Annotated in this window: 47 protein-coding genes and 2 tRNA genes (1 of these 49 cut by a window edge); 17 read left to right on the top strand and 32 right to left on the bottom strand. The window is 71.9% G+C overall.

Features of this window, described 5'->3' with window-relative positions; all coding sequences use genetic code 11:
* On the top strand, positions 1 to 370 hold the end of the coding sequence (gene hisN, locus ACZ5VC_RS07620) for a histidinol-phosphatase (RefSeq protein WP_469119185.1). The gene continues 431 nt to the left of window position 1, outside the view; only the last 370 of its 801 coding nucleotides appear in the window; the start codon falls outside the window, past its left edge; the stop codon is at positions 368 to 370.
* 127 nt (positions 371 to 497) lie between these two features.
* Positions 498 to 899, top strand: coding sequence for a CBS domain-containing protein (locus ACZ5VC_RS07615; RefSeq protein WP_469119184.1), 402 nt, complete (start codon positions 498 to 500; stop codon positions 897 to 899).
* Positions 900 to 976: 77 nt separating this feature from the next.
* Here the strand turns inward: ACZ5VC_RS07615 and ACZ5VC_RS07610 are convergent, their stop codons facing one another.
* Positions 977 to 2446, bottom strand: coding sequence for a catalase (locus ACZ5VC_RS07610; RefSeq protein ID WP_468707284.1), 1470 nt, complete (start codon positions 2444 to 2446; stop codon positions 977 to 979).
* 125 nt (positions 2447 to 2571) lie between these two features.
* Here ACZ5VC_RS07610 and ACZ5VC_RS07605 point away from each other — a divergent pair, with 125 nt between their 5' ends.
* Positions 2572 to 2988, top strand: a complete 417-nt coding sequence (locus ACZ5VC_RS07605; RefSeq protein ID WP_469119183.1) for a Fur family transcriptional regulator — start codon at positions 2572 to 2574, stop codon at positions 2986 to 2988.
* Between the two features lie 141 nt (positions 2989 to 3129).
* Here the strand turns inward: ACZ5VC_RS07605 and ACZ5VC_RS07600 are convergent.
* The 4 genes from ACZ5VC_RS07600 to ACZ5VC_RS07585 all read right to left on the bottom strand — a co-directional run bounded on the left by ACZ5VC_RS07600 (position 3130) and on the right by ACZ5VC_RS07585 (position 8631).
* Positions 3130 to 3203, bottom strand: a tRNA-Met gene (locus ACZ5VC_RS07600).
* A 67-nt stretch (positions 3204 to 3270) separates the two neighbouring features.
* Entirely contained in the window at positions 3271 to 5358 is a 2088-nt protein-coding gene (locus ACZ5VC_RS07595) for a tetratricopeptide repeat protein (RefSeq protein WP_469119182.1), read from the bottom strand.
* Positions 5359 to 5554: 196 nt separating this feature from the next.
* Positions 5555 to 5628, bottom strand: a tRNA-Met gene (locus ACZ5VC_RS07590).
* A 108-nt stretch (positions 5629 to 5736) separates the two neighbouring features.
* Complete coding sequence (locus ACZ5VC_RS07585) at positions 5737 to 8631, bottom strand: UPF0182 family membrane protein (protein ID WP_469119584.1); 2895 nt, start codon at positions 8629 to 8631, stop codon at positions 5737 to 5739.
* A 136-nt stretch (positions 8632 to 8767) separates the two neighbouring features.
* Here ACZ5VC_RS07585 and ACZ5VC_RS07580 point away from each other — a divergent pair, with 136 nt between their 5' ends.
* Entirely contained in the window at positions 8768 to 9325 is a 558-nt protein-coding gene (locus ACZ5VC_RS07580; protein ID WP_468707297.1) for a PPA1309 family protein, read from the top strand.
* Positions 9326 to 9383: 58 nt separating this feature from the next.
* Here ACZ5VC_RS07580 and ACZ5VC_RS07575 read toward each other — a convergent pair whose 3' ends face one another.
* From ACZ5VC_RS07575 to ACZ5VC_RS07560, 4 genes are all read right to left on the bottom strand, one after another.
* Positions 9384 to 10472 (bottom strand): YlbL family protein, encoded by a 1089-nt coding sequence (locus tag ACZ5VC_RS07575; protein WP_469119181.1) that lies wholly within the window; start codon positions 10470 to 10472, stop codon positions 9384 to 9386.
* 111 nt (positions 10473 to 10583) lie between these two features.
* Complete coding sequence (locus tag ACZ5VC_RS07570) at positions 10584 to 10754, bottom strand: hypothetical protein (protein ID WP_469119180.1); 171 nt, start codon at positions 10752 to 10754, stop codon at positions 10584 to 10586.
* A 233-nt stretch (positions 10755 to 10987) separates the two neighbouring features.
* A complete protein-coding gene (locus tag ACZ5VC_RS07565) occupies positions 10988 to 11449 on the bottom strand; it encodes a molybdenum cofactor biosynthesis protein MoaE (protein ID WP_469119179.1) in 462 nt (153 codons plus the stop codon).
* A gap of 79 nt (positions 11450 to 11528) precedes the next feature.
* Positions 11529 to 12638 (bottom strand): SDR family oxidoreductase, encoded by a 1110-nt coding sequence (locus ACZ5VC_RS07560; RefSeq protein WP_469119178.1) that lies wholly within the window; start codon positions 12636 to 12638, stop codon positions 11529 to 11531.
* 191 nt (positions 12639 to 12829) lie between these two features.
* Here ACZ5VC_RS07560 and ACZ5VC_RS07555 point away from each other — a divergent pair, with 191 nt between their 5' ends.
* Both ACZ5VC_RS07555 and ACZ5VC_RS07550 read left to right on the top strand, forming a co-directional pair.
* Entirely contained in the window at positions 12830 to 14233 is a 1404-nt protein-coding gene (locus ACZ5VC_RS07555; protein WP_469119177.1) for a zinc-dependent metalloprotease, read from the top strand.
* Positions 14230 to 14754 (top strand): NUDIX hydrolase, encoded by a 525-nt coding sequence (locus ACZ5VC_RS07550; RefSeq protein ID WP_469119176.1) that lies wholly within the window; start codon positions 14230 to 14232, stop codon positions 14752 to 14754. The genes ACZ5VC_RS07555 and ACZ5VC_RS07550 overlap by 4 nt, the downstream gene beginning before the upstream one ends.
* 52 nt (positions 14755 to 14806) lie before the next feature.
* Here ACZ5VC_RS07550 and ACZ5VC_RS07545 read toward each other — a convergent pair whose 3' ends face one another.
* From ACZ5VC_RS07545 to ACZ5VC_RS07530, 4 genes are all read right to left on the bottom strand, one after another.
* A complete protein-coding gene (locus ACZ5VC_RS07545) occupies positions 14807 to 15562 on the bottom strand; it encodes an AIM24 family protein (protein WP_468707312.1) in 756 nt (251 codons plus the stop codon).
* A 19-nt stretch (positions 15563 to 15581) separates the two neighbouring features.
* Positions 15582 to 16262, bottom strand: coding sequence for an AIM24 family protein (locus tag ACZ5VC_RS07540; RefSeq protein WP_469119175.1), 681 nt, complete (start codon positions 16260 to 16262; stop codon positions 15582 to 15584).
* Positions 16263 to 16275: 13 nt separating this feature from the next.
* Positions 16276 to 17874, bottom strand: coding sequence for a TerD family protein (locus tag ACZ5VC_RS07535; protein WP_469119174.1), 1599 nt, complete (start codon positions 17872 to 17874; stop codon positions 16276 to 16278).
* Between the two features lie 108 nt (positions 17875 to 17982).
* Positions 17983 to 18558, bottom strand: coding sequence for a M48 metallopeptidase family protein (locus ACZ5VC_RS07530; RefSeq protein ID WP_469119173.1), 576 nt, complete (start codon positions 18556 to 18558; stop codon positions 17983 to 17985).
* A 207-nt stretch (positions 18559 to 18765) separates the two neighbouring features.
* Here ACZ5VC_RS07530 and ACZ5VC_RS07525 point away from each other — a divergent pair, with 207 nt between their 5' ends.
* A complete protein-coding gene (locus tag ACZ5VC_RS07525; RefSeq protein ID WP_469119172.1) occupies positions 18766 to 19917 on the top strand; it encodes a ThiF family adenylyltransferase in 1152 nt (383 codons plus the stop codon).
* Positions 19918 to 19959: 42 nt separating this feature from the next.
* The gene (locus ACZ5VC_RS07520; RefSeq protein ID WP_469119171.1) at positions 19960 to 21402 is read left to right on the top strand and encodes an ABC1 kinase family protein; all 1443 of its coding nucleotides are present in this window, start codon (positions 19960 to 19962) and stop codon (positions 21400 to 21402) included.
* Positions 21403 to 21409: 7 nt separating this feature from the next.
* On the opposite strand, the gene ACZ5VC_RS07515 is transcribed toward ACZ5VC_RS07520, so the two are convergent.
* From ACZ5VC_RS07515 to ACZ5VC_RS07495, 5 genes are all read right to left on the bottom strand, one after another.
* The gene (locus ACZ5VC_RS07515; RefSeq protein ID WP_468707448.1) at positions 21410 to 21607 is read right to left on the bottom strand and encodes a hypothetical protein; all 198 of its coding nucleotides are present in this window, start codon (positions 21605 to 21607) and stop codon (positions 21410 to 21412) included.
* 116 nt (positions 21608 to 21723) lie between these two features.
* Positions 21724 to 22047: a hypothetical protein gene (locus tag ACZ5VC_RS07510; RefSeq protein WP_469119170.1), complete on the bottom strand. Its 324-nt coding sequence runs from the start codon at positions 22045 to 22047 to the stop codon at positions 21724 to 21726.
* Entirely contained in the window at positions 22044 to 22412 is a 369-nt protein-coding gene (locus ACZ5VC_RS07505) for a WhiB family transcriptional regulator (RefSeq protein ID WP_468707326.1), read from the bottom strand. Before ACZ5VC_RS07505 ends, ACZ5VC_RS07510 begins: the two co-directional genes overlap by 4 nt.
* Before the next feature lie 196 nt (positions 22413 to 22608).
* Positions 22609 to 22944: a hypothetical protein gene (locus ACZ5VC_RS07500; protein ID WP_469119169.1), complete on the bottom strand. Its 336-nt coding sequence runs from the start codon at positions 22942 to 22944 to the stop codon at positions 22609 to 22611.
* 169 nt (positions 22945 to 23113) lie between these two features.
* The gene (locus tag ACZ5VC_RS07495) at positions 23114 to 25306 is read right to left on the bottom strand and encodes an ATP-dependent DNA helicase UvrD2 (protein WP_469119168.1); all 2193 of its coding nucleotides are present in this window, start codon (positions 25304 to 25306) and stop codon (positions 23114 to 23116) included.
* 200 nt (positions 25307 to 25506) lie between these two features.
* Between ACZ5VC_RS07495 and ACZ5VC_RS07490 the strand changes: the two genes are divergently transcribed.
* Positions 25507 to 25749 (top strand): mycoredoxin, encoded by a 243-nt coding sequence (locus tag ACZ5VC_RS07490; protein ID WP_468707331.1) that lies wholly within the window; start codon positions 25507 to 25509, stop codon positions 25747 to 25749.
* Between the two features lie 89 nt (positions 25750 to 25838).
* On the opposite strand, the gene nudC is transcribed toward ACZ5VC_RS07490, so the two are convergent.
* The 6 genes from nudC to ACZ5VC_RS07460 all read right to left on the bottom strand — a co-directional run bounded on the left by nudC (position 25839) and on the right by ACZ5VC_RS07460 (position 37052).
* A complete protein-coding gene (nudC, locus tag ACZ5VC_RS07485) occupies positions 25839 to 26786 on the bottom strand; it encodes an NAD(+) diphosphatase (RefSeq protein WP_469119167.1) in 948 nt (315 codons plus the stop codon).
* Between the two features lie 39 nt (positions 26787 to 26825).
* Positions 26826 to 28250 (bottom strand): dipeptidase, encoded by a 1425-nt coding sequence (locus tag ACZ5VC_RS07480; protein ID WP_469119166.1) that lies wholly within the window; start codon positions 28248 to 28250, stop codon positions 26826 to 26828.
* A gap of 10 nt (positions 28251 to 28260) precedes the next feature.
* Positions 28261 to 31890: an ATP-dependent helicase gene (locus ACZ5VC_RS07475; protein WP_469119165.1), complete on the bottom strand. Its 3630-nt coding sequence runs from the start codon at positions 31888 to 31890 to the stop codon at positions 28261 to 28263.
* A 204-nt stretch (positions 31891 to 32094) separates the two neighbouring features.
* Positions 32095 to 32925, bottom strand: coding sequence for a hypothetical protein (locus ACZ5VC_RS07470; RefSeq protein ID WP_469119164.1), 831 nt, complete (start codon positions 32923 to 32925; stop codon positions 32095 to 32097).
* A gap of 87 nt (positions 32926 to 33012) precedes the next feature.
* Positions 33013 to 36444 carry an ATP-dependent helicase gene (locus ACZ5VC_RS07465; protein WP_469119163.1) on the bottom strand — a complete coding sequence of 1144 codons (3432 nt, stop codon included), beginning with the start codon at positions 36442 to 36444 and terminating at the stop codon, positions 33013 to 33015.
* Between the two features lie 218 nt (positions 36445 to 36662).
* Positions 36663 to 37052, bottom strand: a complete 390-nt coding sequence (locus ACZ5VC_RS07460; protein WP_469119162.1) for an MGMT family protein — start codon at positions 37050 to 37052, stop codon at positions 36663 to 36665.
* Between the two features lie 186 nt (positions 37053 to 37238).
* Between ACZ5VC_RS07460 and ACZ5VC_RS07455 the strand changes: the two genes are divergently transcribed.
* The 3 genes from ACZ5VC_RS07455 (at position 37239) to ACZ5VC_RS07445 (ending at position 43572) form a co-directional block, all read left to right on the top strand.
* Positions 37239 to 40229 (top strand): lysylphosphatidylglycerol synthase domain-containing protein, encoded by a 2991-nt coding sequence (locus ACZ5VC_RS07455; protein ID WP_469119161.1) that lies wholly within the window; start codon positions 37239 to 37241, stop codon positions 40227 to 40229.
* Between the two features lie 97 nt (positions 40230 to 40326).
* On the top strand, positions 40327 to 41898 hold the full coding sequence (locus ACZ5VC_RS07450) for an alpha/beta hydrolase (RefSeq protein WP_469119160.1): 1572 nt from the start codon (positions 40327 to 40329) through the stop codon (positions 41896 to 41898).
* 102 nt (positions 41899 to 42000) lie between these two features.
* The gene (locus ACZ5VC_RS07445) at positions 42001 to 43572 is read left to right on the top strand and encodes an alpha/beta hydrolase (RefSeq protein WP_469119159.1); all 1572 of its coding nucleotides are present in this window, start codon (positions 42001 to 42003) and stop codon (positions 43570 to 43572) included.
* Between the two features lie 156 nt (positions 43573 to 43728).
* Here ACZ5VC_RS07445 and moeZ read toward each other — a convergent pair whose 3' ends face one another.
* From moeZ to ACZ5VC_RS07410, 7 genes are all read right to left on the bottom strand, one after another.
* Positions 43729 to 44907, bottom strand: a complete 1179-nt coding sequence (moeZ, locus tag ACZ5VC_RS07440; RefSeq protein WP_468707351.1) for an adenylyltransferase/sulfurtransferase MoeZ — start codon at positions 44905 to 44907, stop codon at positions 43729 to 43731.
* 97 nt (positions 44908 to 45004) lie between these two features.
* Positions 45005 to 45778 (bottom strand): spherulation-specific family 4 protein, encoded by a 774-nt coding sequence (locus tag ACZ5VC_RS07435; protein ID WP_469119158.1) that lies wholly within the window; start codon positions 45776 to 45778, stop codon positions 45005 to 45007.
* A complete protein-coding gene (locus ACZ5VC_RS07430) occupies positions 45766 to 46725 on the bottom strand; it encodes an NAD-dependent epimerase/dehydratase family protein (protein WP_469119157.1) in 960 nt (319 codons plus the stop codon). The genes ACZ5VC_RS07435 and ACZ5VC_RS07430 overlap by 13 nt, the downstream gene beginning before the upstream one ends.
* Before the next feature lie 137 nt (positions 46726 to 46862).
* The gene (locus ACZ5VC_RS07425) at positions 46863 to 48056 is read right to left on the bottom strand and encodes a hypothetical protein (protein ID WP_469119156.1); all 1194 of its coding nucleotides are present in this window, start codon (positions 48054 to 48056) and stop codon (positions 46863 to 46865) included.
* Positions 48057 to 48069: 13 nt separating this feature from the next.
* The gene (locus ACZ5VC_RS07420; protein ID WP_469119155.1) at positions 48070 to 49713 is read right to left on the bottom strand and encodes a DUF3492 domain-containing protein; all 1644 of its coding nucleotides are present in this window, start codon (positions 49711 to 49713) and stop codon (positions 48070 to 48072) included.
* 286 nt (positions 49714 to 49999) lie between these two features.
* The gene (locus ACZ5VC_RS07415) at positions 50000 to 51304 is read right to left on the bottom strand and encodes a DUF3152 domain-containing protein (RefSeq protein WP_469119154.1); all 1305 of its coding nucleotides are present in this window, start codon (positions 51302 to 51304) and stop codon (positions 50000 to 50002) included.
* Between the two features lie 8 nt (positions 51305 to 51312).
* Positions 51313 to 52272: an alpha/beta fold hydrolase gene (locus ACZ5VC_RS07410; protein ID WP_469119153.1), complete on the bottom strand. Its 960-nt coding sequence runs from the start codon at positions 52270 to 52272 to the stop codon at positions 51313 to 51315.
* 149 nt (positions 52273 to 52421) lie between these two features.
* Between ACZ5VC_RS07410 and ACZ5VC_RS07405 the strand changes: the two genes are divergently transcribed.
* The 4 genes from ACZ5VC_RS07405 (at position 52422) to ACZ5VC_RS07390 (ending at position 54392) form a co-directional block, all read left to right on the top strand.
* Entirely contained in the window at positions 52422 to 52649 is a 228-nt protein-coding gene (locus ACZ5VC_RS07405) for a hypothetical protein (protein WP_469119152.1), read from the top strand.
* Between the two features lie 145 nt (positions 52650 to 52794).
* A complete protein-coding gene (locus ACZ5VC_RS07400) occupies positions 52795 to 53436 on the top strand; it encodes a TetR/AcrR family transcriptional regulator (RefSeq protein WP_469119151.1) in 642 nt (213 codons plus the stop codon).
* Positions 53437 to 53578: 142 nt separating this feature from the next.
* A complete protein-coding gene (locus ACZ5VC_RS07395; RefSeq protein ID WP_468711801.1) occupies positions 53579 to 53806 on the top strand; it encodes a DUF3107 domain-containing protein in 228 nt (75 codons plus the stop codon).
* 316 nt (positions 53807 to 54122) lie between these two features.
* Positions 54123 to 54392 carry a hypothetical protein gene (locus ACZ5VC_RS07390; protein ID WP_469119150.1) on the top strand — a complete coding sequence of 90 codons (270 nt, stop codon included), beginning with the start codon at positions 54123 to 54125 and terminating at the stop codon, positions 54390 to 54392.
* Positions 54393 to 54419: 27 nt separating this feature from the next.
* On the opposite strand, the gene ACZ5VC_RS07385 is transcribed toward ACZ5VC_RS07390, so the two are convergent.
* Positions 54420 to 55190 carry a ferritin-like fold-containing protein gene (locus ACZ5VC_RS07385; RefSeq protein WP_469119149.1) on the bottom strand — a complete coding sequence of 257 codons (771 nt, stop codon included), beginning with the start codon at positions 55188 to 55190 and terminating at the stop codon, positions 54420 to 54422.
* A gap of 492 nt (positions 55191 to 55682) precedes the next feature.
* Between ACZ5VC_RS07385 and ACZ5VC_RS07380 the strand changes: the two genes are divergently transcribed.
* The coding region (locus ACZ5VC_RS07380; protein WP_469119148.1) for a DEAD/DEAH box helicase at positions 55683 to 57671 on the top strand (1989 nt) is incomplete at its 3' end.

Genomic DNA, 57671 nt, shown 5'->3' with positions numbered 1-57671 from the left:
CTCGGCCTCGCGGATCCATGTCTCCAAGGTCGGCGAGCTGTCGGACGCCTCGTTCGCGTACTCCTCGCTGAGCGGGTGGGAGGAGCGGGGCCGTCTCGACGGGTTCCTGGACCTCACGCGCGCGTGCTGGCGGACCCGCGCGTACGGCGACTTCTGGCCGTACATGATGGTCGCCGAGGGGTCGGTGGACATCTGCGCGGAGCCGGAGCTGTCCCTGTGGGACATGGCCGCGACGGCGATCGTGGTCCAGGAGGCGGGCGGCACCTTCACCGGCCTCGACGGGCGCTCCGGACCTCACAGCGGCAACGCCGCGGCGTCCAACGGCGTGCTGCACGAGGAACTGCTCGGCTATCTGAACCAGCAGTACTAGAAGCACAGCGGACCGCGCGCGCCCCCTTGTTCATGCTCCGTAACGCTGCGACTCTAAGGATTCCCTCACTTGTGAACTTGTGAATTCTTTCTCACAGGAGGAATTCACGAAGGAGGTGGCTCCTTTCATGCTCGTCCGTGACGCCATGAGCACCGTGGTGCTGACCATCGGACCCGCCCACACCCTCCGGCAGGCCGCCGGGCTGATGGCGGCCCGCCGCGTCGGCGCGGCGGTCGTCCTCGACACCGACACCAGCGGGCTCGGCATTCTGACCGAGCGCGACATCCTCACGTCCGTCGGCGCGGGCCAGAACCCGGACCACGAGACCGCCGGCACCCACACCACCACCGACGTCGTCTTCGCCGCACCCGGCTGGACCCTCGAGGAGGCCGCGGAGGCCATGACGCACGGCGGCTTCCGTCATCTGATCGTGCTCGACGGGGACGGCCCCGTCGGGATCGTCTCCGTACGCGACATCATCCGCTGCTGGTCTCCGGCGCGACGGCACGCGGCCACTCTGGCCCGCTAGCCGGCCGTCCCCGCCCATGCGAGAGGGCCGGATCCCCGCGTGCGGGGATCCGGCCCTCTTCCTACGACAAGCGTCCGTCAGCCGCGCAGGGCCTGGACCGCGGCGTCGAGCCGCTTGCCGAAGTCTCCGTCCGCCTGACGGAAGTTGTTGATCGCGCGCTCGGCGATGTCGTCGCGCGAGACCTTGGCGATGAAGCCCGCCAGGTTGTCGATCAGGCGGACCTTCTCGTCCTCGGACATCAGACGGTAGAGGTTGCCCGCCTGGACGAAGTCGTTGTCCTCGGAGTGGACGGGGGCGGCGTGGTTGCCCGTGCCCCCGACCAGCGGGACGGGCTGCCACAGCGGGCGGTCCGTCTGGTGCGGGCCACCGAAGCTGTTGGGCTCGTAGTTCTTCGTGCCCTTGTGGCGGCCGTCGTACAGGAAGCCGTCACGGGAGTTGGTGCGCGCCTCGGTGGCGTGCGGGCGGTTCACCGGCAGGTGGTCGGCGTTGATGCCGACGCGGTAGCGGTGGGCGTCGCCGTACGCGAAGAGACGGCCCTGGAGCATCTTGTCCGGCGAGGGGCCGATGCCCGGCACGAAGTGCGCGGGGCTGAAGATCGACTGCTCGACCTCGGCGAAGATGTTCTCCGGGTTGCGGTTCAGCTCCAGCTTGCCGATCTCGATCGGCGGGTAGTCCTCGTGCGGCCACACCTTGGTGAGGTCGAACGGGTTGAAGCGGTAGTTGGCCGCCTCGTCCGCCGGCATGATCTGCACCTGCACGGTCCAGGACGGGAAGTCACCGCGCTCGATGGCCTCGCGCAGGTCGCGCTGGTGGCTGTCCGGGTCCACACCGGAGAGGCGGTTGGCCTCGTCGGTGGTCAGGTTCTTGATGCCCTGGTCGGTCTTGAAGTGGTACTTGACCCAGAAGACCTCGCCGGCCTCGTTGTTCCACTGGTACGTGTGGGAGCCGTAGCCGTTCATGTGGCGGTACGAGGCCGGGATGCCGCGGTCGCCGAACAGCCAGGTCACCTGGTGGGTCGACTCGGGCGAGAGGCCCCAGAAGTCCCAGACGTTGTCCGCCTCCTGCGAGCCGGTGTACGGGTCGCGCTTCTGGGTGTGGATGAAGTCCGGGAACTTGATGGCGTCCTTGATGAAGAACACCGGGGTGTTGTTGCCGACGAGGTCGTAGTTGCCCTCTTCGGTGTAGAACTTCAGCGCCCAGCCACGCGGGTCACGGACCGCGTCGGCCGCACCGAGGTTACCCGCCACGGTGGAGAAGCGCAGGAACGTCTCGGTCTGCTTGCCGACCTCGGAGAGGAACTTCGCGCGGGTCCACTGCGAGACGTCGCGGGTCAGCGTGAAGGTGCCGTAGGCACCGGCGCCGCGGGCGTGCACGACGCGCTCCGGGATGCGCTCACGGTTGAAGTGCGCGAGCTTCTCGAGCAGCAGCTGGTCCTGAACCAGAACCGGACCGCCGACGCCCGCGGTCTCACTGTTCTGGTTGTCGGCTACCGGCGCGCCGGCCTCCGTAGTGAGCGGTCCCTGCGTCACGTGCGCCTCCTGCGTCATTTACTGCCGAGTCCTGTCCCTGGCTGGTGCCGGAGTCGATCCTACGATAGACATTGTCTAAGTCAAGTGAACTTCCAAAGTCACACCCGTTCGGGATTCGGTCCCCTGGCTGTTAGGCTGGTCCCATGAGTGACCTGTTGGAACGACTGCGCGGACGCGGCTGGCGCATGACCGCGCAGCGCCGCGTCGTGGCCGAGGTCCTTGACGGAGAGCATGTGCATCTGACCGCCGACGAGGTCCACGCCCGAGCCGTGAAGAGGCTGCCCGAGATCTCCAGGGCGACGGTCTACAACACGCTGGGCGAGCTGGTCACCCTCGGCGAGGTCCTGGAGGTCTCCACGGACCGCCGCGCCAAGCGCTACGACCCGAACGCACACCGGCCCCACCAGCACCTGGTGTGCGCCCAGTGCGGCGCGATCCGCGATGTGCACCCGTCGGGCGACCCCCTGACCGACCTGCCGGACGCGGAGCGCTTCGGCTTCACGATCTCGGCGGTCGAGGTCACGTACCGGGGCGTCTGCCCGAACTGCGCCTCGGCCTGACACCGGCGCCCGCGTCTCGACGACGAAAGGCCCCCACCGCTTCGAACGGTGGGGGCCTTTCGCATGTGCGCGGCGACGGCGCCCACGTACGACAAGACACCGAAGGCCCGGATCCAGAGGATCCGGGCCTTCGGCTGTGAGTAGCGGGGACAGGATTTGAACCTGCGACCTCTGGGTTATGAGCCCAGCGAGCTACCGAGCTGCTCCACCCCGCGTCGGTGAACCCAACCTTACGTGAGCCCCCGGACCAGCGCAAATCCCTGGGACGGGGCCTCACGTCCGTTACGCCGTGAGCTCCTGGTGGAGCGCCTCGCTCAGCCGGGCGGCGCGCTCGGCGACCTCGGCGGGGCCCAGCTCCACGGCGCGCGTGCACCAGCGCCGGCCCTCGGTCAGCTCGCCGCGCCGGGCCGCCAGCAGGCCGAGGCGCAGTGCGGCACGGCCGTGCCCGGCGCGAGCCGCCCGGGTCCACCACAGCGCGGCCTCGCGCTCGTTGCCCTCGCGGGCCAGGAGCAGCCCGAGGTTGAAGGCGCCGTTGCGGCTGCCCGCGTCGGCGGCCTCGCGGTACCAGCGGGCGGCGTCTGCGGTGTCCCCGCGCGCGGCGGCGAGCATCCCGACCCGGACCTGGGCCCTGCGGTGGCCCTGTTCGGCGGCGCGCTCGTACCACTCCTCGCACTCGGTCTTCTCCGCGCACGGCGCGCCGAGGGCCGGCGGCCCCGGCTCCGGCCGGCGGGCGTCCAGGACGGTCGCCAGCCGGAACGCGGCCTCGGCGCTCCCGCCGCCCGCCGCGCACCGCAGATGGCGCTCGGCGGCCTGCTCGTCCCCGTCCCGCAGGCACGCGATGCCCACCTGGAGCGCGGCCTCGGTGTGCCCGGCGGCGGCGGCGCGCTCATACCACCCGAGGGCCGTGAGGTCGTCGTCGCGACCCGCGTAGAGGATGCCCAGATTGAAGGCCGCGTCGACGCTGCCGGCCTCCGCGGCCTTGGAGAACCACGGCTCGGCGCCGTTCGCGTCCCCGGCCTGCAGGAGCAGGACGGCGAGCGCGTTGGCGGCCTCCCGGTGCCCGGCGTAGGCGGCGCGGCGGTACCACTGCTCGGCCTGGGCGGTGCGGTCCTGGGCGGCGCAGAGCAGCCCGAGGTTGTACGCGCCGTTCACGTCGCCCGCGTCCATGGCGGCGCGGTACCAGCGCTCGGCGCTCTGCTGCTCTCCCCGGGCGGCGTGCAGCGCGCCGAGGGCGTTGGCAGCGTTGCCATCGCCCTCCTGGGCGGCGCGCAGCCACCAGACCGCGGCGCTCTCCTCGTCGCCGGCGTCCCGCAGCAGGAACCCGAGCGCGCAGGCGGCACGCGGCTCACCGTCCTTGGCCGCGTTCAGGTACCAGCGCCCGGCCTCCTTCAGCTCTCCGCGCTTCTCCAGGATGGCGCCGAGGTGCAGCGCGGCACGCCGGTGCCCTCGCGCGGCGGCCTGGCGGTACCACTGCTCGGCCTCCTGGGCGGCGTCACCGGCACGGAGGCGGGTGCCGGTGGAGTACGCCGCCTCGGTGCTGTGGCGGGTGCCCGTGGTGTGCGCGGGGTCGGTGGTGTGCGCGGGGTCGGTGGTGTGCGCGGGGTCGGTGGCGAGCCGGGTGCCCGTCGAGTACGCCTCGGTGTTGTGGCGGGTACCGGTGGCGTGCATGAGGTCGGTGGTGAGCCGGGTGCCGGTGGAATAGTCGCGCTCGGCGCCCTCCCCGCCCGCCGAGGACCCCTCGGCGCGGCGCTGGAGGGTGCGGGCAAGGCGGTAGGCGGCCTCGCGGTGGCCCTGCTCGGCGGCGGCGCGCAGCCAGCGCTCGGCGCCGACGTCGCTGCGGTGCTCCAGCAGGTCCGCCAGGGCGTAGGCGCCCAGCGCGTGGCCCTGCTCGGCGGACTGGCGCAGCCAGTACTCGGCGGCGGGTTCGTCGCCGCGCTCGCGGTAGTGGCGCCCCAGCGCGTGCGCGGCGGCGGCGGAGCCCGCGACGGCGGCGATGCGCCACCATCCGGCCGCCTCGTCGGCGTACCCGCGCTGGTGCAGCAGGACCCCCAGGTTGTTGGCCGCGGCCCGGTCCCCTTCGGCGGTGGCCCCCCGCAGGTACGGCTCGGCGCCGTCGAGGTCGCCCCGGCGCAGCAGCAGCGCCCCCAGCATGCTCATGGCCGCCGGGTCGCCACTTTCGGCGGCCCGCCGGTGCCCCGCCTCGGTCTCGGCGGTGTCCCCCACGTCGACGGTCTCGACGTTCTCCACACTTTCGACGGTCTCGACGCTCTGATCGGCTGCCGCCCCTGCCGCATCTGCGGCGTTCTCGGTATGCCGTTGCACAAACCGCCCTGTCTCCAACAGAGTTGCCCTGTCCCCCATAAATTCCATCGTCGCACCACCTGCAACCCGCGTACACCTGGTATACCGCAGCCAGTGAGGTCACTTCAGCGTTTTGTCGACATGCCCACAGAGAGATAAGTCAAACACGTCCGGCCCCAACTCGGCTCCCCAGCACGGGTGTTCGCGCCCGCACGCACACATGAGAAGGGCCCGGATCCTGATGGATCCGGGCCCTTCTCTTCAGTAGCGGGGACAGGATTTGAACCTGCGACCTCTGGGTTATGAGCCCAGCGAGCTACCGAGCTGCTCCACCCCGCGTCGTTGTGTCCCAACCGTACCACGGTGCGAGAGGGAGCCCGACCGGGGGACTTCTCACGGTCCCCCGGTCACTGGCTCCCGGTCACACGGTCCCGGGCCTGCCGGGTACTAGCCCGTCGGCTTCTGCGCCGCCTTCAGCTTGGCGCTGGCGTCCGCGGCCCGCTGGATGGCGTCCCGCAGCGCGTCCTGCGCCTTGCCGTAGGCCGTCCAGTCGCCCTTCTGCCGCGCCGCGTCCGCGTCCGCGTACGCCTTCTGCGCGTCCGCGATCGCCTGGGTCAGCGCCGCGTCGGCGGTGGCCGGCGGCTTGGTGGTCTCACCCGGCGGCGGGGGCGTCGTGGGCGTCTGCCCCTCCACCCCGAAGACCGCGTTCAGCGCCTTGCCGAGGTTGTCCTCGAACACGGTGGTGTCCTTGGTCGTGTCACCGTCCGGCTGATCCGCGTCCACATAGGACACGGCCACCTTCTTCAACAGCGGGTAGAGCGCGTTGCGGCCCTGTGCGTACACCGGCTCGACGTACAAGAACCCGCCGTCCAGGGGCACGGTGAGCAGATTGCCGTACTGGATGTCGGAGTCGGCGCCCTTCATGTCCCGGACGAACTGGGCGACGGACGGCAGGCCGTTGAGCTTGCTCTGCACCTGCGCCGGACCCGGGACGTCCTGGGTCACTCTCAGAAGCCTTATCCGGCCGTACTCCTTGCTGCCGGCGTCCGCGTCGACCGCCATGAAGCCACCCAGGTTGGGGCGGCCGTTCGGCGTGAACGTGGTCGTCAGCGAGAAGCGCTGGCCGCTGTCCCCGGGCATCTTCATGCTCAGGTAGTACGGCGGGACGGCGCTTCCCTCCTTGGTGGTCGGGTCGTCCGGCACCTGCCAGGCGTCACTGCCGCTGTAGAACTGCGCGGGGTCCTGGACGTGGTAGCGGGTCAGCAGCTCGCGCTGGACCTTGAACATGTCCTGCGGGTAACGCAGGTGCTGCATCAGGCTCGGCTTGATGTCCGCGCGCGGCTCGACCGTGTCCGGGAACGCCTTCATCCAGGTCTTGAGGACCGGGTCGGCGGTGTCCCACTGGTACAGCTTCACCGTGCCGTCGTAGGCGTCGACGGTGGCCTTCACCGAGTTGCGGATGTAGTTGACCTGGTTCTGCTGGGCCACGACCGCGCGCTGCTGGTTGCCGACGGTCAGCGAGTCCGCGGTGGTGTCCCCGAGGGTCGTACGGGACGCGTACGGGTAGCCGTTCGTCGTCGTGTAGGCGTCGACGATCCACTGGATCCGGCCGTCCACGACCGCCGGGTAGGCGTCGCCGTCGATGGTCAGCCAGGGCGCGACGGCCTCCACCCGCTCCTTGGGCGTGCGGTTGTAGAGGATCCGCGAGCCCTCGCCGATGGCTCCCGAGTAGAGGATCTGCGGCTCGCTGAAGGCCACGGCGTACGCGGCCCGGTTGAACGCGTTGGAGAGATTGACCCCGCTCTTGCCCTGGTAGCTGGTGGTCTTCTCGCCGTTCTCCTCGTAGTCGAGCTCCTTCTGGGGCCCGCCGACGATCGAGTACTGATCGGTCTTCTCGCCGTAGTAGATCCGCTGCTGGTACGCCTGGGGCTGACCGGTGGTCGGCAGACCCGACACGGTGAAGACCGGGGAGCCGTTGGCGTCGGTCGTCGTACCCGTGGCCATGATCGCGCCATAGCCGTGGGTGTACGTGAAGTGGTCGTTGATCCAGTTCCGCTTCGGGATGCCCTTGATGTTGAGCTCACGCAGGCCGACGACCGTGTCCTTGCCCGTGTAGCGGTCGATGTCGAGGGTCGTGGGGAACTGGTAGTACTTCCGCTTCTGTTCCAGCTGCTGGAAGGTCGGCGAGACGATGCTCGGGTCCAGCAGCCGGTAGGCGGCCGCCGAGTCCGCGTCGTTGCGCAGCTTGTCCTTGGCCTTGACCGTGGACTTGCCGGAGTAGTTCTCGGGCTTGGTGCCATCGATGGCGTACGCCTTGCGCGTCGCGTCGATGTTCTTCTTGATGTACGGGGCTTCCTTGGCCTGCTCGTTCGGCTGGACCTGGAACTTCTGCACGATCGCCGGGTAGAGGCCGCCGATCAGGATCGCCGAGAGCACCATGAGGCCGAAGCCGATCACCGGCAGCTGCCAGGTGCGGCGCCAGAGCGTCGCGAAGAACAGCACGGCGCAGATGACCGCGATGCAGAACAGGATCGTCTTCGCCGGAAGGTAGGCGTTGGCGTCGACGTACCGCAGACCCGTCCAGTTGCCTGTGGCCTTGAAGTCACTGGACTTCACGGCCAGGCCGTACCGGTCGAGCCAGTACGCCACGGCCTTGAGCGAGACGAAGACACCGAGCAGCACCGACAGATGGCCGGTGGCCGCGGCGGTGGCCCGTGCTCCGGGGCTGGTGATGCGCAGCCCGCCGTACAGGTAGTGGGTCAGCGCGGCGGCGATCAGCGAGAGGACCGTTGCCGCGAAGCCGAAGCCCAGCAGGAAGCGGTACCAGGGCAGGTCGAACGCGTAGAACGCCACGTCCATGCCGAACTGCGGGTCCTTCTGGCCGAAGCGCACGCCGTTCACGTACATCAGCCAGGTGCGCCACTGTCCGGAGGCGGAGGCGCCGGAGATCAGACCGACCAGAGCGGTGACCGCCAGCAGCACCCACCTCTTGTACGGCGCCACGCCCATCCGGTACCGGTCGAGGCTCTGCTGCTCCAGCGACATCGCGCTCAGCGGCGGCCGCAGCCGGTGGGCGAGCCAGATGTTCAGGCCGACGGCCGCCGCCATGAGCAGACCGAACACGGCGAACAGCCCGATCTTGGTCCAGAGCGTGGTCGTGAAGACGGACGAGTAATGGACCGAGCGGTACCAGAGCCAGTCCGTCCAGAACCCGGCGAACATGACGAACACCATGGCCAGCACGGCCAGGACGCCCAGTGTCATGAGCAAGGTGCGGGCCCGCCGGGACGGCCGGCCGACTCTGATCCGTGGCCCGGTCGGGCCTCCGCCGCGGTCCGGCATCTGGAAAGCCAACGTGCGCCCCTCGAAGTTCGCGGTCGTATGAAGCGGGCCCCGCGATCGTAGAGCCCACTGATGCAACTTACTGAGGCTTTACCTAGTTCCCGCCCCGGGGTCGAAAGGAGGCAGGATATTGACCATGTCCAACGTTTCCCCCTCAGGTACGCCCATGGCCGCGAGCCCGCTGACCCGCGCCGTCCTCGAAATCGACGAGTACGCCTCCGGGCTGGGCTGGGACCAGCCCGCCCGGCTCTTCGCCCTCGTCGACACCGCTCAGCTGCGCGCCCAGGAGCCGGGTCTGGCCGCCCAGCTCGGGCTGTCCGGTGACGAGGCCGCGGCCCCGCTCACCCCGATCGAGCAGGACGAGCTGCCCGCCGGTCAGGCCCTCGACGAATTCCTCGGCACGATCGCCTGGCCCGACGCGGTGGCCGGGTGCGCGATGACGGTGGAGCGGCTGATGCTCCCGCCGTCCGCGGAGGCGTCCGTTCCGGAGGGCCTCGACGAGGCCGGCCTGGCCAAGTGGGTCTCCGCCCACCCGGACCGGCAGGAGGTACGGATGACGGTCGCGGTCCTCCGCGACGGTGCCCGCGAGTCCGCGCTGCGGCTGCGCGAGAAGGACTCCCCCAACGAGGTCCTGACCGGCGCCGACCTGGTCCCGGGCCTGGCCGAGGCGCTGGCCGCCACGTTCGAGTCGTGAGCTGTCCGCCCCGGGGCGCACAGGGCCCCGGGGCGGTCGCGCACGGCCGGGGGCGGCGTCAGCCCTTGGAGCAGCTCGGCAGCGCGGCGGTGTCGCCCTTGCGGAGCTTCTCCAGCGACTTCGTCGCGTCGTCGATCGTGTCGACCTTGATCAGCGTCAGACCGTCGGGGGTGTCGGAGGCGGCGGACGCGCAGTTGTCGGCCGGGGTCATGAAGTACCGCGCGCCGGCGTTGCGGGCGGCCACCAGCTTCATCTCGATACCGCCGATGGGGCCGACCTGGCCCTTCTCGTCGATGGTGCCCGTGCCGGCGATGAACTTCCCGCCGGTCAGGTCTCCGGGCGTCAGCTTGTCGACGATGGCGAGCGAGAACATCAGACCGGCACTCGGGCCGCCCACGTCCTCCAGCTTGATGTCGATGGTGAAGGGGAAGACATGATCGGTCCCCGCCCGGATGCCGACGATCGCGTGGTCCGCCTCGGGTGACTTCATCGTGGTGATGGTGACCTTGCGGGTGGCGGTGGGCTGCTTGCCGGTCTTCTCGGCGGCGGCCGCCTCCTTCGCCGTGACGATCGTGAAGACGACCTTCTCGCCGGGCTTGCGCTTGACCACCTGCGCGGCGACGTCGTCGGGCTGCTTCACCGCCACGCCGTCGACCGCCTTGATGACATCGCCCGCGTGCAGGATCCCCTCGGAGGGGCTGTCCTTCTGGACGGTGGCGACGACGACCCGGGTGGAGACGGGGACGCCCAGCTCTCCGAGGGCCGCGGCCTTCGCGCTCTCCTGGGACTGGCTGAACTCCTCGGCGTTCTCCTGAGTGGACTGCTCCTCGGTCTTGCCGTCCGGGTAGAGCGTGTCGTGCGGGACCACGACGCCGTCGTGGGCCAGCCAGCCGTATACGGCCTCGACCAGGTTCATTCTGTAGCCCGCACCGGTGACCCGCACGGTGGTCATATTGAGGTGACCGGTGGTGGGGTACGTCTGGTGGCCGGAGATCTGGAGCACGGGCTCACCGTCGGCTTCGCCGAGGGTGTTGTACGTCGGGCCCGGGCTCATCTCGGAGTACGGCACTGGAAAGAAGACGCCCACACAGAGCAGGGTGATCAGAACGAGAGTGGAGGCGAGCATCGTCGCAGTGCGGCGTGGCATGGAACGACAGTACGGGACGGGTCTGCGCGCGCGCTGTCGGGGCGGTCCGTACGAGGCGGCCGGCCGGGGAAGGGGCCGGAGACGTGGCAACTGCGTACGGTGGCTCCGCCGTCAGGCAGGTCCGGTACCGGAATGGGTCTTCTCCATCGCGTCCCGGAAGCGCGCGTAGCCGGCGAGTTCGGCGATGTCTTCGGTGGTGCGGTTCCGCGAGGCCCAGCCGGCCCATATCGCCGCGCCGATGACAGTGAAAAGCGGAATCAACAACCAGGCGAGCGCTGCCATCCCGTCCTCCCATCCCCACATGAGCGACCATCCGAGTGACCGCAACGAGTGATCAGCAGATTAGCGATCCGCTGCTACAACGCTGCTGCCCGGGGTCCGGTTACGCAAATCGGGGCGGATGCACCCGGAGTGTGTTTCGGGGGACGAATCCCCTGGTCGCAGGGAGGAGACGCCTCGGCGGTCCCCCGCCCTCCCCCGGCCTTCGGCGGGGGACCCCGGTCAGTGCCTGGGGCTCAACAAGCTCCGACCCACTCCTCGGTGCCATCGGAGAACGTCTGGTGCTTCCAGATCGGCACCTCGTGCTTGAGGTCGTCGATCAGCTTGCGGCAGGCCTCGAAGGCCTCTCCGCGGTGCGGACACGAGACGGCGACGACGACGGCCAGATCGCCGACCCGCAGATCACCCACACGATGGACGGCGGCCAGGGCGCGGACCGGATAGTCGGCGACGACCTTCTCCGCGACGCGGCGCATCTCGGCCTCGGCCGTGGGGTGGCACGAGTAGCCCAGGGCGTCGACATCGGCGCCTCCGTCGTGGTTGCGCACGGTGCCGACGAAGAGCGTGGTGCCACCCGCGGCCTCGTCGCCGACGGCCCGGAAGACCTCGTCGAGGGAGAGCGGGGTGTCACGGATCGCCAGCAGCCGGATGGGGTCCGCTGCCGCCTGCTCGCCGGGGTGCTCGTTCGTGCGTGCCATGCGGTCCATGGTGCCCCACGGCACTGACATCCCGGAATAGCGTTTTCGACCGGCGGTCGGGACCCTCCGTAGGAGGGTCCTACAGGCCCCGGCGCTTGCGGGCCCGCCGCACCACGGCGGCCGCGCCGAGGAGCGCGACGGTCGCACCCGCGGCTCCGGCGGCGGTCGCGTCCTTGCGGCCGAGACGGCGCCCGGCGACCGTGTGCCGGCCCTCCACCTCTTCGAGCAGCGCCGCCAGCACTTCCTCGTTGGTCCACCGGGGCCGCCATCCCGCGTCGTGGAGCCGCCCGACGCTGACCACCCACGGGTGCATCGTGTAGGCGAGATCACCGGCCGGGGACGGGGTCAGACCGATCCGGTGCAGCCGGGCGGCGGCGCCGAGGGCGACGGCCGAGGGCAGCTCCATCCGGCGGATGCCGCTGAGCTCCTCCACCTCCTCCTGCTCCAGCCAGCCGTCGCAGCCGACGGCGAACTCCCCCTCGACCTTCTCCAGCGCGGCGTACTCCAGAGCGCTGACCAGGTCCTCGACATGGCAGAACTGCCAGGTGGGGCGGGATCCAGCGACCACGAGGAGGCGCGGCGACTCGAAGTAGCGGGTGAGGGCGGTGTCGGTACCGCCGACCAAGACGGCGGGCCGTACGACGGTCACCTGGAGACCGGGATGGGCGCGGGGCGCACGGCGGCCCAGACGCTCGATCTCCAGGAGGTCGCCGACGCCGGTGGCCTCGGCGGTCGCCTTGAGCTCGGCGTCCTCGGACAGAGGGATGTCGTTGTCGGGCAGGGCGCCGTAGACCATGGCCGAGGTGCACAGGACGACCCGGTGCACGCCCGCCGCGGCCGCCGCGGTCAGGACGGTCTGGGCGCCCCGGACGTTGTACGCGGTGCGTGCGGCCGCGTCGGTCTCCAGATCGAGATCGAGGGCCAGGTGCACGACGACGTCGGCGCCGCGCAGCTTCTCGGCGATGGCCGGGTCGCGGACGTCCAGGATGTGCCACTGAGCCTCGGGGATGTCCCCCCGCCGCTCGTCGATGGCGATGACCTGCTTGATCTCCTCCGACGCGGCGAGGCGCCGGGTCAGCAGCTCGCCGACGCCGGTGGCGGCGCCGGTGACCGCGACGACGGGGCCGCGTCCTCGCGACCTGGTTGAGAGGTTTCGCGCTGCGCGAACCTGCGGATCTGGGGAACTCACCGGGCGTCTCCAGCGGTTGTCTTCAGTACGTACGTGAATGACGCGTGCGTACCAGGTGGCGTCCATCCTGCCGCAGGCCAAGAGCCGACGGAGCACTGAGGCCTTATCCGGTCTCCATGTCTACGCTGGGTGGTGTTGTCGGGCAGCCGCCGTCGGCAGGAAGCCGGCGGCCCTACGAGCCGAGGAAACCCGTGAGTGACACCCCATTCGGATTCGGCCTTCCGCCGGAGGAGCCGGAGAACGGCGACGAGGGCAAGAAGAAGGACCCCGCCGGCGGTGGCCAGGGTTCCGGTGACCCCTTCGGGTTCGGCGGCCTTCCGGGCGGCGCGGACAATCCGTTCGCGGCGATGTTCGGCTCTCTGAACCCCAATGACCTCGGTGCGGCCTTCCAGCAGCTCGGCCAGATGCTGAGCTACGAGGGCGGTCCCGTGAACTGGGACATGGCCAAGCAGATCGCACGCCAGACCGTCGCGCAGGGCACCGCCGACGGCACCAAGGACGCCAGTGTCGGCCCGGCCGAGAAGTCCGCGGTCCAGGAGGCAGTGCGTCTCGCCGATCTGTGGCTGGACGGCGCGACCTCGCTGCCTTCGGGTGCGAGCACGGCCGTGGCCTGGAGCCGCGCGGAGTGGGTCGAGGCGACGCTGCCGGCCTGGCAGCAGCTGGTGGACCCGGTTGCCGAGCGTGTGGGCGCCGCGATGGGCGATGTGCTGCCCGAGGAGATGCAGGCCATGGCGGGCCCGCTGATCGGCATGATGCGCTCGATGGGCGGCGCCATGTTCGGCCAGCAGATCGGGCAGGCGGTCGGTGTCCTCGCGGGAGAGGTCGTCGGCTCCACCGATGTCGGGCTGCCGCTCGGACCGGCCGGGAAGGCCGCGCTGCTTCCGCTGAACATCGAGGTCTTCGGCAAGGACCTCGGGGTCCCGAAGGACGAGGTGCGGCTCTACCTGGCCCTGCGCGAGGCCGCCCACCAGCGGCTCTTCGCACACGTTCCGTGGCTGCGCTCGCATCTGTTCGGCGCTGTCGAGGCGTACGCGCGCGGGATCAAGGTCGACACCTCCAAGCTGGAGGACGCGGTCGGCCAGCTCGACCCGACCCACCCGGAGCAGCTGCAGGAGGCGCTTCAGCAAGGCATGTTCCAGCCGGAGGACACGCCCGAGCAGAAGGCTTCGCTGGCCCGTCTCGAGACGGCACTCGCCCTGGTCGAGGGATGGGTGGACGCGGTGGTGCACGAGGCCGCCAAGTCCCGGCTGACCTCGGCGGACGCGCTGCGCGAGACCCTGCGCAGGCGGCGTGCCACGGGCGGCCCGGCCGAGCAGACGTTCGCGACCCTGATCGGTCTCCAGCTGCGTCCCCGCCGGCTGCGGGACGCCTCGCGCCTGTGGGCGTCACTCACGGACGCACGGGGCGTGGACGGCCGTGACGATCTCTGGGGCCACCCGGACATGCTTCCGACGGCGACGGACCTTGACGACCCCGACGGCTTCGTGCACCGCGAGCAGCTCGACTTCTCCGAGATCGACAAGATGCTCGGCGAGGCGGCGCAGCGCGACGGCGACGACGGCGGCAAGCGGGACGAGGGCGACGACAAGAAGTGAGCCTGCACGAAGACGCCGTCCTCGTACTGAAGGCGTACGAGGACCAGGAGGAGCTGCGCCGCGACTATCTGGATCACCTGGCGGCGCACGCGGACGGGATGTGGAAGGCCTGTGAGGCCGGCCATCTCACGGCGAGCGCGCTGGTGATCGATCCGGAGCGCGAGCGGGTTCTGCTGACCCTGCACAAGAAGCTGGGCATGTGGTTGCAGATGGGCGGCCACTGCGAACCGGGGGACCCGACCCTCGCGGCGGCCGCGCTGCGCGAGGCCACCGAGGAGTCCGGCATCCAGGGACTGTCCCTGCTCCCGGGCGGCCCTGCGCGGCTCGACCGGCATCCCATTCCGGCGCCCTGCAACTGGCACCTGGACGTGCAGTACGCGGCGCTCGCGCCGTCGGACGCGGTGGAGCAGATCAGCGACGAGTCCCTGGACCTGCGCTGGTTCCGTTACGACGAGGTGGCGGCCGTGGCCGACGCGTCGGTCGTACGGCTGGTGGAGGCCGCGCGAGCGACGCTCCGATAGGACGCAGCTGTAAGGGGCGGTCGTCCTGATGACCGCCCCTTACCCATTACGCTCAGTTCCAGGCGTTGTTCTGGTTCTGCGCATGGGCGCCGTGCTGGCCGGCACCGAACTGGGCCCGCAGGCCCTGCCCGATCTCGGCGTTCTGCGGCGGCATGACCTCGCTCGGCTGGACCAGGGCGAAGCCCTGTCCGAGGAAGCTCAGCTCCCAGCCCTCACCGGTGTTGCCGCGTCGGCGCATGACACCGGAGGAGTGCGTCTGGGCCTGCATCTGGACCCGCAGCCCCGACGACCAGGCGACGATCGCGTCGGCGTCGGCGTTGACGTACTTGTCCGGGGTGACCTGCATCATCAGCGGCTGACCGGAGGTCATCAGGGCGACCTTGCCCCGGCCGGAAATGTTGAGCTGGTACTTGCCGGAACCGGAGATCCCGTACTGGCTGTCCACGGCGATGACTTCGGTGTGCAGGGTGGAGTCGAGCGCCAGCACATAGGCGCTGTCGACGGTCATGCCCTCCTGCTCGATGTCCACGACGTGGATGTACTGGGCCAGGTTGGCGAAGTAGACCGTGCCCTGCCCGGAGCAGCGCATCAGATCGAGGCCCTCCCCGGTCCTGGCGCGGGCGTTGCGCTGGCTGTTCGTCCGGTACTCGCCGTCGAAGTCGACGAGACCCTGGTAGGCGACCATGGCGCCCTTGCGGGCGAGGATGTCGTCCTGACCCGTCAGGGAGACGCGCAGCATCTGCGGGTTCTGGACGACGTACCGGTCCTGGCTCTGCTGCTCGGCGTAGTTGAAAAGCGGGCTCTGCATGGTGTGTTCTCGTCCCCCCTCAGTGCCGGATCCGCAGGCGGTCCGTACTGTCCTCGCTCGGCTGTACGACGACGATGCCCTGTCCGGAGAAGGCCATCTGGTACGCCTCTCCGCTGCCCCGCCCGATGAGCGAGGAGGCCTTGAAGCTGCGCTTGCCCTTGACCTTCAGGGACGGCGACCAGGCGACGAGGGCGTCGGGGTCCACGTACGTCTCGTCCTCACCGCGACCGCAGTCGACGACGATCGGGGTGCCGCGCGAGGTCAGGGCGACCCAGCCGGTGCCCGCGATCTGCACGTTCCACAGGCCCTGTCCGGCGAACTTGGCCAGGCCCTTGACCCGCTCGACGCCCCACTGGAGGTGGGCGTCGAAGGCCAGCAGATTGGTTCCGTTGACGGAGAGCGAATCGTTGTTGAGGTTGATGACGACCACGTCGGCGCCGTAGTCCGCGAGGTAGAGCAGACCGTCGCCGGAGCACTTCATGAGGGGCGCGCCCTCACCGGAGATCCACTGGGAGGCGATCTGGCGGACGGCGGGCGGGTTGGGCTCGTACTGCACGAACCCTTCGTAGGCGACCATCGAGCCGGTGCGTGCCAACAGGTCCTGGCCCGAGGCCATGGCGACCTTGAGCATGGAGCGGCCGTGGTTCTCCATCCGCGCCACGGTCGGGGTCGGGGCGTAGCCCGCGAGTTGCTGGTTCATTCTTCGGGCTCCCTCAGACCTCGTACGGCTGGACGACGATGAAGTTGCCGGGGGCGCCCCGGAACTGCAGGTTGACGGTCTCTCCGCTGTGTCCCGGGTAGGCGTTGCGGCGGAGCCTGACCTGGCTGGAGAGGATCACCTGCGAGGCCGCGGACCAGGCGACGACGGCGTTGCAGTCGGCGAAGGTGGTCGGCGTGACCGGGAGCACCACGGGGACACCGTGGGTCTTCACGACGACGGTGCCGGTGCCCTGGAACAGCATGGTGAACAGCGCGCCGCCGGGGATGCCGTGGCCCTCGATCCTGCGGACCTCGTGCTGGAGCGACTCGTCGAAGGCGAGCACGTTCTCGGCGGAGACGCAGATGCCGTCGCCCTGGAGCTCGATGGGGTGCAGATGCGCGCCGTTCTCGGCGAGGAACACCTGGCCCCGGCCGGTACAGCGCATCAGCTGCATCTCCTGGCCGGTGGCGTTGCCGACGATCCGGCCGGCGAAACCGGCGCCCTTGTAGCCGAATTCGACCTTGCCCTGGTACATGACCATGCTGCCCTGCCGGGCGAGGACGGGAACCCCGCCCATGGCGAGGTCGACCCGCATGAGCTGCTGGTTCTGCGGGGTCCAGCGCTGGCCGGTGGCGGCTTCCTTGTACGGCTGGAGCGCGGCCGCGAGACCGGCGCCGGGCTGCTGGGGAACGCCCTGGGGCATCCCGCCGGGCGGCATACCGACCGGGGGCTGCTGGCCGAACTGCGGCTGTCCGTACGGGGCCGGTGCGGGCTGTCCGTACGGCGCGGGCGCGGCGGGCGGCTGGCCCTGGCCGGGCACCTGTCCGAACTGTGGCTGCGGAGGCTGGCCGTACGGCGACGGCGCGGCCGGCGGAGCGAGCGGCGCCGCGATCGTCGGCGCGGCGTGCATCTGCTGCGGGGCCGGGGCGGGAGAGGGCGCCGGTGCGGCAGGAGCGCCGAACGAGGGGGCGGGCCCCGGCGCCTGGGGCACCGCGGGAGCACCGAACGCCGGAGCGGGCGCGGCGGCCTGCGGCGGCGGGGAGAACCCCGGTGCGCCCTGCGGAGCCTGCGCGGCCGGCTCCTCCTCGGCGACCTCGCCGCCGAAGTTCTTCAGGAGCGCCTCGAGTCCGCCGTCGAAGCCCTGGCCTACGGCGGCGAACCGCCATACGTCCTTGAGGTAGAAGTCGCCGAGCATCACCGCACGCTCGGTGGTGAACTCCGAGCCGTTGAAGGAGTACCGGACGACCTCTTCGCCGCCGGCGACGATCCGGATGTGGCCGGGGCCGATCTGCGACATCTGCCCGGCGCCGTCGACGGTCGCGGTGAACGACAGCTTGTGGATGTTCGCCGGGATGCGGTCCAGGGTGACGCGGAAGGACTCGGTGTCACCGGCCTGCGCGCCGAGGAGCTGGACGGACTCCTCCGGCGATTTCGGCTGGTTGAAGAAGATGAAATACCGGTCGTCGGACAGCTGCTCGTTGGCGTCGAGCCCGAAGCAGCTGATGTCGAAGGTCAGCCCGGGTGCCGCGATCTGCACGCCCACGTACAGGTCGGTCCCAGGTGTGAGATCACTGATCTTGGCCTTGTGGCCGCGTTGGAATTCCCTGGCCATGCGTAACGACCGTCCCCCATCCCGAAATGTGAATGCGTCGCGCCAGGCTAACGGCTGTCCGCGACATTGAGCCAAGTCGGTACAGGTTCGGTACAGGATTGACGGTTGTCACTCTCCGCGAGCGGCCGGCAGATGCGGCAACCGGTCGGCGGCGACGACGCCTTCGAGGTACCCGCGAGCCCGCTCGGTGCGCGGGTACGCCTCGAGGAGCCGCCAGAAGTCCGGCCCGTGACCGGGAACGAGCAGATGGGCGAGCTCGTGGAGCAGCACGTAGTCGACGACGTACTCGGGCATCCCCTGGAGCCGGTGCGACAGCCGGATGCTGCCCTCCGACGGAGTGCATGAGCCCCAGCGGGTGTTCTGGTTGGTCACCCAGCGGACGGATGCGGGCCGCGCCCGCCCGCCGAAGTACTGGGAGGACAACCGCTCGGCGCGCTCGCCGAGTTCGCTGTCACCGAGGACGCGCTTGCTCTCCTGGGCGGCCAGCTTGTCGAGCATCACGGTCACCCAGCGATGCTCTTCGGCCTCCGACATCCGGGCGGGGATGAGCACGATGGTCCGGTCGCCCTCCCGGTAGGCGGAGACCGTTCTCCTCCGCCGGGAGCTTCTTCGGACCTCGACCGCACTCGTCCCCGACCCGCGGGGCGGTTGCTTTGTCACGCTGCGTTGTGGGTCGGCGGGCACGCCCCGACGTTACCCGCTGTCAGCACGGGAAGTCCCGCCTCCGGGACGGTTCGGCCATGATCCACCCAAGTCGTGCACCATTTGAACGACTAATACCCCCACCCTGTGGATAACTTTCCGCACCGTTCCCGGCGGCCGTGCATTCTGACAACGGAGGTCGCGCCAGGACGATCACCGATGATGATCCACGAAGGGCACGGGGCGGATATGCATCCGATGATCAAGCCGGCACTGCGGCGGGCCTGGCGGAATCTTCAGTATGTGCAGTTCGGCGCGACACCCGCCCACGCGGTGGTCGTCGGGCCGGTGGACACCACCACCGGCAGCCTGATCGACCTGCTCGACGGGACGCGCGGAGTGGAGTTGCTTCGCGAGGAGGGCCGGGCACTGGGGCTGCCCGATGGACAGGTGGACTCCCTGCTCGGCCGGCTGACCGCGGCCGGGCTGCTCCTCGACGCGGACGGCGGGCGGCACCGGGGTGAGGCGTCACGGCACGGGCAGGGCGCACTCGATCCGCTGTGCGCCGATCTCGCGTCGCTCTCGGTCGTCGCTCCGGAACCGGACGGCGCCGCGCGGCGATGGTCGGCGCGGCGCACGACGCGGGTCCAGGTCCGGGGGGCCGGGCGGGTCGGCGCGGCGGTCGCGGCCCTGCTCTCCGCGTCGGGGGTGGGGCGGGTGGAAGTGCTCGACAGTGGTGTGGTGGAGCCCTGGGACGTGTCGCCGGGCGGGCTGCCGGCGGACGCGGTGGGTGAGCGGAGGGCGGTGGCGGCCCGGCGGGTGGTGGGCCGGTGCGCGCCGGGAGGGCGGGTGCCCCGGGCGAGGCAGGCTGCCGACGGACCGGACGGCGACACCGATCGGGGGCTCTCGCTGATCGTGGTCGCGCCGAGGGACGGCCTGGCCGCGTATCTCCCCGATCCGAGGGCCGCCGAGGAGTGGATCGCGACCGGCGTTCCCCATCTGTACGCGGGGGTGCTCGAGGCGACCGGGGTGGTGGGCCCCCTGGTTCTGCCCGGGGGCACGGCCTGCGCGGGGTGCGGGGAGCGGACGCGGACCGATCGGGAGCCGGTGTGGCCCCGGATGCTGGCGCAGTGGCGGTCGGGCCGGCGCAGTGCGGTCCCGGCCTGCGATCTGGGGCTGGCGACGGCGGTGGCCGGACTGACGGCGGCACACGCGCTGTCGTTCCTGGACGGCGAGCTGCCGGCGAGTACGGGCACGCGGTGGGAGACCTCGCTGCCGTTGCTGGAGTGGCGGGCGGAGCGCATGGTGCCGCATCAGGAGTGCCCGTGCGGGGCGGCTGGTGGCAGACAGGGGGAGCGCGTCTCGGAAGCGGGAGCGGCGCAGGACACAATGGCGGGGTAACGGCCGTACGCGGCACGGCAGTCTGGGATTTGGAGGGGCTTCATGTCTGATCTTCCCCGGAAGGCGGTCACCCGGACCGCCAAGTTGGCCGCGTTGCCCCTGGGCTTCGCCGGGCGGGCCACGTGGGGCCTGGGCAAGCGGATCGGCGGCAAGTCCGCGGAGATCGTCGCCCGCGAACTGCAACAGCGCACCGCGGAGCAGCTGTTCCGGGTCCTCGGGGAGCTGAAGGGGGGCGCGATGAAGCTCGGGCAGGCCCTGTCCGTCTTCGAGTCCGCGCTGCCGGAGGAGGTGGCGGGTCCGTATCGCGCGGCACTCACCAAGCTCCAGGAGGCCGCCCCGCCGATGCCGACGCGCACGGTCCACGCGGTACTGGAGGAGCGGCTGGGCGCACAGTGGCGGGAGCTGTTCCTGGAGTTCGAGGACAAGCCCTCGGCGGCGGCCTCCATCGGCCAGGTGCACCGGGCGGTGTGGCACGACGGCCGCGAGGTGGCGGTGAAGGTGCAGTACCCCGGGGCCGGTGAGGCGCTGCTCTCGGACCTGACCCAGCTGAGCCGGTTCGCCCGGCTCCTGGGTCCGCTCATTCCCGGGATGGACATCAAGCCCCTGATCACGGAGCTGCGCGACCGGGTGTCGGAGGAGCTGGACTACGCGCTGGAGGCACAGGCGCAGCGGGAACACGCGGCGGAGTTCGCGGACGACCCGCATGTGGTGGTGCCCGGTGTGGTGCACCAGTGCGAGCAGGTCCTGGTGACCGAGTGGATCGAGGGCATACCGCTCGCCGAGGTGATCGCTGACGGCACACCGGAGCAGCGGGACCGCGCCGGACAGCTGCTGGCCCGCTTCCTCTTCTCGGGGCCGGCGCGCACGGGGCTGCTGCACGCGGACCCGCACCCGGGCAACTTCCGGCTGCTCCCGGCCGGCGAAGAAGCTGAGGACGGCGAGGACGGGGAGCGGGGTCCGGAGAGCTGGCGGCTGGGAGTACTTGACTTCGGCACCGTCGACCGGCTGCCGGGCGGGCTGCCCGCGACGATCGGAACCTGTCTGCGGATGACACTGGAGGGCGAGGCCGAAACGGTCTACGAACTGCTCCGTGCTGAGGGGTTCGTCAAGGAGAGCATCGACCTCGATCCGGAAGCCGTACTGGAGTACCTGCTGCCGATCATCGAGCCGGCGGAGGCCGGCGAATTCGCCTTCACGCGGAGCTGGCTCCGGAACCAGGCCGCCCGGATAGCCGATCCGCGCTCGCCGGCACACCAGTTGGGCAAGCAGCTGAATCTGCCGCCGTCGTATCTGCTGATACACCGTGTGACCTTGAGCACGATCGGGGTGCTCTGCCAGCTGAACGCCACGGTCCGGCTGCGCGACGAGCTGGAGGAGTGGCTGCCGGGGTTCCTCCCGGCGGAGGCCGAGCCCGAGCCGGAGCTCGTGCCGGACGCGGGGCCGGCGACAGGGGTGGAGCCGGCGACGGAGGTGGCGGGCGGCTGACCCGCCGTCACCACCAGGCCGAGTCGAGCCTGCCCTCGATGGCCCTGATGTTCGCGCGGGCGCAGTCGTCGCAGATGTACTGGCGGGCGCCGTTCTCCACCGAGCAGGTCCAGGTCACCGGGGTGCCCTCGGCGACCGCGCCGCAGCAGGCACACGCGATGATCTCGTCGGGGGCCGGGGCGTCCTCCCCGGAGTCACTACTCAGCACTCTGGAGACGATAACCCGGCTCGGCGCGGGGGCCGGGGCAACGCACCGCGGGGGCCGGTCCGTTCGGACCGGCCCCCGCGGGGTCTGTGCTCAGGGGTGAGTGCGCGGGGCACTCAGTGCATGACGGCCATGGCCAGGGCGCGGCGGGCGCGCAGTGACACACGCTCGGCTCGCCGCTGCATGCGCCGGGCGGCGATCAGGCGCACGGCCTGGCGTTCCGCGTCGGCTTCCCTCATGCGGTCGTGCATATGCGCGCGAGCCAGGGCTTCTGGAATGAGTTGCATTTCGCGGGTCCTGTTCTGACGCGAGGCGTTCGCGCCGATGGTGGTGACGTTCGGGGTGGCGGAGCCGGACGGCTCGCTGGTGGAAGAGGTCATGGGAGCCAGCTTCTGGGGATCGTGCGTGAGGGGTCGGTCGATGGTTCCGGTGGTGTTCATGCCGCGACCGGGTTCTTGCGCGGGCGGCCACGCGGCCGCTTGCGGGCCACGACGACACCCTGGACGAACAGCTCGCCGCCCCAGACGCCCCACGGCTCGCGCCGCTCCTTGGCGCCCGCCAGGCAGGCCTCCATCAGCGGGCAGGTGCGGCAGAGGGACTTGGCGTACTCGACGTCCGCCGGCGACTCGGCGAAGAAGACCTCCGGGTCGTAGGCACGGCAGGGGACGGGTACGCCGAGGTTCTCGATGGCGTCGTCGAGCGCGGTGAGCGCGGTGAGGGGGGTCAAGGTGGAGTCCTCCGTGAGACCGGGCGGGGGAAGCGTTTCGGAAGGCGGTACGGACGGGGCGTGCGCTTCGAGTTGCACGGTGTTGTTTTCCTCGTCTGGTCGTTCCGGCCTGTTGGCCGGTGGGTGGTCCCCCCGACGGGGCCGGGGGAGGCTGGTACCGGTCTTGCTGGTCCCGTGGCGCCTGTCGCTCTGCTCGGCCCGTTCGGGCAAAACAGAAGGGCCGCGGATCCCGGGTGGGGTTCCGCGGCCCTGAAGGCGCCGATCTGATCATGGATCAGACTGGATCACTCCAGGGTTCGAGCCCACGGAAGGCCCACTTCGTGTCGTACTGCGTCGTCTGCTGCTTGGTTTCGGCACCGGTCGCCGCAAAGGCATGGGCCTTCTTGGCCTCGCCCGCTGCTACTCCTGCTTCCAGTGCCTTGGTCGGTCGCTCATTGCGCTCCAGGACGGGAAGAGCCGCCAGGAGGGACGCCGGACGCACGGCTGCGAAGCCGGGCATACCGGTGCCGATGAACGCCGAGCCGGAGAGGCCGAGCGAGCAGGTGGAGACGACGGAGCGATCGGTCATTTTGGCGGTGCGGATGCTGGTGCTGGTGGTGTAGCTGATCACTGGAATCGCCTCCTCTCGGCGTCTCTGGGGGATCGGGGTGAGCCGGTCCCGCGCGTATTCGGATAAGTACAGCACGGAGACAGGGCTTCAGAGAAGCCGCTGTTTCCGTGGTTAAGAACCTATGGGGCTTCCCGGGGCGGGCGCAAACTATTTTTTCGACGAGTTTTCATCAGCCCTCGTCGTCGGCTCCTCCAACCTCTTCACCTGCGCAGATGGCGAGAACATCGGCGCCGAAGCGGTCCAGCTTGCGGGCGCCGACCCCGGAGATGCCGGCGAGCTCACCGTCGGTGGACGGGACGGCCTCGGCGATCGCCATCAGCGTCTTGTCGGTGAACACGCAGTAGGCCGGCTGGCCGAGCTCCTTGGCCTGCTCGGATCGCCACTCGCGCAGCCGCTCGTACAGCGCCTCGTCCATGTCGGAGGGGCAGTCCTCGCAGCGCATCAGTTTCATCTCGCCGGCGTCGGTGAGCGTGGTGCCGCAGACCCGGCACAGCACTGGCCCCCGGCGCTTGCGCCGGCTGCCGCTCCCGCTCCCGCTGCCGCCACCGCGTTCGATACCGCCGGCCCCGCCCGCGCCACGGCCGCCGAGGGCTCCGGAGCCGGGCCGCAGCCCGTTGAGGAAGCGCGTCGGGCGGCGCGAGGCCCGGCCGCCGGGCGACCGGGAGACGGCCCACGACAGGGAGAGGTGGAGCCGGGCGCGGGTGACGCCCACGTACAGCAGGCGGCGCTCCTCCTCCACCTGTTCGTCGGTCTTGGCGTAGGTGATCGGCATCATGCCCTCGGTCAGGCCGACCAGGAACACCGCGTCCCACTCCAGGCCCTTCGCGGCGTGCAGCGAGGCGAGGGTGACGCCCTGGACGGTCGGGGCGTGCTGGGCGGCGGCCCGCTCGTCCAGCTCCGCGACCAGATCGCCGAGGGTCGCCTCGGGCTTGATCCGCACGAAGTCCTCCGCGAGCCGGACCAGCGCCGCGAGGGATTCCCAGCGGTCCCGGACGGCGCCCGAGCCGGCCGGCGGCTCCGTGGTCCACCCCTTGGTGGAGAGGACCGCCCGGACCTGCGAGGGAAGGGTGTCGACGTCGTCGAGCAACGAGTCGTTGCCACCGGCGCGGGCGGCGCCGCGCAGGGCGACCCCGGCTTCCCGCACCTCGGGCCGGTCGAAGAAGCGCTCGGCGCCGCGCAGCTGGTAGGGCACGCCGGCGTCGGCCAGGGCCTGCTCATAGACCTCGGACTGGGCGTTGACCCGGTAGAGGACGGCGATCTCTCCGGCCGGGACCCCTGCGGCGATGAGGTCGCGGATGCGCCGGGCGGTGCCCTCGGCCTCGGCGGGCTCGTCGCCGTACTCGGTGTAGGCCGGCTCGGGGCCGGGGTCGCACTGCGAGATCAGCTCCAGGCGGTGCTCGGCGGCGCGGCCGCGGGCCTGGCTGAGCAGGCCGTTGGCCAGGTGCACGACCTGGGGGGTGGAGCGGTAGTCGCGGACCAGTTTCACGACGGTCGCGTTCGGATGGCGGGTGCGGAAGTTCAGCAGATGGTCCGGGGTGGCGCCGGTGAACGAGTAGATCGTCTGACTGGCGTCGCCGACGACGCAGAGGCTGTCCCGGTCACCGAGCCACAGATCGAGGAGCCGCTGCTGGAGCGGGGACACGTCCTGGTACTCGTCCACGACGAAGTGCTGGTACTGGCGGCGGATCTGATCGGCGATGTCGTGCCGATCCTGGAGGATGCCGACCGTGAGGAGCAGCACATCCTCGAAGTCGATCACCGAACGGTCCCGCTTGAGCTGTTCGTAGAGCGCATAGATCTGGCCGATTTCGGCCGGGTCGCGCGGAGCGTCGCGGTGGGACTTGGCGACGGCCGCCGGATAGTCGGCGGGAACGGTCTGGGTGACCTTCGCCCACTCGATCTCGCTGGTCACATCGCGGAGCTCATTGCGGTCGAGGCGGATACGGCAGCGCGCGGCGGCCTCGGCGACCAGCTGGACCTTGCGCTCCAGCAGACGCGGAAGATCCCCACCGACGACTTTCGGCCAGAAGTACTGGAGCTGGCGCAGGGCGGCGGAGTGGAACGTGCGGGCCTGGACGCCCCCCGCGCCGAGCTGGCGGAGCCGGCCGCGCATCTCGCCCGCGGCACGGTTGGTGAACGTGACGGCCAGCACACTGCCGGGCTGGAGTATCCCGGACCGCACGCCGTAGGCGATGCGGTGGGTGATCGCCCGCGTCTTGCCGGTGCCTGCGCCCGCCAGCACGCACACCGGGCCGCTCAGCGCCAGGGCGACCTCGCGCTGCTCGGGGTCGAGCCCGTCGAGGACGGCGTCCGCCGTCTCGGGGACCGGTGGGAAGAGAGTGGAGTGCGTTGCTGCTGTCACCCCGCCATGCTGCCAGGTTCACAGGGGTCGGTGCGGCGCGTTGTCCACAGGCTTCACGGCGTGGTCGTACTAACACCCCGGTCGTCACCCTGGGTCGTCCCGCTGTCGTCCATCGTGGTCCTCCTCGTACGGGAATGGCGGCGACGCCACGTACGTTCAGTCTGGGAGCGACCTACCCAGCGAACAGAGGAGCGCCAGCAATGCAGGGGACTGTGACGATGTACAGCACCACGTGGTGCGGCTACTGCCGTCGGCTGAAGAGCCAGATGGACCGTGAGGGCATCGCGTACACCGAGATCAACATCGAGCAGGACCCGGAGTCGGCCGCGTTCGTGGAGAAGGCGAACGGCGGCAACCAGACCGTTCCGACCGTTCTCTTCGGTGACGGTTCGACGCTGACGAACCCGTCGCTGGCGCAGGTCAAGCAGAAGATCGCCGTCTGAGCGACGACCGCCGGTCGTCCTCGGTACCGAAAACCCCCGCCCGGAGCGTTCCGGAGCGGGGGTTTCGCGTACTGCTCCGGCGCGGCCCGTCAGGCCAGGTCGCCGGGCTTCGGCAGCGGCTTGCCGTACCAGAGCTCGATCAGCCGGGACGCGATCGAGATCCCGTACGGCGGCAGCACCTCGCCGGACTCGAAGGCCGCGGTCAGGTCCTCCCGGGAGAACCAGCGCGCCTCGTGGATCTCCTCGCCGTCCACATTGATCTCCGACGAGGTGGCGCGCGCCATGAAGCCCAGCATCAGGCTGGAGGGGAAGGGCCACGGCTGGCTCGCGACGTACTCGACCTCGCCGACCGTGACACCGGCCTCCTCGAAGACCTCCCGGGCCACCGACTGCTCGATCGACTCGCCCGGCTCGACGAAGCCCGCGAGGGTCGAGAAGCGGCCCTCCGGCCAGTGCACCTGGCGGCCGAGGAGCGCGCGGTCCTGGTCGTCCGTGACCAGCATGATCACGGCCGGGTCGGTCCGGGGGTAGTGCTCGGCGCCGCAGGCCTGGCAGCGGCGGATGTGCCCGGCGGCGGCGATCACGGTGCGCTCGCCGCAGCGCGAGCAGAAGCGGTGGAGGCGCTGCCAGTTCTCCAGGGCCACGGCGTGGACCATCAGACCGGCGTCCCGGGGCGACAGCAGGAGGCCCGCCTCCCGCAGACCGGCCGGGCGGGCCGACTGGTCCATGCGGCCCGGCAGGGAGTCCTTCTGCAGCGCGAAGTACCGGACACCGTCCGCGTCCGTGCCGAGGAAGTACCGATGGGTCTCGGTGACCGGGGCCTCGAAGGCCGGGGTCATGACCAGCTCGGTCCGGCCGTCCGGGGTGTCGTCGATCAGCACCTGGCCGCCCGAGACCACGAAGACCCGCGTCGTCGGGTGGCTCCAGGCCGCCGCCAGCCAGGCCTCGTCGAGCCGGTGGTGTGCCACGCGGTCGATGCCGCTCGGGGCGGTCAGGCCGATCGGACGGTGCCCGGCCTCGTTACTGATGGTGCTCACGGTACTTCCAACTCCCCCGGATCGTTGTGGGTCCAGCATTCAGCGGAGTGCGGCGGCGGACAGGTCGCCCCACAGGTGGGCGGTGGCCTCCACGCCCTTGAACAGAAGGTCCAGTTCGACCTTCTCGTTCGGCGCGTGCCAGCTGTCGGACGGCACGGAGATCCCCAGGAACAGTACGGGTGCCTCCAGGACGTCCTGGAGGTCGGCCGCCGGTCCGGAGCCTCCCTCGCGCGTGAAGCGGATCTTCGCTCCGTCGAAGGCCAGGCTCATCGCGCGTGCGACGGACTGCAGCGCGGGGTGGTCGAGGGGGGTCAGGCAGGGGCGGGTCGGCGCGCCGAAGGTGATCTCGTGGCGGATGCCCGCCGGGACGCGAGCCGCGAGCCAGTCCCGCACGGCGAGCTCGATCTTGTCCGGGTCCTGGCCCGCCACCAGCCGGAAAGAGATCTTCAGCTGGGCGGAGGCCGGGACGATTGTCTTGCCGCCGGGGCCCTGGTAGCCACCGCCGATGCCGTTGACCTCGGCGGTGGGGCGGGCCCAGACCCGCTCCAGGGTGGAGTAGCCGGCCTCGCCCAGGGTGCCGCGGGACTTGGCGGTGGTCAGCCACGTCTCCTCGTCGAAGGGGAGCTCGGCGATCAGCCGGCGCTCGGCGTCGTTGAGCGGCGCGACACCGTCGTAGAAGCCGGGGATCGCGACCTGTTCGTTCTCGTCGTGCAGCGCGGCGACCAGACGGCCGGCGACGGTGGCCGGGTTGGGCACCGCGCCCCCGAACGAACCGGAGTGGATGTCCTGGTCGGGGCCGTACAGCTCGATCTCGCAGTCGGCGACGCCGCGCATTCCGGTGCAGACGGTCGGGGTCTCCTCCGACCACATGCCGGTGTCCGAGACGATCACCACGTCGGCGGCGAGGCGGCCCGCGCGGGCCTCCACGAGAGCGCGGAAGTGCGGGGAGCCGGACTCCTCCTCACCCTCGACGAGCAGCTTGAGGTTGACGGCCGGGGCCGTGCGGCCGGTCGCCGCGAGGTGGGCGCGGACCCCGAGCGTGTGGAAGAAGACCTGGCCCTTGTCGTCGGCGGCGCCCCTGCCGTACATCCGGCCGTCCTTGATCACCGGCTCGAACGGGTCGGTGTGCCAGCCGTCCTCGACGGCGGCGGGCTGGACGTCGTGGTGACCGTAGACGAGGACGGTCGGGGCGGACGGGTCCCCGGAGGGCCACTCGGCGAAGACGGCGGGCGCGCCGTCGGTCTCCCACACCTCGACCGTCGTGAACCCCGTCTCCGACAGCTTCGCGGCCAGCCACTCGGCACTGCGCCGTACGTCCGGGGCACGGTCGGGCCGGGCCGACACGGACGGGATGCGCAGCCACGCGGCGAGGTCGTCGAGGAAGGCGGCGCGGTGCTGCTCGATGTACGTGCGTACGGCCTGGGTCGGTGCGGTCTGGACGGCGCTGTCCGGGGTGTCGCTCATGCTCCTGAGCCTATCCGGCGTCGGGGGTGGCCCGGCCGGGCGTCCCGGTCAGCAGGATGCGCTCCAGCTGCGGGCGGTCGGGCAGGCGCTCGGGGCGGACCACTTCGCCGGTGCGTACGTAGACGAAGGCGGCGGTCACCTCGTGCGGCGGGAGGTCGTGCTGCTCGGCCCAGGCGAGCCGGTACAGCGCGAGCTGGAGCGGGTCGGCGGTCCGGGAGCGGTTGGTCTTCCAGTCGACGATCTCGTACGCGCCGGTGGTCTCGTCCCGGTAGACGGCGTCTATCCGGCCCCTGACGACGCGGCCCCCGAGGACGAGCTGGAACGGCGCCTCCACGCGGTGGGGGACGCGGTGGGCGTACGGGGTCCGCTCGAAGGCGTCCTTGAGCGCGGCGAGGTCGCGCTCGTCGGCGATCTCCGGCTCATCGGCGAACGCCTCCTCACCGGGGAGCTCGTCGGGACCGAGCATGGGCAGCGGCAGCGCCTCGAACCGCGACTCCACCCACGCGTGGAACCGCGTGCCACGGCGGGCGGCGGGCTGCGGAGGCCTGGGCATGGGGCGTGCCAGCTCCTCGGCGAAGCCGTCGGGGTCGGCGGCGAGCCGGACGAGCTGGGAGGCGGACAGGGAGGCGGGGAGCGGGACGTCCCGGCTGGTGGCACGGGCACGCCGGAGCTCGGTGGTGAGGGCCTCCAGGTCCCGGTCCCAGGACTCGATGGTGCGCGCGTCCTCGGGGGTGAGCCGGGGAGCACGGCGGGGAGCCCGCCGGGGGGCGGGGACGTCGGGGGGCGCGGCGGCCCCGGGACGCCGGGGTCGCGGCGGCTCGGGCAGTACCGGCTCGGACGGTGTCTGCTCGGGCAGTACCGGCTCGGGCGGTGTCTGCTCGGGCAGTACCGGCTCGGACGGTGTCTGCTCGGGGAACGTCGAGGTCCAGGCGTCCCAGTCGGAGCGGGTGAGGTCGTCCGTCCCTTCGGAGATCTCATGCGGTCCGTGGGTGTCGTACGGCTCGTCGATCCCTGTCCCGGGGTCGTACGGCTCGGAGTCGTACGGCTCGTCGGGCTCTGATTCGAAGTCGTACGGCTCGGAGGCGTACAGGTCGGAGTCGTACGGGTCGGAGTCGTACGGCTCGTGATCGTCCGCCTCGGTGTCGCGCGGCTCGGACAGATACGCCAGGACCGTGTCCGCCGCCGCCCGGCGGCGCTCCAGGGAGGCCGGGTCCAGAGGGAGCGGCCAGGCCTGGGAGGAGCCGGAGTCCCGCAGGGAGGGGTTTTCGGCGTCCTTGTCCGGCTCGTCCGCCCAAAACTCGATCTCACCGAAGCCGGCCGCGCAGTGGTCGTAGAGGGCGTGGAGGAACGGCGACGGGCCCCGGGGGCGCTTCTGGGACGGCCCCCACCAGTGGGCGGAGCCAAGGAGCAGGGAGCGGGGGCGGGTGAAGGTGACATAGCCGAGGCGGAGCTCCTCGGTGTGCTGATGCGCCTTCATGGCGTCCTTGAACGCCGCCAGGGACCTGGCGTCCCAGCTGTCGACCGACGGCAGCGTCGGGGCGTCCCCGCGCAGGGCGTGCGGGAGCACCTGCGGCTGGGACGTCCAGGATTCGCGGGACCTGGCGCTGGGGAACTGCGTCGCCACCAGGCCCGGTACCGCGACGACATCCCACTCCAGTCCCTTGGACTTGTGGGCGGTGAGGACCTTGACGGTGTTCTCGCCGCCCGGGAGGGCGTTGTCCAGGCCCTTTTCGTACTGGGCGGCGGTCCGCAGGAAGCCGAGGAACGCGAGCAGGGTCGCGTCGCCGTCCAGGGACGCGAAACCCGCCGCTATGTCCAGGAAGTTGGAGAGGGTCTCGCGGCGACGGGCCGCCAGCGCGTGCGGGGACGCGGAGAGTTCGACCTCCAGGCCGGTCGTGGCGAGGACCCGGTGCAGGACGTCCATCAGGGGATCGGCCAGGGAGCGGCGCAGGTCACGCAGCTCGGTGGCGAGGCGGGCGAAGCGGACGCGGGCCTCGGCCGAGAAGGGCAGACCGTCGACGTCGCTTCCGCCGCCCGCGCCGATGAAGGTGTCCAGGGCGTCGGCGAGGGAGATCACCTCGGCCGGGTCGACGCCCTCGACCGCGGACGCGAGGCGCTCGTCGGGGTCGTCCGTGCCGGCCGGGGCGCGGTGGACGAGCAGCCGGGCCCGGCGGCCGAGCAGGGCCAAATCCCGGGCGCCGATGCGCCAGCGCGGTCCGGTGAGGAGCCGGACGAGCGAGGCGTTGGCGCCGGGGTCCTGGAGGACTTCGCAGACCGCGACGAGGTCGGCGATCTCGGGCAGGTGCAGCAGCCCGGACAGCCCGACCACCTCGACCGGGACGTCCCGGGCCACCAGGGCGGCCTGGATGGCCGGGAAGTCCGTCGCCGTACGGCACAGGACGGCGATCTCGCCCGGTTCCTTTCCCGTACGCACGAGGTGGGCGATCGAACCGGCGAGCCAGTCGATCTCCTCCGCGTGGGTGGGCAGAAGGGCGATGCGGACGACACCGTCGCGCTCCGCGCCGGGGGCCGGGCGCAGCGCCTCCACGCCCGCGTGCATGGCGCGGAGCGGCTCGGCGAGGCCGTTGGCGAGGTCGAGGAGGCGGCCGCCGCTGCGGCGGTTCTCACTGAGCGAGAAGCGGGTGGCGGGGCTGCCGTCGGCGTACGGGAAGTGGGCGGGGAAGTCGTCGAGGTTGGCGACGGACGCGCCGCGCCAGCCGTAGATCGCCTGGCAGGGGTCGCCGACGGCGGTGACGGCGTGGCCCGTACCGGACCCGAAGAGGCCCGACAGCAGCAGCCGCTGGGCGACGGACGTGTCCTGGTACTCGTCGAGGAGGACGACCCGGAACTCGTCACGCAGGATCGCCCCCACCTCGGGGCGGGTCGTCGCCAGCTCCGCGGACAGCGCGATCTGGTCGCCGAAGTCGAGGAGGTCGCGGGCGCGCTTCGCCGCGCGGTAGCGGACGACGAGGTCGAGCAGTTCACGGCGTGCCGCGGCGGCCTCGGGGAGCTTGCGCAGATCGGCGTTGGTGAGCTTGGCGCGGGCGAGGCCGGCGAGGAGGTCGGAGTCGTACGCGAGGAGGTCGGCGGGGCGGACGAGATGTTCCGCGAGCTCGGCGTCGAGGGCGAGGAGGTCGCTGACGAGGGTGGGGAACGACTTGGTCAGCGCGGGGTACGGGCCGGGGGCCTCACGGAGCACGCGCGCGGCGAGCTGATAGCGGGTGGCGTCGGCGAGGAGGCGGGCGGTGGGCTCCAGGCCGATGCGCAGGCCGTGGTCGGTCAGGAGCTGTCCGGCGAAGGCGTGGTAGGTGGAGATGCGCGGCTCACCGGGCGGATTGTCCGGGTCGATGACGTCGGGGTCGGTCACCCCGGCCCGTACGAGCGCCTTGCGGACGCGCTCGGCCAGCTCGCCCGCCGCCTTGTTGGTGAACGTGAGACCGAGCACCTGCTCGGGGGCGACCTGGCCCGTGCCGACCAGCCAGACCACGCGGGCGGCCATCACCGTCGTCTTCCCGGAGCCGGCTCCGGCCACGATGACCTGCGGGGCGGGCGGCGCGGTGATGCAGGCCGTCTGCTCCGGGGTGAACGGGATACCGAGGAGCTCCTTGAGCTGCTCGGGGTCGATGAGGCGTGGGGTCACCTCAGAGAGGCTAACGGGGGCCACTGACACTCTCCGCCGGTGTCCATGGTCCCGCGCGCGCCAGCCGCCCCGCGTCCACCGGCGTCGCGGGGATCGGCCGCCCGGCGGGCCCCGGTTCAGACGGCGGCGCTTCAGACGCACCGGTTCAGACTGCGGCGGTTCAGACGCCCCGGTTCAGACCGCGGCGGTTCAGACGCCCCAGGTTCAGACAGCGGCGCCGGTGCCCTGGTCGAGTTTGCTCACGTCGACGGTCTCGTCCGCCGGGGGCACCGCCACCGACACCGGCTTGTTGAAGGCCGAGAGGACCAAGGTGCCGGGCTCGTCGCCGCCCGCCTTGACGATCTTCACGATGTACGGTTTGCCGGTCTTGGCGACCGACACCGTGGTCTTCTCGCCGTCGGCCTTCTTCTTCACCAGCGTGGCGACCGGGCGGCCGGCGACCTTGGCGTCGGGGCCCCTGGTCAGGCCACGGCGGTGGGCCTTGTCCTTGTCCAGGTCCGCCAGCAGGGCCTTCAGGTCGCACACCCCGGCCAGCTCCTCACCCGCCTCACCGCCGGCGATCTTCAGCCAGCGGCCCTTCAGAAGCTCGATCGTGGCGTCCGCCTGCTGGTCCGGGACGCCCTCGGCTCCCATGGAGACCCGCCAGAACTTCTCGTCGCCCTTCAGATAGGCGACCTTGTGGAGCTTGCGCAGCTCGGCGGTGCCGCCCTCGGTCTTCAGGGTTCCCTCGCACTCACCCGTGGCCGCGAGGGAGAAGTCGACTGCCAGGGGCTGCCCGTCCGACTCGATGCGCCCGGTCATCCGCAAGGACTTCGCGGCCTGGGTGGTCTTGACGGCCCTGTCCCCGATCTCGTCGGCGCTCAGGCCCTTGAACGGATCGGGGGCGTACGCGCTCGCGGCGGCGGCCACCCGCAGGTCCCGCGCGCCGGCACCGGCGGCGGTCGCGCTGTTCCCGCTGGTGGCGAAGCCGGTCACAGCGGCCATCGCAACCGCACACCCGACGGTCGCGGCCCGGAGCTCCCACTTGCGCGCCATGGGGCCCTCCTCACAGTTCCCCACACCAAGGGTGAGCCGGTCGGCGCCCGCCCGCCACCGCTGGGGCCGCCCCTTGCCGCGCCACCGCTACTCCACGATGTGGCGGCCCTCCGGCAGCGCGCTGCACGATGCGCGGAAGGCGCAGTGGGTGCAGTGCTGACCGGTGGACGGAGTGAAGCGTTCGTCCAGGACGCGGCCCGCGGCGGTGGCGAGGAGGTCGCCGACCCATTCGCCGTCGAGCGGCGCCTGGGCCTGCACCTTCGGCAGGGATTCGCCGCCCTCCTTCTTGGGGGCGGGCTGGCGCAGTTGTACGAGTTCGGCGCCCGCCGGGTCCGGACGGCGGCCGTCGAACACGTCGTCCACGGCACCTTCGCGCACAGCGAGCTGGTAGACGGCGAGCTGGGGGTGGTGGGCGACCTCGTCCTTGGTCGGGGCGGACTTGCCGGTCTTGAAGTCGACGACATAGGCGCGGCCGTGCTCGTCCTGTTCGACCCGGTCCATGGAGCCGCGGATCCGCACCTCGTACTCTCCCGCTTCCAGGGTCACGTCGAAGTCGTGCTCGGTGGCGGCGGGGGTGCGGCCGCCGCGGTCCATGACGTGCCAGCGCAGGAAGCGCTCCAGAGCCACGCGCGCGTGCTCCTTTTCCTGGACCGACTTCCAGGGCGCGTCGAAGGCCAGGGCGTCCCACACCGAGTCGAGGCGTTCCATCAGGACGCCGAGGTCCGCGGGGGTACGTCCGGAGGCGACCTCGTCGGCGAGGACATGGACGACGTTGCCGAAGCCCTGGGCCGCGGTGGCGGGAGCGTCCGCCTTGACCTCCCGGCCCAGGAACCACTGGAGCGCGCATGTGTTGGCGAGCTGGTCCAGGGCGCTGCCCGACAGTGCGACGGGGTGGTCGCGGTCGCGCAGCGGGACCGCGGAGTGGGTCGGGTCGTACAGGCCCCACCAGCGGTACGGATGCGCGGCGGGGACGAGCGGCTGGCCCTCGTCGTCGGTGAGCGCGGCGAGGCGGGCGAGGCGCCGGGCGGCGGCGTCGCGCAGTTCCGGGCCGGCGTCGGGATCCACGGTCGTTGCCCGCAGCTCGGCCACGAGCGCGGCGACCGCGAGGGGGCGGCGGGGCCTGCCGGTGACGTCCCGCGGCTCGACGCCGAGCTCGGTGAGGAAGCGGGACGGCTGGTCACCGTCGTCGGCGGGCGCCTTCACGGCCGTGACGACGAGGCGGTCACGCGCGCGGGTCGCGGCGACGTAGAAGAGCCGCCGCTCCTCGGCGAGGAGGGCGCCGGGGGTCAGCGGCTCGGCGAGGCCGTCGCGGCCGATCCTGTCCGCTTCGAGGAGGGAGCCGCGGCGTCGCAGGTCGGGCCAGAGCCCTTCCTGTACGCCGGCGACGACCACCAGGGCCCACTCCAGGCCCTTGGAACGGTGAGCGGTCATCAGACGTACGGCGTCGGGCCGGACCTGTCGCTTGGAGAGGGTGTCCGCGGCGATGTCCTGGGCGTCGAGCTCCTCCAGGAAGTTGAGGGCGCCCCGGCCGCCGGTCTTCTCCTCGGCCCGGGCGGCGGTCTCGAACAGCGCGCACACCGCGTCGAGGTCGCGGTCGGCGTTCCGCCCGGCCGCGCCGCCCCGCAGCGCCGCGCGGTGCAGCCTGGCGGGCCACGGCGTGCCGTCCCAGAGCAGCCAGAGGGCCTCCTCCGCGGTGCCGCCGCGCCGGAGCAGGGCCAGGGTGTCCCGCAGCAGCTCCCCCAGACGCTGGGCGCCGCGCGCGTACGCGGGGTCGTGGGCGACGAGCCGCTCGGGCTCGGCGAGGGCACGGGCGAGCAGTACGTCGGAGGGCGGCGGCACCCGGTTGCCGCCGGCACGCTCCTCGTCCCGCAGGGCGCGCCCGAGCCGCCGCAGATCGGCGGCGTCCATGCCGCCGAGGGGCGAGGTGAGCAGGCTGAGCGCCGTCTCGGTGTCGAGCCACGGGTCCCCGGCGGGGGCGGGGCGATCCTCGGCGGCGGCACGGGGTTCGGGGGGCTCGGCGGGCGCCGCAGGGGTCTCGTCGGACGCCTCCTCGGTCGCCCCGGCGGGTCCGGCCGCCGCAGGGTCCTCGGCCGCGGCGCCGAGCGTCACCCCGGTCGCCGTCCCGGTCGCCGCTCCCGCCCGCGCCGCCGTCGCCGTCGCCCGCAGTGCCGTCAGCAGCGGCGCCACCGCCGGCTCGTGCCGCAGCGGGACGTCGGCCGTGTCCGTCTCCAGGGGGACCCCGGCCGAGGTCAGGGAGCGGCGCAGGGACGGGATGTGGGTGCCCGCGCGGACGAGGACCGCCATCTCGTTCCAGGGGACGCCCTCCTCCAGGTGGGCACGGCGCAGGAGGTCGGCGATGTTGTCGACCTCGGTCGAAGGGGTCGGGTAGGTGTACGTCTCCACCCGGCCGCCCGCCCTGACCGGGGACAGGGCGCGGTGGGCCCGGGCCTGTTCCGACGGGAGGCGGGTCAGCGGCATGCGCTGGGGGAGCAGCCGGGTCGCCGCCAGGAGCTGGGCGCCGGAGCGGCGCGAGGTGGTGAGGACGCGCACCGGGGACGGGCCCCCGTCGGCGCGGCGGAACGTCTCGGGGAAGCCGAGGATGCCGTTCACGTCGGCGCCCCGGAAGGCGTAGATGGACTGGTCCGGGTCACCGAAGGCGACCAGCGTCCTGCCTCCCCCGGCCAGCGCCCGCAGCAGTCGGACCTGTGCCGGGTCCGTGTCCTGGTACTCGTCCACGAAGACGGCGTCGTAGTCGGGGAGGGCCACGGCGTCCGCGAGCAGCACGGCCCGGTGGACCAGCTCGGAGTAGTCCAGGACCCCTTGCAGATCCAGGACGTCCAGGTACTCGGCGAGGAACCCGGCCGCCGCCTTCCAGTCCGGCCGCCCCACGCGCTGCGCGAACTCCGCCAGCGCCCGGGGCCCGAGGCCCAGCTCACGCGTCCGGGCGAGAACGGCCCGTACCTCGTCGGCGAAGCCGCGCGTGGTCAGGCAGGCCCGCAGCTCGTCGGGCCAGCGGATGCCCGCACGGCCCTCGCGTTCGAGATCGAGCTGGCCGGCGAGCAGGTCGCGTACGGCCACGTCCTGTTCCGGTCCGGACAGCAGCCGCAGCGGCTCGGCGAAGAGGTCCGCGTCCTGGTGCGCCCGGATCAGGGCGTAGCAGAAGGAGTGGAAGGTGGTGGCCTGCGGCGCCTGCGCGCCCCCCAGCCGGGCCGCCATCCGGTCCCGGAGTTCCACCGCCGCCTTGCGGCTGAAGGTGAGGACGAGAATCCGCTCCGGATCGCCGCCCTTGGCCACCCGCGCGGCGACCGCTTCCACCAGCGTCGTGGTCTTCCCGGTGCCCGGACCGGCCAGGACGAGCAGCGGCCCGCCCTCGTGTTCAACCACGGCGCGCTGCGATGCGTCCAGGAGAGGGGGGTTCACGGGGGCCGGTGGAGTACGCACCAGTCGGTACGCGCCCGGGGTCCCCTGCCGTACCTGTCCCTGGTACGGCGTACGCCGGGTGGTGGAGGAGGAACTCACGTGGCTCGCCGGTCCTGGTGGGTGTGCTGGTGGTCATGCTCGTGACGGTCGCGAGGGTGCCGCTGCGGCCCGGGCCCCCGACGGGCCGTCCCGACGACGCTACGCGACGCGGCGTCCGGATCGCAGCGGGACCGGCGGTCCCTCGGCCGCGTACTCCGCCGCCACGTACTCCGTCCGCTCCTCACAGTGCCCGTCGCACCGCCGGATGGCCCAAGCTGTCATGTGTGAGCTCCCGCACTCGCGCCGGCGTCCGTGCCGCCGCCGTCCCAGCGAGCCCGCCTCATGTCGAGACGCGGCACGTGCCCCTCGGCGCTGCGCGGGGCTTCCCGCAGGGGAGTGCCCTCCGCGCGGTAGTGACCGAGCGCCCGCAGTTCGTGGCCGGGCAGCAGTGTGCCGTCCGACCGCACGACGCGCCACCAGGGCACCGCGCCGCCGTACAGGGCCATCACCCGGCCCACTTGGCGTGGCCCGCCCTCGCCGAGCCATTCGGCGACGTCGCCGTACGTCATCACTCGTCCAGGTGGGATCAGCTCGGTGAGTTCCAGCACCCGCTCGGCGTACTCGGGCAGCTCCCCCGGCTCGTGCGGTCCCGGCACCTCGTCGCTCATCCGACCCATCCTGCCCTACGGCTCCGACAGCGCGGCACGCGAAAGCGACAGGGCGTACCTCTGGCGCCGAGCGCCCCCGCCGTGCACCCTGATGCCCCCCGGTGCGGTCCGGTCATGCCACCATCGTGCGGGCGGTGACTGGTGATACGAGATCAAGAAGAGACCGAGACGACGAAGGGGCACGGCGTGCAGCCTCCCGAAGGCGCGCGTACCCCTGACGACGAGCCGCGCCCGGAACCATCCACTCCGGCCTCCGGGAAGGACGACCGGAAGGACAACCGGAAGGCGTCCGGCGCGGACTCCCGCACGCCCTCCGATGCGGGCTCCGCCGCGGACTCCCCCACGCCCTCCGGCGCGGACTCCGAGGCCGGTCCCTCCGGTACGCCCCGGCCGCCCGGTCCCGCCGAGCCCCATGAGCCGTCCGGCACCCCCGAGCACTCCAAGCCGCCCGAGACGCCCCCGCCCTCCGGGACCCCCGAACGAGCCGCCCGGCCGCCCCTCGCCGGTGCCACCGCCGTCACCCCGCACCCCGCCGAGGCCCTGGAGCTCCCGGAGACGACGCGGCCGACGGGTACGGAAGAGCACGTCGAGCGCGTCTCGGGCGACGAGCCGCTGCTCGCCGCGCGCGTGCACCGGCCCTCCGATCTCCTGCGCCTGCTCGTCGGCATCCTCGCCATCGCCGTCGTCCTCGCCATCGCCGCCTTCGCGCACGGCACCACGACCGGCCTCGAAGCGGACATCAGCAAGGGCACCGAACAGGCGCCGGACGTGTTCGTCAAGATCGCGGGACTGGTCTCCAGCATCGCCGTCCTGCTGGTCCCGGTCGCCTTCGCCATCGAGCGGCTGATCAAGCGCGACGGGCTGCGCATCGCGGACGGCGTGCTCGCCGCCGTACTGGCGCACGGCGTCACCCTCGCCACCGACCTGTGGGTCGCCAAGGCCGCGCCCGGCTCCATCACCGAGGCGCTGACCCGGGTCCAGACCGGCGGCAGTCTGACCGACCCGGTGCACGGCTACCTCGCCCCGGTGATCGCCTACATGACGGCCGTGGGCATGGCCCGCCGGCCGCGGTGGCGCGTGGTGCTGTGGGTGGTGCTGCTCCTGGACGCCTTCGCGATGCTGGTCGCCGGGTACACCACACCGTTCTCGATCATCCTCACGGTGCTCATCGGGTGGACCGTCGCGTACGGGACCCTGTACACCGTCGGCTCCCCCAACGTCCGGCCCACCGGCCAGAACCTGCTCGCGGGCCTGCGCCGCGTCGGCTTCCGTCCGGTCACCGCGATGCGCGTCGAAGGCGTCCCGGACTCCTCGGACCACGGCGACCGCGGCCGCCGCTACAGCGTCACCCTGGAGGACGGACCGCCGCTGGACGTCACCGTCGTCGACCGGGAGCAGCAGGCACAGGGCTTCTTCTACCGCGTCTGGCGCCGCCTGACCCTGCGGACCATCACCACCCGGCGCTCCATCCAGTCGCTGCGCCAGGCTCTGGAGCAGGAGGCGCTGCTCGCCTACGCGGCCATCGCCGCCGGCGCGAACGCCCCCAAGCTGATCGCCACCTCCGAGCTGGGCCCGGACGCCGTGATGCTCGTCTACGAGCACCTGGGCGGCCGGTCGCTGGACTCGCTGGAGGACAAGGAGGTCACCGACGAGCTCGTGCGCGGCGCCTGGCACCAGGTGCAGGCGCTCCAGTCGCGTCGTATCGCGCACCGCAGGCTGACGGGCGACGCGATCCTGGTGGATCGTTCCGGCAAGGTGATCCTCACTGATCTGCGCGGCGGCGAGATCGCGGCCGGCGACCTGGTCCTGCGGATGGACATCGCGCAGCTGCTCACCACGCTCGGTCTGCGGGTGGGCGCCGAGCGCGCGGTGGCCGCCGCCGTCGAGGTCCTCGGACCCGACGCCATCGCCGACTGTCTGCCCCTGCTCCAGCCCATCGCGCTCAGCCGTTCGACCCGGGCGACGCTGCGCAGGCTGGCCCGCGAGCGCTCCAAGCGGGAGCGGGAGGCGGTCCTGGAGGCCTCCGAGGCGGCCAAGCGCTCGCGCCTGGAGGGCGGAGAGACCAAGGGCGGTGAGGCGGCCACCGGCCGCAAGGCGGACCGCAAGGCCGTACGGGCCGAGAAGCAGGCGGAGAAGCGGGCCCTGGACGTGGCGCTCGACGAGGCCCGCGAGGAGGATCTGCTCGCGCAGATCCGCCAGCAGGTGTTGCTGATCAAGCCGCAGGCTCCGGTGGAGCCGGTCCGCCTGGAGCGGATCAAGCCGCGCACCCTCATCAGCCTGATCGCCGGTGCCATCGCCGCGTACTTCCTGCTCTCGCAGATCGCCCGTACGCCGCTGTCGACGATCAGCGACGCCGACTGGCGGTGGGTCGCGGCGGCCGTGCTGTTCTCGGCGATCAGCTACGTCGCCGCGGCGATGAGCCTGCTGGGCTTCGTACCCGAGCGGGTCTCGTTCTGGCGGACCGTGGTGGCGCAGGTCGCCGGGTCGTTCGTGAAGATCGTCGCCCCGGCGGCGGTCGGCGGTGTCGCCCTGAACACCCGCTTCCTGCAGCGGTCGGGGGTCCGTCCCGGGCTCGCGGTGGCGAGCGTCGGCGCGTCCCAGCTGTTCGGGCTCGGCGCGCACATCCTGCTGCTGCTCTCCTTCGGCTATCTCACCGGTACGGAGAAGACGCGGTCGTTCACGCCGTCCCGGACGGTGATCGCCGGTCTCCTCACGGTCGCCGTCCTGGTGCTGGTGGTCACCGCCATCCCGTTCCTGCGGAAGTTCGTCTCGACCCGGCTGCGCTCGCTCTTCGCGGGTGTCGTGCCGCGCATGCTGGACGTGCTCCAGCGTCCGGTGAAGCTGCTCACCGGCATCGGCGGGATGCTGCTGCTGACCGGTGTCTTCGTGCTCTGTCTGGACGCGTCGATCCGCGCCTTCGACCACGGCAACCAGCAGCTCAGCTATGCGAGCGTCGCCGTGGTCTTCCTGGCGGGCAACGCCCTCGGGTCGGCGGCGCCGACGCCCGGTGGTGTCGGCGCGGTGGAAGGCGCCCTGACCTTCGGCCTGGTCGCCGTCGGGCTGCCGCTGGAGGTCGCGACGCCGGCGGTGCTGCTCTACCGGCTCCTGACCCTGTGGCTGCCGGTACTGCCGGGGTGGGTCTGCTTCAATTCGCTGACGCGCAGGGGTTCGCTCTGAGCCCTGGCCGCCCGCCCCTCCGCTCCCTCACCCACTCGCGCCACTCGCATGGACGCCGTCCCGCGCGTCCGCCGTCCCCGCGGCGCACGATGGACGCATGCCGACCCCGACCACTTCCGCCGTGCGGCGGGCCGCGATCCTGGCCACCGCCACCGTCAGCGCCGCCGTACTGATCACCGCCGGCTGCTCGGACAGCGGTGGCGACGACGAGGACAGGCCGAAGGACCTCGCCGAGCAGAAGCTGGAGTGGAGCCCCTGCCCGGCGCCGTCCGAGGCGGAGGGCGCCGGCGAAGCCCCTTCCCCCCTGCCCGGCGGCACGGGCTGGGAGTGCGCGTTCATGGACGCCCCGCTCGACTACGCCGAGCCCGGCGGCGAGACCATCGAAATCGCGCTGATCCGCGCCAAGGCCTCCGAGCCGGGGAAGCGGATCGGCTCCCTGCTCTTCAACTTCGGCGGCCCCGGCGCCTCGGGGGTCACCGGCCTGCCGTCCTTCGCAAAGGACTTCGAGACCTTGCGCACCCGCTACGACCTGGTCAGCTTCGATCCGCGCGGGGTCGGCCGGAGCGAGGGCGTGGAGTGTCTGGGAAACCGGGAGCTCGACGCGTACTACGCCGAGGACGCGACGCCCGACACCACGGCCGAGGAGAAGACCTTCACCGAGGGGCTGAAGAAGTACGCCGAGGCCTGCGAGAAGAACTCCGGCGACGAACTGCCCCATGTGGGCACCGTCAACGCCGCCCGCGACCTCGACCTCATGCGCCAGGTCCTCGGCGACGCCAAGCTCAACTACTTCGGCATCTCCTACGGCACCGAGCTCGGCGGCGTCTACGCCCATGTCTTCCCCACCCACGTGGGCCGGGCGGTCTTCGACGCGGTCGTCGATCCCGGCGCCGACGCCGAACAGGGCGCCCTCACCCAGGCCAAGGGTTTCCAGCTGGCCCTCGACCACTTCGCCGCCGACTGCGTGGAGCGCGGCGACGCGTGCAAACTCCCCGGCAGCAGCCCCAAGGAGATCGAGGAGTTCATCACCGCCCTCCTCACCGAGCTGGAGAAGAAGCCCATCGCGGGCATGGGGGACCGGGAGCTCACCCAGTCCCAGGCCGCCAACGGAATCCTCGAGGCCTTGTACTCGAAGAAATTCTGGCCGCTCCTGGAGCAGGGACTCGACGAGGCCGACGGCGGCAACGGCTCCCTCTTGCTCGCCCTGTCCGACGCCCTGAACGGGCGTGACCAGAACGGCGGTTACAGCAACATCCAGGCCGCCAACGCGGCCGTCAACTGCGTCGACTTCAAGTCCCGCTACACCCTGGACCAGGTGAAGGCGGCACTTCCCCGGTTCCGTACGGCCTCGCCCGTCTTCGGCGACAACATGGGCTGGGCCCTGATGAACTGCTCGCAGTGGCCGGTGGCCGGCGACTGGGTCCACCCCGACGTCAGCGCGCCCGGCTCCGCCCCGATCGTGGTCATCGGCAACACCGGCGACCCGGCGACTCCGTACGCCGGCGCCCGGAAGATGGTCGAGGCGCTGGGCAAGGGCGTCGGGGTCGAGCTGACCTACCGGGGCGAGGGGCACGGCGCCTACAACAGCGGAAACACCTGCGTACGGGCCGCGGTGAACGCCTACTTCCTCGAGGGCCGGGTCCCGGCCGCCGGCACCGTGTGCACCTAGACACCGGCCGGGCGGGCACACCTGGTGACGGACGGCCCGGGCCGTCTCACTGTCAGTAGCGACCCCTAGGATGGCGGTCCGGTTCGATGGTGGGGGTTACGCATGATGCGGGTACGGGCGGCAGCACTGACGGTCGCCGCACTGCTGGTCGCGGGCGCGGCCGCCGGCTGTGACGCGGAGGGCGCCGAAGGGGCGCAGAAGCCGGGCGGTCCGAACGGTACGGCGCCGTCCGCTCCGGACGACAAGGGCGTGTCGCCGCAGGTTCCGCCGCTTCCCGCCTCCCTGACCGGGCAGCGGCTCGACTGGGGCGGCTGCGAGGCGCCCGCCGGTGGCCAGAAGCCCAGCTCGCAGTGGCGCTGCGCGAAGGTCGACGTCCCCCTGGACTACGCGAAGCCGTCCGGGGACACGATCCCGATCGCGCTGATCCGCAAGGAGGCCCGCGACAAGGACGCGCGGCTCGGCTCCCTGCTCTTCAACTTCGGCGGTCCCGGCGCCTCGGGCGTGGACATCCTGCCGCGCGCGGCCGGCGAGTACTCCAAGCTCAACAGCCGCTACGACCTCGTCGGTTTCGACCCGCGCGGGGTCCAGCAGAGCGCGGGCGTGGTGTGCCGGGACGACAAGGCGCAGGCCGAGTCCGAGGCCCGCACCGACCTGACCCCGGACACGGCCGCCGAGCAGGCGGCGTTCCTCAAGGACAACACCGCCTTCGGCGCCGACTGCGCCCGCCGCTCCGGCAAGGTCCTCCCGCACGTCGGTACGAGCAATGCCGCGCGGGACCTCGATCTGATCCGCCGGGTCCTCGGTGACTCCAAGCTCAACTACTTCGGCATCTCCTACGGGACGCAGCTGGGCGGAACGTACGCGCACCTGTTCCCGAAGAACGTGGGCCGGACCGTGCTGGACGCGGTGGTCGACCCGACTGCCGACACCACCGGCCACGCCCGCAACCAGGCCACCGGCTTCCAGCGGGCGCTGAACAACTACTTCACGAGCACGGGCGAGAATCCGCGGCGGGGCACCGAGCGGCTCGCCGCGCTGCTGAGGAAGCTCGACGCGAAGCCGCTGCCGACCACGGACGGCCGCAAGGTCACCGACAGCCTGGCCCTCACCGGGATCGTGCTGCCGCTGTACGCCGAGAGCAACTGGCCGTATCTGACGGAAGCCCTCAAGGAGGCCGAGGACCAGGGCCGGGGCGACCGGCTGCTGGCCCTGGCCGACTCGTACAACGACCGTGACGAGAGCGGGCACTACGGCACGCAGAGCCACTCGCAGAGGGCCATCTCCTGCGCGGACAGCACCGCGCGCGCGACGGCGGCCGAAGCCAGGGCGCTGCTGCCGGAGTTCCGGAAGATCTCGCCGGTCTTCGGCGAGTTCCTGGCGTGGGACACGGCCGGCTGGTGTGCCAACTGGCCGGTGAAGGGCGAGCACGACACCCCGGAGGCGAGCGCCCCGGGCGCGGGCCCGGTCCTGGTGGTCGGCACGACCGGCGACCCGGCGACGCCGTACGAGGGCGCGCAGCGGATGGCGGACGAGCTGGGCAAGGGCGTCGGCGTCCTGCTCACCAACAAGGGCGAGGGGCACGGCGCGTACGGCACGTCGTCCTGTGTGACGTCGACCGTCGACGGTTATCTGCTGGACGGAAAGGTCCCGCGGAACGGCAAGACCTGCGGATAGGGCCCCACGCGGCCGCCCGCAGGCGCGCGCACGCCGCGGCGCGCCGCAAGAGCGCCCCGCGGCCGCCCACGGAACGCGAAGACGGGCCGGACCCCGTGAGGGTCCGGCCCGTCTTCGCGTGGCCTCGAAGGCCGTGGGGCCTTCGGAGCGCGGAGCCTAGTAGATCGGCTTCTCCGGCTCGATCTGGTTGACCCAGCCGATCACGCCGCCGCCCACGTGGACGGCGTCCGCGAAGCCCGCCGCCTTCAACACCGCGAGGACTTCCGCACTGCGGACACCCGTCTTGCAGTGCAGGACGATCCGCCTGTCCTGGGGCAGGTCCTGGAGGGCGGTACCCATCAGGAACTCGTTCTTCGGGATCAGCCGCGCGCCGGGGATCGAGACGATTTCGTACTCGTTCTGCTCACGGACGTCGATGATGTCGATCTTCTCGTCCGCGTCGATCCACTCCTTGAGCTGCTTGGGAGTGATCGTCGAGCCGAGTGCCGCCTCCTGTGCCTCCTCGGACACGACGCCGCAGAAGGCCTCGTAGTCGATGAGCTCGGTGACGGTGGGGTTGTCGCCGCAGACCGCGCAGTCGGGGTCCTTGCGGACCTTCACCTGGCGGTACTGCATCTCCAGGGCGTCGTAGATCATCAGACGCCCGACCAGCGGGTCGCCGACGCCGGCGAGGACCTTGATCGCCTCGGTGACCTGGATGGAGCCGATGGACGCGCACAGCACGCCCAGGACGCCGCCCTCGGCGCAGGAGGGGACCATGCCCGGCGGCGGGGGCTCCGGGTAGAGGCAGCGGTAGCAGGGGCCGTACTCGGACCAGAAGACGGACGCCTGGCCGTCGAAGCGGTAGATCGAGCCCCAGACGTACGGCTTGTTCAGCAGCACGCAGGCGTCGTTGACGAGGTAGCGCGTGGCGAAGTTGTCCGTGCCGTCGACGATCAGGTCGTACTGGCTGAAGATCTCCATCACGTTGTCGGCCTCGAGCCGCTCTTCGTGGAGGATCACGTTCACGTACGGGTTGATGCCGAGGACCGAGTCCTTCGCGGACTCGGCCTTGGAACGGCCGATGTCGGCCTGGCTGTGGATGATCTGGCGCTGCAGGTTCGACTCGTCGACCTCGTCGAACTCCACGATGCCGAGCGTGCCCACGCCGGCCGCGGCCAGGTACATCAGGGCCGGCGAGCCGAGACCGCCGGCGCCGACACACAGCACCTTGGCGTTCTTCAGCCGCTTCTGACCGTCCATCCCGACATCCGGGATGATCAGGTGGCGAGAGTACCTGCGGACCTCGTCTACGGTGAGCTCGGCAGCCGGCTCGACCAGGGGTGGCAGCGACACGGAGACCTCATCAATACAGCTGGTCGGGTGCGTACGGGGGACGCCCCCACGCAGGTGGGGAGCGCTTCTTCCTCCCGTAACACTGCCACGCCCCTTCTCATTCCGAGACACCCGGTCCGATACGCGAGACGATTTCGTCCCAGTAGCCGGGCAGTGCCTGGAATGGATCGATATGTTCGCCACGGTGGGCGTCGTGGTCACTGCGGTCGGTGAAGAAGATCGTCCCCGCGCCCTGCCAGCGGGCGATCCGCACGGCCTCGTCGAGATGGCTGCGGGGCACCCCGTGGACGAGATGGACGAAGCGCTCCGGCGGATGGTCCGCGGTCCACTCCGCCACCTGCGACCAGCGGTAATCCGTCCACGGCCCGGAGAAGGTGACCAGCTGGTCGGCGATCTCCGCGTAGCCCGGGTAGGGGTGCGTGCCGTGGCCGAGGACGAGATGGCAGCCGTCGGCCCGCTCCAGGATCGTCTCCAGCGTGGCCGTCGTACGCCTCACCTCGGGGAGGTCCGCCCGGTCCGTGGGGCATCGGTCGAGCAGGAAGCCGTCGACCCTGTACCAGTCCAGGAACCGGTGGGCGTCCGAGATGATCTCGCCGAAGTCGCGGGAACCGTGGGTGACATCGAGATGGCCGAGGACCCGGACACCGGCGTTGCGGAGCCTGCCCGCCGCCTCCAGGCAGTGCGGGTCGGGACGGTCGCCGGGGCCGTCGGCCACATTGAGCACCGCCCAGTGCAGGGGCGTTCCCGGGCGGGTCAGCTCGGCCCATTCGACGGGCGCGAGCAGTGGATGCGCGTAGCCGGGGACACCGAAGCCGAGCCGCTCGGAGCCCGTGGCGGAGAGCGCGGTCCCGGTGGTGGTCAGATGCGACATGCCGCCTCCATCCAGATGTCGGCGAGGGACTCCTCGAGGTTGATCCGGGGCCGCCAGCCGAGCCGGTCCCGCGCGGTGCGCACGTCCGCCTGCTGCCAGCTGCCGCAGCCGTCCGGGTACGGGAAGGGGCCGGCGGACAGGTGGTCGGCCATCGCCTCGGTGCGCGGGGCGCCGATGACCTGTCTCGGCGGGGGGCCGTCCAGTTCGTGCAGGGCGCCCGCGTAGCCGGCGACCCTGGCGAGCACGGCGGCGGCGTCGCGGAGCCTCACGGCGCGCCCGGTGCCGATGTTCACGACCCCCTGGGCCGCGGAGAGCGAGGCGGCGTGGACGGCGCGGGCCACGTCCCGGACGTCGACGAAGTCGCGCTGCACGCCGAGGCCACTGAGCTTCAGCTCGCCGTCGCCCGACTGCATGGCGCGGCGCATCGCCTCGGCGAGCCGGCCGAGCGGGGAGCCGGCGGGGGTGCCGGGTCCGACGGGCGAGAAGACCCGCAGGACGACGGCGTCGAGTCCGGACCCGAGGACCAGCTCGGTCGCGGCGAGCTTGCTCACTCCGTACGGCCCTCCGGGGCGCGGCACGGCGTCCTCGGCGGTGGAGGAGCCCGGCTGGGAGGGCCCGTACTCCGAGGCGCAGCCGACCTGGACGAGACGGGCCCCGCAGCCGCTGCGGCGCAGGGCCTCGCAGACGGTGGCGACGGCGACGGTGTTGTGCCGGGTCAGGTCGCGGGCGCCACCGCGGGTGGCTCCGGCGCAGTTGACCACCACCCCGGGGTGGACGGCGTCGAGGAAGCGGGTGAGGGCCCCGGGGCTGCCGCCCGCGAGGTCGAACCGTACGTCGGCGTCGTCGCCCCGCCCGAGGGTGGTGAGGTGCACCGCGGGGTCGGCGAGGAGCCGGTCCGCGACGAAACGGCCGATGAAGCCGTTGGCACCGAGCAGCAGGACCCTCATCGCGCGGCCCCTTGGTGCCGACCGGCCGGTGCTGGGGGTTGGGGGGTCATCTCTGGTTTCTCCTTGAGGATGTGCGGCGGGTGCCGTCGGAAGGGGATGCGTGCCGGCGGCGTCGGCTCCGCCGGTCCGCAGGGGGGTCAGTGGGGGGCGTGGGCCGAGGCCCGGGAGAGGGCGGCGGTGGCGTGGGACAGCAGGCCGACGGCCGCCGCGCCGCAGACGAGGGTGGGGACGGCTTCGGTGCCCCAGGCGCCGACGGCCGCCCTCACCGGGGCGGCCAGGACGTCGCAGCCGGGGAGCCAGGAGCCCGGGACGGCCGCCAGGGCGAGGGCCTCACCGGCGCAGGCGGCGCCGAGGGCGGTGGCGGCCGGCTCGGGGAAGCCGTGGACGGTGAGCATCCGGGCGAGCAGCAGCAGGGTGCCGAGGGCGGCGACGGGGACCGTCCCGTCGCTGCCGCCGACGAGGCCCACCACGCTCAGCAGCCCGGCCAGGGCGAGGAGATGGAGTCCGACGACGCCGAGCAGCAGGGGCCGGGCCCCGGCGGCGAAGTCCTCCAGGCCCCGGCTGGCGGCGAGCTTGCGCCGGGCCCGTACGGCGAAGAGCCGGGCGCACCAGGCGGCGGGCAGGACGGCGAGCGCCAGGGCGAGGAGCGGTCCGGTGGTCAGGGGCCAGGGTCGGTCGGGCCCGCCGGTGAGGAGCTGCTCGAGGAGCCCGTCGCCGCCGGCCGCGTAGGCCAGGAGCCAGCAGACCCAGAGAGGGGTGGCGCGGACGGTCCGGCCCGTGGCGCGCAGGGGGCCGCGGCGCAGGGAGACGAGGAGGGCGAGGGCCGTCGCGAGGGCCCCGGCGGCTCCCACGGCGAGCCGGGGCGCCCCGTCGGAGGCCAGGGCGAGACCGCCGGCGGTCAGGGCGCAGACGCCCCCGGGGAGGAGGGCGAGCACGGCCCATCCGCTGTCGTGCCCGGCGGCGTCCGGCGCGGCGGACCGTGACACGGGTCCGTTCCCCCGGGGCACGCGCGCGTAGAGCTCTTCGGCGAGGGCGAAGACGTCCCGGTGCCGGAACCGGGCGGCAGTCCGGTCGGTGACGCCGTGCGCTTCGAGGCCGGCGGCGATCTCCAGGGGATCGACGGCCCGCTCGCACAGCTCCCGGTGGCGGTGCATGAGCGCCTTGACGGGGTCGGCGGGGCCGCGACGGACGGGACGCGGCGCGGAAGTCGGTGCCTCCGCCGGCGGCTCGGCGGCGGAGGTCAGCGCGTGTGCCGCCAACAGCGCCTCGGACCGGGTGTCCCAGCCGCCGGGGCTCGGTTCGGCCGGTTCGGTCGCGCGCGGGTCTCGCATGGTTCTGCCTCCTTCACGCATCGCCGTCCCCCCGCCCCGCGCCGGCCCCCGCGGGCTCGGGCGCGCCACCCTGGGCGGCCGTCCGGCCCGGACCTGTCCAGCTGCCGGGCAGATACGACTCCGCCGGGTGCGCGAAGGGCACACCGTCGGCGATGCGGTGCACCGGGGAGTGGGAGAGGAGTTCCAGGTAGATGCCGTGGAACGCGGTGATGTTCTGCTCGACGGTGAAGAGTTCGAGCGCGCGGGCGCGCGCCGCCGCGCCCAGCCGGTGCCTGCGTTCCGGGTCGCGCAGCAGCGCGAGGCACGCGTCGGCGAGCGCCCGCGGATTGCGCGGCGGCACGACGAGGCCGGTGCCGCCGATGACTTCGACGACCGCGCCGACGTCGGTGGAGACGGTGGCCCGGCCGCAGAACATCGCCTCGACCAGGCTGATGGGAAAGCCCTCGACGACGCTGGAGAGGACGACGACCGCGCCCGCCGCGTAGGCGTCGGCGAGGCCGGGCGCCTCGGGGCCGCCGAGCTCCTCGAAGGAGACGGGGTTGTCGCCGATGTCATGCGCGCCGGGGGCCTCGTCGGGGAAGAGCTGGGCGGCGAGCGCCGTGCAGTGGGCGAGGTAGGTGACCGGTTCCGGTTCCCGTACGGGCGCGGCGATGATCCTCAGCCGGGCCCCCGGCACCTCCTTGCGCACCTCGGCGAAGGCGTGGAGGAGCGCGATCAGGTCCTTGGCGGGCTCGATCCTGCCGACCCACACCAGGGTGTCCGGCTCGCCGGCGTCCTCGTCCTCGCCGACCGCCGTGAACTGCTCGGCCTCCATGCCCGGGTAGACGGTCCGCAGCTTGGCGCGCTCGGCGCCGCACTTCTCCTGCCAGCGCCGGGCGTGGGTGTTGCCGGGGGTGATGACGGCGGCCTGCCGGTAGACCTCGGCGGCGAGCCGGCCGTGGAAGGCGGCGAGCAGTGCGCGCACGGGCGCGCCGAGCGTGGTCTCGGGAGCGGCGAGATAGTGCGCCCGCAGCTGTACGCCGTACTCCGTGACCAGCAGGGGAACCCCGAAGAAGCGTTTGGCCAGAAGCCCGGGCAAGGCCGCCGAGCCGCCGGAAGCGGCGTGACACAGGTCGACCGCGCCGAGGTCGTCCTCGCCGTACCAGTCGAGGGAGAGGGGGCGCAGGGCGCGCTCCAGCTGATCGGCGAAGGCGAGGTGGTCGGGGACGGTCGCGCCCTGTACGCCTCGCCGTGCGCCGGAGGCGTGGCAGGCGGACTCCAGGGCGCGCACGGCGATTTCGGAACGGAGGGCGGCGTAGAGGCCGCCGCGGTCGCGGGCGAGCTCCGCCAGTCCGTAGAGGCCCTCCGCGAAGGCGTCGTCGGCGCCCTCGACGCAGATCGCCGCGGTCAGTTCGGCGAAGTGGCGGGCGAAGCGGCGCCGGTCGCGGCGGCCGTAGGTGTGGCCGTCGTCCTCGGGCGCCCACAGGGGGGCTGTCCGCACCCGCCGCACGTGCGCGGGCAGTTCGACATGGCCGGCACGCTCCTGGCCGGCGCTGCGGCTGAGCGCGTAGAGGTCGAACTCGTGCCCCGTGAGCCCGCGCACGAGCCGGTCGCACCAGACCCTGGACTCACCCGTCGCATACGGGTAGCCACCCTCCGTAAGCAGTCCGATCCGCACGAGTACACCCCCGGTCTTCGTTCCGTACGGCCACCGTTGGTCGGCGACTCGCAGCGGGATGAACGTAAGCGGATATGCCGGTAGCGGGGGGGGGGGGGGGGGGGGGGGGGGGGGGGGGGAGGGGGGAGGGGGGGGGGGGGGGGGGCGGCTTTTTTCCCCCCCCGCCACCGGAAGGGGTGAATGCACGTAACTTTCGCACCCCGGTAGCGTTCCGTGGCGCTACGGTGCGATCCCGTCACACACGGTCAGACACTTGACGCGTCGCCGGAGGTGCCGGAGCGAGGCCTCAACCGCCGGGATGCACCCAGGGGTTGGGGCGGCACTTGATCCCGTCGATGTCCAGCGACTTGGTCTGCTGCTGCATCACCGGGGCCAGCGCGCCGGGCGTGCGGCAGCTGACATGGCTGTGCCCGAGCCGGTGCCCGATCTCGTGATTGATCAACATCTGGCGGTAGGTGAACATCGCCTTCGGACCGTACGTCTCCGAACCCTGCGCCCAGCGGAACGCGTTGATCATCACGCGCTCGGTGGCCGCGGAGTCGCAGGAGACATTGTCGATCGTCGTGTCCAGACCGGACTTGGCACACCACGTCGCGGTGGTGGCCGGGCTGGCCAGGGTGATCACGAACTCGGGCTCGCCGCTCGATATCCGCTCGAAGGTCATCGCCCCGTCGTGCGCCCAGCTCCGGTCGTCGTTGAGGGTCTTCTGCACCGCGTCGGCGAAGAGCAGGGGGTCGAGACCGAGCCCCTTCTCGACATCCACCCGGTAGCGGACCTTCCGGCCCTTGCCGGGCGCCTTGGCGAAGCCCGGCACCGCCTCGAACCGGCCTGAGCCCGACAGCTTGGGGTCGATGGGGAACTGCCGGGTCATCAGCTGTTCGTACGTCACCGGACGCGCCGCTGGCCGAGCGGGCTGCTCGGGCACGGGCCGGGCGTCGGACCGTGACGCCGAACCGTCGTCGGCGGCGCGATCGCCGGCCTCGCCCACCGACCGCGTCACGGTGTCGTCGCCCGGGCCGTGACCGGTGACCTGGCCGGCGACGACGACACCGAGGACGGTGATGACGGCGGCGGCCGCGATGCCGGTGAAGGCGCGGGACTTGCCGCCCTTGGCGGTCTCGGGAGCGGACGGCGGTTCGGAGCCGGGGTCCGACGGTTCCGTGGACGTCTCGGCGCCCCGGCGCTGTCCCGGTATGAACGGCACGTCCTGGGTGCGCGGCGTCTCCCGCCGCTCGCCGTACTCCTGCTTCCGGGGTTCGCCCTGAGGACGGGCTCGGGTCCGGCCGTCGGCCGAGGCGGCGGAAGGGGTCCGGTTGAGACCCCAGGCGCCTCCCGGCTCGTGATGCTCGGGGTGTCCGCCTCTGACCCCCGTCGGGTCCTGGGCGGGGATGCCGTGGGCGGGGGTGCCGTAGTCACCCGTGCCGTGGACCGGGGTTCCGTGGGCGGGAGTTCCGTACGCGCCGGGGTGCTGCTCGGGCGCGCCGGGGGCCCTCCGGCGCCGGCCGGTACCGTCCCGGTCGCCCCCCGCCGGTTCGGTCACTGTGCTGTTCGAGCCCTGGGAAGCGGGGCCTTTGCGACTGTGTCGTCCCACGCCCCTGATCAGCTCCCGCCGTTGTCGTCGATGAGTTCCCGGACGGCCTTGGCGACCGTCCCCGGGTGCTCCATCATCGCAACATGGCCCGCGTCCGGAAGCGTCAGCAACCGCGAGTCCCGGAAGGCGCCGGCCGCCCGACGGGCCATGCGAAAGGAAACCAGCTGGTCACGCGCTCCGTACACCAGCAGCGTCGGCGCGAGAACCCGCTCGGCCTGCCGCCACAGCCCGTGTTGACCGCCGAGGGTGTAGGCGTCGACGATGCCGCGCGCGGAACGGGCCATCGCGTCCCAGAAGTAGGGGAGCGTCAGCCGCCGCTCCATCTCCTCCACGGCATCGCGCAGGCCCTCGTCGGTGATCCGTCCGGGGTCCGCGTAGCAGAGCGCCATCACGCCGCGCACGCGCTGCTCGGCCGTCCAGTCCTTGGTGAGCCGGGCGAAGAGCGAGGAGACACCGGGGACGGCGAGCAGGGCGGTGGGCCAGGCGGTGCGCTGGGCGCGCAGCTCGGGGAGCGCCGGGGAGATCAGGGAGAGCGTCCGCACGAGGTCGGGGCGGACCGCCGCGACCCGGGTGGCGACGGCGCCGCCCAGCGAGTTCCCGATCAGATGCACCGGGCCCCGGCCGGCCGAGTCGAGCAGCCGGATGACGGCACGGGCGTGTCCGGTCACCGAGTAGTTGCCGTCGTCCGGCGGCGGGGAGTCCCCGAAGCCCGGCAGGTCGAGGGCCTCGCCGTCGACCTTGTCCGCGAGCAGCGGCATCAGGGCCGACCAGTTCTGCGAGGAACCGCCGAGGCCGTGCACATAGAGCGCGGGCGGCAGCCCCGGGCGCGTGGCGGGGCGGGCCCGCACGGTCAGCGTCAGTCCGGGGAGAGCCACGGAACGCAGCTCCTCACCTGCGGCGACCCGTACGGCACCGACCCGCGCCGCCGGCGCGGCGGTGCGGGTTCCCGGCAGCTCGGTCGAAGACATGCGGCAATGTTACGAGACGATCACGCGAGGGTTCGTGTGTTCGCGGTCACAGATGGGGTGGCATACCGCGTAGCGCGTCGGGAAGGGACCTCCTACGCTCGAAAGTAGAGGGCTTCCCCTCAGCACCCTCCCGCCAGAAAGGGAGCCGTATGACTGTTGACCCCACCGACCCGGAAACCCTCGAGGAAGCCGACGTCACCGCCACGGACGTCGAGATCGACGAGGAGACTCCCGAGGCCGACGCCGCGGAACAGCACACCGACCTGCAACAGCAGGGGGACGACCCGGTGGAACGCATCGATCCCGGCAAGGCGAACGAAGCCGATGTCGTCGAACAGGCACGAGTCGTGACACTGGATGAGGACGACTACCGATGATTTGTTCGGTAAACCGGTGAATCTGCAGCTACCGCAGGCGTCCGGTCCGTGAAATTCTGCGTCCGCACCGCGCACAGCCGGGTTACCCAAAAGTACGATGGCGGGCGCTGCGCACAGCGCGCATGGATCGATCTTGGGAGGCGGCGTGACAGCCATCGAGCAGACAGAGGCGGCCCGCCCGCGGGGCACGCGGCTTCCGCGCCGAGCCCGACGCAACCAGCTCCTGGGCGCCGCCCAGGAAGTGTTTGTGGCGCAGGGGTACCACTCCGCGGCGATGGACGACATCGCCGAGCGGGCCGGGGTCAGCAAGCCGGTCCTCTATCAGCACTTCCCGGGGAAGCTGGAGCTCTACCTGGCGCTGCTCGACCAGCACTGCGAGTCCCTGCTCCAGGCCGTGCGTACGGCCCTGGCGTCGACCTCCGACAACAAGCTGCGCGTCGCCGCGACGATGGACGCCTACTTCGCGTACGTGGAGGACGAGGGCGGCGCGTTCCGTCTGGTTTTCGAGTCCGACCTCACGAACGAGCCGGCGGTGCGCGAGCGGGTCGACCGGGTGAGCCTGCAGTGCGCCGAGGCGATCTCTGACGTCATCGCCGAGGACACCGGTCTTTCCAAGGACGAGTCGATGCTGCTGGCCGTGGGCCTCGGCGGCGTGTCCCAGGTCGTCGCCCGGTACTGGCTCTCCAGCGAGTCGGCCATCCCCCGCGAAAAGGCGGTGGAGCTGCTGACCTCCCTCGCCTGGCGAGGTATCGCCGGCTTCCCGCTGCACGGGGCCGAGGGCCACTGAGCGCTGCCGGGGGCGCTTGTTCCCGTGCACTGTTCGCTCCTGGCGTGCGGCCGCGAGCCTGCCGTGTGCTCTCTCCGGGCTAATGTGTGCTGCGTACGGCGCGGTTGACCGCGCAACGCTGACCGTTCGGAGGGACATAGCCGTGGAGGTCAAGATCGGCGTGCAGCACGCGCCCCGGGAGATCGTTCTGGAGAGCGGGCAGTCCGCCGAGGAGGTCGAGCGCGCGGTGGCCGACGCGCTGGCCGGCAAGGCGCAGCTGCTCAGCCTGACGGACGACAAGGGCCGCAAGGTCCTGATCCCGGCGGACCGGATCGCCTACGTGGAGATCGGCGAGCCGGCGGTGCGCCGGGTGGGCTTCGGCGCGCTCTAAGCGGCACGAGGCAGCACGACGCAGCAGACATGACGAAGGGCCCGGCGGTCTTCCGCCGGGCCCTTCGTCATGTCCGCGTGGCGGGCGGTGGGCACCCGTCGTGGCCGCGGGGTCCGGGCCCCGGCTCTTCGTGACGGCCGCCGGGCGCCGCGAGAGGAATCGGTGCCGGCGAGGCTCCCGAGGCGCCCCGGGAGAGGGATCTTCGTCGTGTTCATGGCGGCCAGTGGGGCGGGAGGAGGGTTGCGTTCCGCGCCCGGCGGGTAGGACCGCCTACGACCGTTTTGCCCGCCCCGCACCGCCCGCGAGGTGATCCGCAGTGTTCCTGGAAGCTCTCGGCTCGGCCCTGCTCGGACTTGCCCTGGCCTGGGCCGCCGTGCACCGGCTGCCCGACCGGCTCCCCGCGCGCCCGGTCGTCCTCACCACGGGCGGCCTGGGCTCCGCGTTCGGCGCCGTCCTGACCCACGCGGCGCTGGGACCGGGCCATTTCCTCGGCACCCTCGCGGGTGCGGTCTTCGTCGGAGCCGTCCTGCTCTCGCTCCTGATCCGCCCGGCGGGCCGCCGCCTGCGCCGATCAGCGGCGGCGTGACCCACGCCGCCGCCGGACCACGGGGAGTTAGGCGGCCAGCCCCAGCGCGGCCATCCGCTTGGTGTGCGCCTCGGTGATGCGGGAGAACATCCGGCCGACCTCCGCGAGGTCGAAGCCGTCCGCGACGCCGCCGACCAGCATGGTGGAGAGCGCGTCCCGCTCCGCGACGACACGCTGCGCCTGCGACAGCGCCTCGCCCATCAGACGGCGCGCCCACAGGGCGAGCCGCCCGCCGACCCGTGGGTCGGCGTCGATCGCGGCACGCACCTTCTCCACCGCGAAGTTGCCGTGGCCGGTGTCGTCGAGGACCGCGAGGACCAGGGCGCGGGTGTCGGAGTCGAGCCGGGCCGCGACCTCACGGTAGAAGTCGCTGGCGATCGAGTCGCCGACGTACGCCTTGACCAGGCCCTCCAGCCAGTCGGACGGCGCGGTCTGGCGGTGGAAGTCGTCCAGCGCCTTGGCGAAGGGCTCCATCGCGCCGGTCGGCTCCGTGTCGATCGCGGTGAGGCGGTCGCGCAGCCGCTCGAAGTGGTGGAACTCGGCGGAGGCCATCTTCGCCAGCTCCGCCTTGTCCCCGAGGGTCGGCGCCAGCTTGGCGTCCTCGGCGAGGCGCTCGAAGGCCGCGAGCTCGCCGTAGGCCAGCGCGCCGAGCAGATCGACGACCGCGGCGCGGTACTGGGGCTCCGCGGAGGCCGTGGCCCAGTCCTGGGCGGCGATCCCGGTGAGTTCCCCGGCGGGCTTTCCGTCGGACTTTCCTGCGGGTCCTTCGGCGGCAGTGGCGTTGTCAGGCGTCTCCATGAAGCGCACAATAGCCCGCTCGCAGGGCCGGGGAAGGCCCTGGTCAGTCACTGTGACGGCGCCCTCATTACGAATTCGCCCAACACACATGCGCGAATCCGGGGTACAGTGATAAAGCGCCTGCTGAGTATTCAGACATGCCAGCCATGTTCGAACATGCTCGGTGGGCCATCTCATGAATGAGGATGCCCGGTCGGTGGCCCGATCGGCTCCGACCCGACAGCCCTCCGTGCGCTCCCTTGCACATGAGGGGCCCCCTCAGCGGCACGACGCTCGAGCGATGGCAGTGGTCCCGCGCCACCCCGGTTGTGATCGTTCCGATCCGCAGCCGGAAGTGATCCGGCACGGTACGACCCCCGTCGTTCGCCTCGCGCCGCGTCTCACAGAAGAGGCAGCACCCTGACTACGACTTTCCGCGATCTCGGCATCCTTCCCGAGACGGCCGAGGCCCTCGAGGCCGTCGGCATCGTCACCCCGTTCCCCATCCAGGAGATGACCCTTCCGGTCGCCCTCTCCGGCAATGACGTCATCGGCCAGGCCAAGACCGGCACCGGCAAGACGCTCGGCTTCGGTCTGCCGCTCCTCGAGCGCGTCACCGTTCCCGCCGACGTCGAGGCCGGCCGGGCCAAGCCCGAGCAGCTGACCGACACGCCGCAGGCGCTCGTGGTCGTCCCCACCCGTGAGCTCTGCACCCAGGTCACCAACGACCTGCTGACCGCCGGCAAGGTGCGCAACGTCCGCGTGCTCGCCATCTACGGCGGCCGTGCGTACGAGCCCCAGGTCGAGGCCCTCAAGAAGGGCGTCGACGTGATCGTCGGCACCCCGGGCCGGCTCCTCGACCTGGCCGGACAGAAGAAGCTGAACCTCTCCCACGTCAAGGCACTCGTGCTGGACGAGGCGGACGAGATGCTCGACCTGGGCTTCCTGCCCGACGTCGAGAAGATCATCAACATGCTTCCGGCGAAGCGTCAGACCATGCTGTTCTCGGCGACCATGCCGGGCGCGGTCATCGGCCTGGCCCGGCGCTACATGTCGCAGCCCACGCACATCCGCGCCTCCGCGCCGGACGACCAGGGCGCGACCGTCGCGAACATCACCCAGCGCGTCTACCGCGCGCACTCCATGGACAAGCCGGAGCTCGTCTCGCGCATCCTGCAGGCCAACGGCCGCGGGCTCGCGATGATCTTCTGCCGGACGAAGCGCACGGCGGCCGACATCGCCGAGCAGCTGGAGCGCCGCGGCTTCGCGTCCGGCGCCGTCCACGGCGACCTCGGCCAGGGCGCCCGCGAGCAGGCCCTGCGGGCCTTCCGCAACGGCAAGGTCGACGTCCTCGTCTGCACCGACGTCGCCGCGCGCGGTATCGACGTCGAGGGCGTCACCCACGTCATCAACTACCAGTCGCCCGAGGACGAGAAGACGTTCCTCCACCGCGTGGGCCGTACCGGCCGCGCCGGTGCGAAGGGCACGGCGGTCACACTGGTCGACTGGGACGACATCCCGCGCTGGCAGCTGATCAACAAGGCGCTGGAGCTGGACTTCAACGACCCGGTCGAGACGTACTCCACGTCCCCGCACCTCTTCGAGGAGCTGGACATCCCGGCGGGCACCAAGGGTGTCCTGCCGCGCACCGAGCGGACCCGTGCGGGTCTGGGCGCGGAGGAGGTCGAGGACCTCGGCGAGACGGGCGGCCGCGGTGGCCGTTCCGGTTCGCGTGCGAAGTCGGCGGCCGCGCCGGTGACCGAGGAGCGTCCGGCCCGTACGCGTACGCCGCGTCAGCGTCGCCGTACGCGCAACGGCACCCCGCTCACCGAGGCCCCCGCGGTCGAGACCCCGTCGGCCGAGCGGTCGGCCGAGCAGCCGTCGGAGCCGCGCACCCCGCGTCGCCGCCGTCGCACCCGTGTGGGCGCGCCGTCGGAGGCCGTGGTGACCCCGGTGGCCGAGGCGGCCCCGGTCGTCGAGGCCACGCCGGTCGTCGAGGCCGCGCCCGTCGTCCCGGCCGAGGCCGAGGAGGCCGCCAAGCCCCGTCGCCGCCGGACGCGTGCCGCGAAGCCGGTCGAGGCGGAGGCCGTCGTGACCCCGGTCGTCGCCGAGGTCGCTGAGGCCCCCGAGGCCGTCGCGGAGACCAAGCCCCGCCGCCGTACCGCCAAGAAGGCCGCAGAGGCGGTCGTCGAGGCAGTGGCTCCCGCGGTCGTGGAGGCCCCGGAGGTCGTGGAGACCAAGCCGCGCCGCCGCGCCGCCAAGAAGACCGCCGAAGTCGTCGTCGAGGCCGCTGAGGTCGCCGAGGCTGTCGCGGAGACCAAGCCCCGCCGCCGCACGACCAAGAAGACCGCCGAGGTGGTCGTCGAGGCCGCTGAGGTCGCCGAGGCTGTCGCGGAGACCAAGCCCCGCCGCCGCGCCGCCAAGAAGACCGCCGAAGTCGTCGTCGAGGCCGCTGAGGTCGCCGAGGCTGTCGCGGAGACCAAGCCCCGCCGCCGCACGACC

It is taken from the genome of Streptomyces sp. NPDC033174, from assembly GCF_055577795.1.
This window is presented reverse-complemented; position numbering and strand designations above follow the sequence as displayed.

What these genes read in the sequence shown, in the direction of transcription:
- ACZ5VC_RS07615 (WP_469119184.1), top strand. Translation starts at nt 498, where the DNA reads ATGCTCGTCCGTGACGCCATGAGCACCGTGGTGCTGACCATCGGACCC.
- ACZ5VC_RS07610 (WP_468707284.1), bottom strand. Translation starts at nt 2,446, where the DNA reads ATGACGCAGGAGGCGCACGTGACGCAGGGACCGCTCACTACGGAGGCC.
- ACZ5VC_RS07605 (WP_469119183.1), top strand. Translation starts at nt 2,572, where the DNA reads ATGAGTGACCTGTTGGAACGACTGCGCGGACGCGGCTGGCGCATGACC.
- ACZ5VC_RS07595 (WP_469119182.1), bottom strand. Translation starts at nt 5,358, where the DNA reads ATGGAATTTATGGGGGACAGGGCAACTCTGTTGGAGACAGGGCGGTTT.
- ACZ5VC_RS07585 (WP_469119584.1), bottom strand. Translation starts at nt 8,631, where the DNA reads ATGCCGGACCGCGGCGGAGGCCCGACCGGGCCACGGATCAGAGTCGGC.
- ACZ5VC_RS07580 (WP_468707297.1), top strand. Translation starts at nt 8,768, where the DNA reads ATGTCCAACGTTTCCCCCTCAGGTACGCCCATGGCCGCGAGCCCGCTG.
- ACZ5VC_RS07575 (WP_469119181.1), bottom strand. Translation starts at nt 10,472, where the DNA reads ATGCCACGCCGCACTGCGACGATGCTCGCCTCCACTCTCGTTCTGATC.
- ACZ5VC_RS07570 (WP_469119180.1), bottom strand. Translation starts at nt 10,754, where the DNA reads ATGGCAGCGCTCGCCTGGTTGTTGATTCCGCTTTTCACTGTCATCGGC.
- ACZ5VC_RS07565 (WP_469119179.1), bottom strand. Translation starts at nt 11,449, where the DNA reads ATGGCACGCACGAACGAGCACCCCGGCGAGCAGGCGGCAGCGGACCCC.
- ACZ5VC_RS07545 (WP_468707312.1), bottom strand. Translation starts at nt 15,562, where the DNA reads ATGCAGAGCCCGCTTTTCAACTACGCCGAGCAGCAGAGCCAGGACCGG.
- ACZ5VC_RS07540 (WP_469119175.1), bottom strand. Translation starts at nt 16,262, where the DNA reads ATGAACCAGCAACTCGCGGGCTACGCCCCGACCCCGACCGTGGCGCGG.
- ACZ5VC_RS07535 (WP_469119174.1), bottom strand. Translation starts at nt 17,874, where the DNA reads ATGGCCAGGGAATTCCAACGCGGCCACAAGGCCAAGATCAGTGATCTC.
- ACZ5VC_RS07525 (WP_469119172.1), top strand. Translation starts at nt 18,766, where the DNA reads ATGCATCCGATGATCAAGCCGGCACTGCGGCGGGCCTGGCGGAATCTT.
- ACZ5VC_RS07520 (WP_469119171.1), top strand. Translation starts at nt 19,960, where the DNA reads ATGTCTGATCTTCCCCGGAAGGCGGTCACCCGGACCGCCAAGTTGGCC.
- ACZ5VC_RS07510 (WP_469119170.1), bottom strand. Translation starts at nt 22,047, where the DNA reads ATGAACACCACCGGAACCATCGACCGACCCCTCACGCACGATCCCCAG.
- ACZ5VC_RS07490 (WP_468707331.1), top strand. Translation starts at nt 25,507, where the DNA reads ATGCAGGGGACTGTGACGATGTACAGCACCACGTGGTGCGGCTACTGC.
- ACZ5VC_RS07480 (WP_469119166.1), bottom strand. Translation starts at nt 28,250, where the DNA reads ATGAGCGACACCCCGGACAGCGCCGTCCAGACCGCACCGACCCAGGCC.
- ACZ5VC_RS07470 (WP_469119164.1), bottom strand. Translation starts at nt 32,925, where the DNA reads ATGGCGCGCAAGTGGGAGCTCCGGGCCGCGACCGTCGGGTGTGCGGTT.
- ACZ5VC_RS07460 (WP_469119162.1), bottom strand. Translation starts at nt 37,052, where the DNA reads ATGAGCGACGAGGTGCCGGGACCGCACGAGCCGGGGGAGCTGCCCGAG.
- ACZ5VC_RS07450 (WP_469119160.1), top strand. Translation starts at nt 40,327, where the DNA reads ATGCCGACCCCGACCACTTCCGCCGTGCGGCGGGCCGCGATCCTGGCC.
- ACZ5VC_RS07445 (WP_469119159.1), top strand. Translation starts at nt 42,001, where the DNA reads ATGATGCGGGTACGGGCGGCAGCACTGACGGTCGCCGCACTGCTGGTC.
- ACZ5VC_RS07435 (WP_469119158.1), bottom strand. Translation starts at nt 45,778, where the DNA reads ATGTCGCATCTGACCACCACCGGGACCGCGCTCTCCGCCACGGGCTCC.
- ACZ5VC_RS07430 (WP_469119157.1), bottom strand. Translation starts at nt 46,725, where the DNA reads ATGAGGGTCCTGCTGCTCGGTGCCAACGGCTTCATCGGCCGTTTCGTC.
- ACZ5VC_RS07425 (WP_469119156.1), bottom strand. Translation starts at nt 48,056, where the DNA reads ATGCGAGACCCGCGCGCGACCGAACCGGCCGAACCGAGCCCCGGCGGC.
- ACZ5VC_RS07410 (WP_469119153.1), bottom strand. Translation starts at nt 52,272, where the DNA reads ATGTCTTCGACCGAGCTGCCGGGAACCCGCACCGCCGCGCCGGCGGCG.
- ACZ5VC_RS07405 (WP_469119152.1), top strand. Translation starts at nt 52,422, where the DNA reads ATGACTGTTGACCCCACCGACCCGGAAACCCTCGAGGAAGCCGACGTC.
- ACZ5VC_RS07385 (WP_469119149.1), bottom strand. Translation starts at nt 55,190, where the DNA reads ATGGAGACGCCTGACAACGCCACTGCCGCCGAAGGACCCGCAGGAAAG.